The sequence below is a fragment of the Streptomyces roseirectus genome, from assembly GCF_014489635.1.
Taxonomy (GTDB): Bacteria; Actinomycetota; Actinomycetes; order Streptomycetales; family Streptomycetaceae; genus Streptomyces; species Streptomyces roseirectus.
Window position 1 is genome coordinate 6,365,866 of record NZ_CP060828.1, and the last position, 57,671, is coordinate 6,423,536.

A 57,671-nucleotide genomic window follows, 5' to 3' on the forward strand; every position below is an offset into this window, starting at 1 on the left:
GCGGATCTTCTCGATCGACAGGGAGTAGCGCAGGTCGTGGCCCTTGCGGTCGGTGACGTGCTCGACCATGTCCCAGCCGGCGCCGCAGGCGTCCAGCAGGAGGCCGGTCAGCTCCTTGTTGGTCACCTCGGTGCCGCCGCCGATGTGATAGACCTCACCGGCCCGCCCGCCGCGCAGCACCAGCTCGATGCCCCGGCAGTGGTCGGAGACGTGCAGCCAGTCCCGGATGTTCAGGCCCTCGCCGTACAGCGGGACCTTCTTGCCGTCCAGCAGGTTCGTCGTGAACAGCGGGATCATCTTCTCCGGGAAGTGGTACTGCCCGTAGTTGTTCGAGCACCGGGTGACGACGACGTCCATGCCGTGCGTGCGGTGGTAGGACAGCGCCAGCAGGTCGGAGCCCGCCTTCGACGCCGAGTACGGGGAGTTCGGGGCCAGCGGCCAGTCCTCGGTCCAGGAGCCCTCGCTGATCGAGCCGTACACCTCGTCCGTGGAGACGTGCACGAAGCGGCCCACGCCGTGCCGCTTGGCGGCGTCCAGCAGGACCTGGGTGCCCAGCACGTTCGTCGTGACGAACGGCGAGGAGTCCGCGATCGAGCGGTCCACGTGGGACTCGGCCGCGAAGTGCACGACCGCGTCCTGGCCGCGCATCACGTCGTCCACCACGGCGTAGTCCCGGATGTCGCCGTGGACGAACGTGTAGCCCGCCTTGTCCGCGACCGGGGCCAGGTTCTCCTGGTTGCCGGAGTAGGTCAGGTTGTCCAGGACCGTGACCTGCGCGCCCTCCCCCGAGGGGAGCTCGTTCAGAAGCAGGGCCCGTACGAACTGTGACCCGATGAATCCGGCGCCGCCGGTGACAAGAATCCTCATAAGAACCCGCATTCTAGGGCGTCGGGAACCAGCACTGTTCCCCGGTTGTTGTCGTCGTGTTTGTTGTGCGAACTGTGCCTGACGAGGGCGGCACCCGGACGAGCGGGGTCCCGCACTGCCGTAGGGTGCTTGTCCATGCGTGGAATTCTGCTCGCCGGTGGTACCGGTTCCCGACTGTGGCCGATCACCCGTGCGGTGTCGAAACAGCTGATGCCGGTCTTCGACAAGCCGATGATCTACTACCCCCTGTCCACCCTGGTCATGGCCGGACTGCGGGACATCCTGATCATCACCGGACCCGACGAACGCCCCCAGTTCGAGCGGCTGCTCGGCGACGGCTCCGACTGGGGCCTGAACATCGAGTTCGCCACGCAGGACAAGCCCAACGGCATCGCCGAGGCGTTCCTCATCGCCGAGGACTTCATCGGCGACGAACCCGTCGCCCTCATCCTCGGCGACAACATCTTCCACGGCGTCGGCCTCGGCCGGCAGCTCGCCCGCTTCGTCGCGCCCGAGGGCGGCGTCGTCTTCGCGCACGCCGTCTCCAACCCGACCGAGTACGGCGTCGTCGACTTCGACGAGGACGGCCGCGCCCGCTCCATCGAGGAGAAGCCCGCCCAGCCCAAGTCCCGGTACGCCGTCCCCGGGCTCTACTTCTACGACAGCCGCGTCGTCGAGATCGCCAAGGGGCTCACGCCCAGCGCGCGCGGCGAGCTGGAGATCACCGACGTCAACGGCTACTACCTGGAGCGGGGCGACCTCCACGTCTCCGTCCTCGACCGGGGCACCGTCTGGCTCGACACCGGTACCTTCCAGTCCCTCGTCCAGGCGTCCGAGTACGTCCGGGTCGTCGAGGAACGCCAGGGCATGAAGATCGGCTGCCTCGAAGAGGCCGCCTGGCGGGCCGGGTTCATCGACGACGAGCAGCTGCGGGCGCTGGCCCAGCCGCTGCTCAAGAGCGGGTACGGGACGTACCTGCTCGACCTGCTGACGCACGACGCCTGAGAGGACACGCCATGAAGGTCAACCCCCTTTCCATCGAGGGCGCCTGGGAGTTCGTGCCCCAGCAGCACGGCGACGCCCGGGGGCTCTTCCTGGAGTGGTTCAAGACCGAGTACCTGGAGGAGGCGGTCGGCCACCCGCTGAACCTCAAGCAGGCCAACCTCTCCGTCTCCGCCGCCGGTGTCGTGCGCGGCATCCACTTCGCCGACGTGCCGCCGAGCCAGGCGAAGTACGTGACCTGCGTCAAGGGCGCGATCCTCGACGTCATCGTCGACGTCCGGGTGGGCTCGCCCACGTTCGGCCAGTGGGAGGCCGTCCGCCTCGACGACGAGACCCGGGGCGCCGTCTACATCTCCGAGGGCCTGGGGCACGGCTTCTGCGCGCTCACTGAAGGGGCCACGGTGACCTACCTGTGCTCCGAGGGGTACGCGCCGCAGCGCGAGCACACGGTGTACCCGCTGGACGCGGAGATCGGCGTCCGCTGGCCGGTCGAGGGGGAGCCCGAGCTGTCCGCGAAGGACGCGCAGGGGCCGACGCTGGCGCAGGCCCGCGCGGCGGGCATCCTGCCGGTGTACGAGGAGTGCCTGGCGTTCCGGCGTTCGCTCGCACTCTGAAACGGACCGGCGGCCCGCGCGGTTCCTCACGTACATTGCGAAGCCGGTGCTGAGCGAAGAGTGAGGGCAGTGCACGTGACAGCGGCAAGGCAGCGGGTGGCAGAGGCGCGCAGGATCGTCGTCAAGGTCGGATCCTCCTCCCTCACCACCGCCTCCGGGGGCCTCGACGCCGACCGCGTCGACGCCCTGGTGGACGTCCTCGCGAAGACCCGCAGCGGGGGCGAGAAGGAGATCGTCCTGGTCTCCTCCGGGGCCATCGCCGCCGGTCTCGCACCGCTCGGCCTGCGCCGGCGGCCCAAGGACCTCGCGCGCCAGCAGGCCGCCGCGAGCGTCGGGCAGGGGCTGCTCGTCGCCCGCTACACCGCGTCCTTCGCGCGGTACTCCGTCCGCGTCGGACAGGTCCTGCTCACCAGCGACGACATGAGCCGCCGGGCCCACCACCGCAACGCGTCCCGGACGCTGGACAAGCTGCTCGCGATGGGCGCGTTCCCGGTCGTCAACGAGAACGACACGGTCGCCACGGACGAGATCCGCTTCGGTGACAACGACCGGCTCGCGGCGCTCGTCGCGCACCTGGTCCACGCCGACCTCCTCGTCCTCCTCTCCGACGTCGACGGCGTGTACGACGGCGACCCCAGCAGGCCCGGGACCTCGCGGATCGCCGAGGTCCACGGGCCGGGCGACCTCGCGCACGTCGAGATCGGCAGCGCCGGGAAGGCGGGCGTCGGGACGGGCGGGATGGTGACGAAGGTCGAGGCCGCCCGTATCGCCGCCGCGGCCGGCATCCCCGTCGTCCTCACCAGCGCCGTCTTCGCCGCCGAGGCGCTGTCCGGGGGCGACACCGGAACGTACTTCCACCCCACCGGCAAGCGCTCCGCCGACCGGCTCCTCTGGCTCCAGCACGCCTCCACGCCCCGCGGGGCGCTCACCCTCGACGACGGGGCCGTCAAGGCGGTCGTCGAACGCCGCAAGTCCCTTCTGCCGGCCGGGATCGCCTCGGTCGAGGGCGACTTCAGCGCCGGAGACCCCGTCGAGCTGCGGGACTCCGCGGGGCGGGCCGTCGCGCGGGGGCTGGTCAACTTCGATGCGAAGGAGATTCCGCAGTTGCTTGGGCGGTCCACGCGGGAGTTGGCGCGGGAGTTGGGGGCGGAGTATGAGCGGGAGGTTGTGCACCGGGACGATCTGGTGGTGTTGGCGGGGGTGTGAGGGGGGGGCGGGGTGGAGTAGGGCGGGGGTGGGGGTGTGTTCAGGGGGTTGGTACCGGCCGGGCGGGGGTGGTCGGGGCGCGGGGTGGGCCTGGACGCGGAGGCTCGGGTGCGGAGGGGGCGTCGGGTTGGGGTGTTGAGGTCGGCGTGGGGTGCGGGGGAGGGGGGGAGTGGAGCTGGGGCGTGGGGTGTAGGACTGTCTCTTTGTCGTACGGGCGGGCTCTTCGCAATCGAACGGTCACGTACCGGTGGGGGACGTTCCGTGAAAGCGCCGCGCGGGACCCCGGCGGCCTGCTCAACTGTGCTCAAGGCACAACCTGTGTGAAGGAGGCCGTCGTGAGTCGAGAGCGCCCCGGGCCGACGGCCCGCGGGGGACTGACCAGCGTCGCGGCGGGGGAGAGCTATCAGCCGCCGAAGGACCTGCCCCGCCTCTGGCACGTCACCCTCAGCGTCTCCGGCACGGAAGTCCCGCTGAAGGATCTGCGGGCGGCCCTGGAGCAACTGGCCCACGACCACCCCTTCCTCCTCACCAGCCGCTACGCCCCCACCCACGCGGAGATCCGCTACTGGGAAGAGGCCCGCGACCTCCACGACGCCGCCGCCGTGGCCCTCCGTCTCTGGGGCGAACACCGCCAGTCCGCCAACCTCCCGCCCTGGGAGATCGTCGGCCTGGAGGTCATCGACCGCAAGACCTACCACCAACGAGTCTCCGACGGCTACGGGCCGCTACCGGCGACCCCGGTGGGCGTACACCCGTTCTGACACACGGCTGTGCCAGAGGGGAAGCCGAACCCCGGACCACCTCGGCCGGGGGGGGAGAAGGACCGGCGAAGCCGAACGCGGCACGCTTTGCGGCGAGGGCGAGGGCGAGGGCGAGGGCGAGGGCGAGGGCGAGGGCGAGGGCGAGGGCGAGGGCGAGGGCGAGGGCGAGGGCGAGGGCGAGGGCGAGGGCTGGGGCGAGGGGCTGGGGCGAGGGGCTGGGGCCAGGGCTGGGGTGCCGGGGCCGGCTGAGGTGCCGGGCCGGGTGGGGCGCCGGGGGCCGGGCCGGGGCGGGGGCGAGGAGGCGGGATGAGGCACGGGCGGCGGGACGGGGCGAGGTGGGACAGGGCACGGGCGCTGGGCCGGGGCGAGGCAGCGGGACGGGACATGGGTGCTGGGCCGGGCCGCCGAGCGGTGCTCACGCGGGCAGCGCCCACCTGGGTCTGGGCGACCCGGTCCGAGTCCACCCCGGGGGCCTCGACGCGGGCGGGGGCCGGCGTGAGCTGCGGTGGTGGTTCCGGGCGCGGGTTCGGGGTGGGGCGGTGCTTCGGCTGGGCCCTCCGGCTCGCCCTCTCCCCTCAGCCTGTCCTGGCGTTCGCTTTCCGGCTGCCTGCCCGGCCTCCGGGCCCGATACCTCGTGGGCGCTCGCGCGACACCCCGTGCACCCGGCGACCCGAAGGCGCCTCGCGTGTACGCCGCCCCGCGCCTCGCGTCTTGCGCGCACGTCACTCCCGTCCCGCGCGTCTTGCGCGCGCCGCCTCGCGCCTCGCGTCTCGCACGCGCGCCGCCTCGCGTCTTGCGCGCACGCCCCCCCCGCGCCGCGCTTCGCGTCTCGCGCGCACGCCACTCCCGTCCCCCGCGTCTTGCGCGCACGCCCCCCCGCGCCGCGCCTCGCGTCTCGCGTCTCGCCACTCCCGTCCCCCGCGTCTTGCGCGCACGCCCCCCGCCCCGCGCCTCGCGTCTTGCGCGCACGTCGCCCCGCGCCTCGCGTCTCGCGCGCACGTCACTCCCGTCCCTCGCGTCTCGGCGTGTACGCCGCCCCGCGCCCCGCGTCTTGCGTCTTGCGTCTTGCGTCTTGCGCGCACGCCACTCCCGTCCCCCTTGTCTCGCGCACTGGACCAGTAGATGGACAGCTCTCGGTGGAGCACTACGCTCTTCCCATGACCACGCTTTCTCCGTATGACGCCATGTCCCCGGTCATCGAGGCCGCTTATCGGGCGAAGGCCGCTGCGGCGGATCTCGGGCCGTTGCCGAGGGCGGCGAAGGATGACGCGCTGCTGGCGATCGCGGACGCGCTGGAGGTGCGGACGGCGGAGATCGTGGAGGCGAACGCTGAGGACGTGGCGCGGGCGCGCGAGGCGGGGACGAGCGAGTCGGTCGTCGACCGGCTGACGCTGACGCCGGAGCGGATCAGGGCCATCGCCTCGGACGTGCGGGACGTCGTCGCGCTGCCCGACCCGGTGGGCGAGGTCGTGCGGGGCAACACCCTGCCGAACGGGATCGACCTGCGCCAGGTCCGCGTGCCGCTCGGCGTCGTCGGGATCATCTACGAGGCCCGGCCCAACGTGACCGTCGACGCCGCCGCCCTCTGCCTCAAGTCCGGCAACGCCGTCCTCCTGCGCGGCTCGGCCTCCGCGTACGCCTCGAACGCGGCGCTGGTGCGGGTCCTGCGGGACGCGGTCGGCGGCTCGGGCCTGCCCGCCGACGCGATCCAGCTCGTGCCGGGCGAAAGCCGGGACTCCGTACGGGAGTTGATGCGCGCACGGGGCCTCGTCGACGTCCTCATCCCGCGCGGCGGCGCCTCGCTGATCCAGACCGTCGTCACCGAGTCGACCGTCCCGGTCATCGAGACCGGCACCGGCAACTGCCACGTCTACGTCGACGCGCAGGCCGACCTCGACACGGCGATCGAGATCCTGATCAACTCGAAGGCCCAGCGCGTCAGCGTCTGCAACGCCGCCGAGACGCTGCTCGTCCACCAGGACATCGCCCCGGAGTTCCTGCCGCGCGCCCTCGACGCGCTGGCCGAGGCCGGCGTCACCGTGCACGCCGACGAACGCGTCATGGCGTACGCGAAGGGCTCGAAGGCGACGGTCGTGGAGGCCACGGCGGAGGACTGGGAGACGGAGTACCTGTCGTACGACATCGCCGCCGCCGTCGTCGACTCGCTGGACAAGGCCGTCGAGCACATCCGCCTGTGGACCTCGGGCCACACGGAGGCGATCGTCACCACTTCCCAGCAGGCCGCCCGCCGCTTCACCCAGCTGGTCGACTCGACGACCGTCGCGGTGAACGCCTCCACCCGCTTCACGGACGGCGGCCAGTTCGGCTTCGGCGCGGAGATCGGCATCTCGACGCAGAAGCTGCACGCCCGCGGCCCGATGGGCCTGCCGGAGCTGACCAGCACCAAGTACATCGTCACCGGGGACGGCCACATCCGTAAGTGAGCGTCAGGACATGAGCGCCGGCGCGTGAAAGGCGTCTCATCGGGTGGTCGAATATCCATACCGTCTGCCCAAATCCACCCCCCAGGTCTACTCTGGAACACGTGCCGGAGGACGTGGAGGGCACGCCGTTCCCGGACGGCGGACAGCCCGACGACGACCACGACCGCGGAGCGTCGGACGAAGAGTTCGCCTCCGTGGTCTTCGACGAGGCGTTCGTGAAGGCGGCGGAGTTCCACGAACCCACCGCCGTCGAACGCCTCCTGGCCGCCGCCGAGGCGAGAGCCGAGGCCGCGGAGGCCGAATCCCGCCGCCCCACCACCCGCCCCGACGGGCCCGCCGACGACCGCGGCCGCGCGGCCCGCCGCGACGCGGACGACCTCGACGACCTGGACGATCCCGACGTCCTCGACGCCCGCTTCCACACCCCGGCGTCGTACGGGTTCTACGGAACGTACGGCAAACAGGTCCGCTGGCACCGGCCCGTCGCCTGGATGCTCGCCCTGGTCATGGGCATCGGCATGGTCTCGCTCGCCTTCACCGCCGTCTACCGGGGCGCCTCCTCCAGCAGTGGCGGCAGCCGTCAGACCCCGCCCGCCTCGACCGGTCCCGACGCCACCCCGTCGGCCTCCACGGACCCCGCCGCACCACCGGTCGCGGCTATCCCCCGTACCCCCTGAGAGCTACGGGGAGCCCTCGCCTGCTTGCTGAGAACCTGTCAGAAGTTGGCGTGCAACAGGGCGTTTACCCGGGGCTCCTGAGACCTACTCTGAAGGTATGGGCGGGCCTGGAGACCCACCGGAGGGGACACCCGAGGGCGCTCCTGCCGGTGGAGAGGACGAGTACCGATCCGTCGTCTTCGACGAGTCGTTCGTCCGCGCTGCCCAACTCCAGGAGTACTCCGCGCGGGAACGCATCGGCGATCACGCGCCCGCCGTCCGGCGCCGGCCCCCGCCGCTGCGCCGGGGGCTCACCCGGCAGGTCCTCTTCCTGGTCCTGCTGATCATGATCGCCTTCGGTACGGCGATCTACATGGGCGTCCGCAACCCCTATCAGTCACCGGCCGCGCGCAGGGCCGTCGAACCCCTGCGGATGACGGTCGTGCCGCTCGCCCCTCAGGCCCCGGTGCCGGGTGCGGACGAGGCACGGGTCCTGTACGCGCACAGTCCCGCCGCGCACTTCAAGACCGGGGCCGACGGGGTCACGCTGCCCGCCGCGCGGCGCACCGCGCACTTCTCCGAGAGCCAGGTCGTCACCGCGCTCACCACGGCCAAGGAGTACATCGTCCGCTCGGCGCTCTACCCCGAGGTGCTGTTCGAGCGGCAGACCCGCGCGGCCCGCGTCCTGCTCCACTCCGACCAACTCGACCAGTTCGACGCGAGTTTCACCCACCCCTCCGCGGACGGGCTGCACGCGCCCACCGGCTGGCTGGTCCGCTTCGACCCCGGACAGGTGCGGCTCGCCGACCCCGGGATCCGGGTACGCGGCACGCTCGGCATCGCCGAGACCGACGCGGCGACGCTGGAAGTGACGGCCGACCACACATTCGTCTACGCCCTGAGCGCCGCCCAGGGCACAACCCCGGTCTCCCTCTTCACCGTCCGCCGCGAACTCCACTTCCGCTTCGACCACGACGACCTGAGACTCCGCCAGACCCAACTCCTCCTCTCCTCGGCCCAAGCCGGCCCCCTGTCCTGCTCCACCGACACAGTCGGCTACCTGCACCCCCTCCTCGCCGGCCAGACCGCCGGCACCGCGGGGCCGGCCGGCACGGATCCCTACAGCACGGGGAGCACGGCGGCGTTGTGCGGGACGCTGGCGGGGGGTGCGTTGCCGAAGGTGTGAGGGGGGTTGCGGGGAGTGGGGGCGGAAGAGGTGGGTGAGGCACGGGAGTCGGGGGACGACCGCGCGGGGCAGTGACCGCGGGGGAGAGAGGCCGGCCATGCGGGGCACGGGGCCGTGTCCGGCAAAGGCCCCGCCGGGGGGAGAGAGCGGCTGGCCCTTGTGGTCAGACCCGCGACCAGCCTCCCGCCGGGGCCACGCCTCCCGCCGCCCCGGCGTGTACTGCTGGAACGTCCCCCGGCGTACAGCTGGGGGACGTGCCTGGCGTCTTGATGAAGGCGCCCCCGGCGATGCCGCTGGCACTGCCCGCCACGGCGTTCCGCCAGAGCCGCCCCCGGCCTGCTTCCTGCTCCCCGCCCCCTACTCCTCGTCCCGGCGTGTCTCCGTGTCGTCCTGGGGGCGGTCCTTTGTGGAGGTCGATGTGCGGCCGCCGAAGCCGCGGCGGACTCGGTCGCCGAGGTCGCCTGCGCCGCCGGCGATGTCGGTGACCAGCTTCATCAGGGGGTCTTTGGAGTTCTTGACGTTGGAGGCGTAGCTGGCGGCCGACTCGCGGAAGGAGTCGGTGACCGACGTGTCCTTGTCCTCGGTGCGGCGCGGGTAGTGGCCGTCCATGATGCGCTGGTAGTCGCGGGACTCGGCCCACTTCTTCAGCTCGGCGGCGCGGACGGTGGTGAAGGGGTGGGAGCGGGGGAGGACGTTGAGGATCTTGAGGACGGAGTCGCGGAGGTCGCCGCCCTGCTCGTACTCCTCGGCCTGCTTGAGGAACGCGTCGACGTTCATCTCGTGGAGGTGGTTGCCGCCCGCGATCTTCATCAGGCCGCGCATGGACGCCTGGAGGTCCTGCCCGACCAGCAGACCGGCTCGGTCGGCCGACAGCTCGGACTTGCGGAACCACTCCCGCAGCGCCGTCACGATCGCCATGATCGCGAGGTTGCCGAGGGGGATCCAGGCGACCCTCAGGGCGAGGTTCGTCAGGAACAGCAGGATCGTGCGGTACACGGAGTGCCCGGAGAGGGCGTGCCCCACCTCGTGCCCGATGACCGCGCGCATCTCCTCCTCGTCGAGGAGTTCGACGAGGCCCGTGGTGACGACGATGATCGGCTCGTCGAGGCCGATGCACATCGCGTTGGGCTGGGGGTCCTGGTTGACGTACATCGGCGGGACCTTCTCCAGGTCCAGGATGTAACAGGCGTCCCGCAGCATGTCGTTGAGGTGCGCGAACTGCTGGTCCGAGACGCGGACCGAGTCGGAGAGGAACAACAGGCGCAGGCTGCGCTCCGGGAGGAGCCCGCTGAGCGCCTTGAACACCGTGTCGAAGCCGCTCAGCTTGCGCAGGGCGACCAGGGCGGAACGGTCGGCGGGGTGTTCGTAGGCGCGCGAGGAGATCTCCGGGAACCGCCTGCGCTGCCTGCTGGGCACGTTCTCGTGGCCGCTCTGCTCTTGGCCGTCGTCGGACATGTCATCCCCCATGTGCGAGATATGAGTGAGCTTCTTCGGCAGGGCTTCTTACGGCCCCTTTGCTGACCTTTGTGCGGTCCTTTGTACCCCCGAGGACGCAGCCAGCCTAAGCGGAGTTACGGTGAACAGCACCGGATCTAAGGAGTCCCGCACCATGGAGCACAACCCCGCAGCCTGGCTCGCCGCCGCAGACCAGCAGGGGCCGGGGAACCTGCTCCGGATCGTCCTTGTCGTGATGGTCGTGGGCTGTGTGCTGACGGGGTGGTTCCTGCTGCGCGGCTACAAGAAGGACGACTGACCCCCGGGGAAAGTTCCCCGCACCGGTTCCCCCGCCTTCCCCCGCCGGTCTCCCGATGGCGGAGTCGGCGTGATCGCCGGCAACCCCTCCCCGTACGATGGGCCGACATCTTTATGCTGCCCACACCGGATAGGTCCTGACGAAGATGAGCCTCCACAGCACCGCAGTTCAGTTGGTCACGCTCGCCGCCGAGGGCGAGGAGCACGGTGGCAACCACGAAAGCCTGAACCCGCTGGTCACGGGCGGTGCCGCCTTCCTGATCCTGATGCTCCTGCTGTGGATCACCACCCGCTTCAACCGCGACCGCTGAGGCATCCGGCCGGACCCTTCACGAAGGGCCGGTAGGGTCTGCCGCATGGGAGAGCAGGACATGCCTACCGGCCCGTCGAACCCGGGAAAGCGCCGACTCGGCGTCATGGGCGGGACGTTCGATCCGATCCACCACGGACACCTCGTGGCGGCCAGTGAGGTCGCCGCGGCGTTCCACCTGGACGAGGTCGTGTTCGTCCCCACCGGCCAGCCCTGGCAGAAGAGCCACCGCGCGGTCTCCCCGGCGGAGGACCGCTACCTGATGACGGTCATCGCGACCGCCGAGAACCCCCAGTTCTCGGTGAGCCGCATCGACATCGACCGGGGCGGCCCCACCTACACCGTCGACACCCTGCGCGACCTGCGTGCCCTCAACCCGGACACCGACCTCTTCTTCATCACCGGCGCCGACGCCCTCGCCCAGATCGTCACCTGGCGCGACACGGACGAACTCTTCGCCCTGGCCCACTTCATCGGCGTCACCCGTCCGGGGCACAACCTCGCCGACCCCGGCCTGCCCGACGGCATCGTCTCCCTCGTCGAGGTCCCGGCGCTCGCGATCTCCTCCACCGACTGCCGCGCGCGCGTCGCCAAGGGGGACCCCGTCTGGTACCTGGTGCCGGACGGCGTCGTGCGCTACATCGACAAGCGCGAGCTGTACCGCGGCGAGTGAGGCGAGCAGGCCGAGAGGGGCACCGGTGAACAACCGATACGACGCGGACCAGTCCGACGAGGAGGAGACCCCGTACGTCGTCGTCGGCTACGACGACTACGGACGGCCCGTATACGGACGTCCTCAGCAGCAGCCTTACGACCCTTACGCCGGTCAGCAGCAGGGCTACGGGTACGACACCGCCCACCAGCCGGGTTATCCCCAGCAGGCGTACGACCAGCAGGGCTACGGGTACGACCCCTACGGGACAGCCGCCCAGCAGACATCCACCCCCTCGTACACCCCGTACGACCCCTACGGGCAGCAGACCTCCGACGCGGGCCAGACCCAGGGACACGGCCAGCCCGCCCCCGAGCAGGCCACCGCCACCGCCTACATCCCCCACCAGACCGCGCCCGCCCAGGAACCACCCCCGGCGCAGGACCCGAACGCGGACCAGAAGCCGGACACGGACAAGCCTCAACCCGACTACCGCACCGAGCAGTTCGCCTTCGTCGAGGAGCCCGACTCGGACTCCGAGGACGTCATCGACTGGCTGAACTTCACCGAGAACCGCACCGAACGCCGCGAGGAGGCCAAGCGGCGCGCGAAGAGCCGGCTGGTCGCCCTGGCCGTCGTCCTCGCCCTGGTCGCCGTCGGCGGGGTCGGCTACCTCTGGTACGCCGGGAAGATCCCGGGACTGTCCTCCTCCGACGGGAAGGCGACGACGGCGACGCAGGCCGGCGCGCAGAAGCGGGACGTGGTCGTCGTCCACCTCCACGACACCGCGAAGGGCGGCACCTCCACGCTGCTCCTGGTCGACAACACGACCGCCAAGCGCGGGACGACCGTCCTGCTCCCCAACTCCCTGGTCGTGACCACGGACGACGGCAACAGCACGACCCTCGCGAAGTCCGTCGACGACGACGGCTCCGCCGGCACCCGCGACGCCCTCGACACCGTCCTCGGCACCAGCATCGAGGGGACCTGGCGCCTGGACACCCCCTACCTGCAGAACCTCGTCGACCTCGTCGGCGGCATCGAGGTGGACACCGACACGGACGTCCCCGACCCGGCGTCGAAGAAGGGCGAACTCCTCGTCCGCAAGGGCTCCGACCAGTCGCTCAGTGGCAAGATGGCCGTCGCCTACGCGACCCACCGGGGCGAGGAGGAGTCGCAGGACGCGCAGCTCGCGCGGTTCGGGCAGGTCATGCAGGGCGTGCTGCGCAAGGTGTCCACCGACGCGCAGGCCGCGACCGTCACCGTCCAGACGCTCGCGCAGATCCTCGACCCCTCCCTCACCGACCAGGACCTCGGCGCCTTCCTCGCCGCGCTCGCCGAGCTGGCCAAGGGCGGCGACTACAAGACCGAGACCCTGCCCGTGCAGAAGGACGGCACGCTCAGCGCCGACGCGAGCTCCGAGGTCGTCAAGAACGTCCTCGGCGGCACCGCGAAGAGCCCGGACGCGGATGCCGCAGTCCGCGTCTCCGTCCAGAACGCGACCGGGTCGCGGGCCGACTCGGAGGACGCCCGCGTGGTCCTGCTCAACGGCGGCTTCACCTACCTCGACGGCGGCACCGCGTCCGCCGCCGCGAAGACGGCCGTCACGTACGCCGACGACTCCGACAAGACGAACGCCACGGAGGTCGCCAAGACCCTCGGCCTGCCCGAGAGCGCCGTCCAGAAGTCCGGCGCCGCCTCGAACGCCGACGTCACGGTCGTCCTCGGGAAGGACTACAAGCGCTCGGCGTCGTGAGAGGGGCCCTGGGTTATCGCGTGAGCGGGCTCGGCGGGGCGTGAGACCCTTGGGGGGTACACGACCGTCTAGGGAAAGCCGTGCAGTGACCGCCACCGACCGTTCTCTTCAGCTCATCTCGGCCGCCGCCCAGGCGGCGGCCGACAAGCTCGCGCACGACATCATCGCCTACGACGTGAGCGATGTGCTGTCGATCACGGACGCCTTCCTGCTGGCGTCGGCGCCCAACGACCGGCAGGTCAAGTCGATCGTCGACGAGATCGAGGAGCGGCTCAGCAAGGAGCTGGGCGCCAAGCCGGTACGCCGCGAGGGCGACCGCGACGCCCGCTGGATCCTGCTCGACTACGTCGACATCGTCGTCCACGTCCAGCACAGCGAGGAGCGGGTCTTCTACGCGCTGGAGCGGCTGTGGAAGGACTGCCCCGAGCTGGAGCTGCCCGCGGACGCGAAGGCGACCCGCGGCAAGGCGGAGGAGCACGCCAAGCTCCAGGCGGCCGAGGACACCGGCGGTGACTGGTGAGCGCGACGGGTGAGGTCAGCGACGGCCGGCCGGGGCGTGGCCGCCGGATCGTCCTCTGGCGCCATGGCCAGACCGCCTGGAACGTCGAACGCCGCTTCCAGGGCACGACGGACGTCGCCCTGACGGAGACCGGCGTCGCGCAGGCCCGCCGCGCCGCTCGCCTGCTCGCCTCGCTCAAGCCGGACGCGATCGTCGCCTCCGACCTCTCCCGCGCCGCGCGCACGGCCGCCGAGCTGGCCGCGCTCACCGGCCTCGACGTCACCCACGACGAAGCGCTGCGCGAGACGTACGCGGGCGTGTGGCAGGGGCTGACCCACGAGGAGATCGTCGACCGGTACGGCGAGGAGTACGCGGCCTGGAAGCGCGGCGAGCCCGTCCGCCGGGGCGGGGGCGAGCTGGAGACGGAGGTCGCCGACCGCGCCGCCCCCGTCGTCCTGCGGCACGCGGAGAAGCTGCCGGACGCGGGGACCCTCGTCGTCGTCAGCCACGGCGGCACCATCCGCACCACCATCGGGCGGCTCCTCGGTCTCGAGTCCGGCCACTGGGAGAGTCTCGGCGGGCTCTCCAACTGCTGCTGGTCCGTCCTCGGTGAGGGGGCCCGGGGCTGGCGGCTGCTGGAGCACAACGCCGGCACGCTGCCCGAGCCGGTCCTCGGCGACGACGACTGACACCGGCCCTGACCGGCCGGGAACCCGGATTTCACTTTCCGGCAGGTCGCAGGCTAGAGTTCTTCTTGTTCGCCGGGCCAGACGGAACGGGAAGAACACAAGGGGCTATAGCTCAGTTGGTAGAGCGCCTGCATGGCATGCAGGAGGTCAGGAGTTCAATTCTCCTTAGCTCCACTCCTCGAAAGATCCCGTCCCGGGTGGGGCGGGATCTTTCGTATCTCCGCACACTCTTCGCCAACTGCCTTGAGTCACTTGGGCTCCTGTGGCGTATACCTCTGTGGAAGCGCTTCTCGCATGCCGTGTCCGGACTGGTACTGAGGCGTCGCTGACCGTGTCGGTCCGGCCGTGGCAGAATCAAACGGCCGGATGGGAGCGCGGCCCGACGGGAGGGAGCAGTGATGCCTGCGAGCATCCTCGGAGAGGGCGGCCACCTCTCCGGAGCGGGGGCGGCACGGATCTCCTACGTGTGTACGGCCTGCGGCCACAGCTGGAGCTGACCCATGGGTGCACACAGGCGGAAGTGCGACTGGTGCGGGAGCGGTACCCCGATCGTGCGGGACATGGAGCCCGTCAACTCCGAGTACCAGTACTGGTGCGAGGAGTGCGCGCGGGCGCTGATCATAAAAGGCGACCCCATCGAGACGTACCGCGAGCTGGAGGGGGAGCCCATCTACGGGCGGCTGCTGGAGGAGCACTGCACCCTCAAGCGGTTCTACTCCTTCGTCACCGCGTAACCGATTTGGTGAACCACCCCCTCCACCGTGTAATGTTGGCGTCGCCGCCAGGGAAACCCGGCGGAACGCGACACGGGGCTATAGCTCAGTTGGTAGAGCGCCTGCATGGCATGCAGGAGGTCAGGAGTTCAATTCTCCTTAGCTCCACTCCCCGAAGATCCCGCCCCGGTTGGGGCGGGATTTTTCGTGCGTGTGTGTCCTGCGACGAGAAGGGGCCGCCTGATCAGGCGGCCCCTTCTCGTGTGTTCCCGTGTGCTGCTCCTGCTCCTGCTTCTAACTTCTAGCGACCCAGGGCTCTTCGGCCTCTGCCGCCGCCGTTCTCGCGGTTGGAGAGGACCGGGAGGTTCTTGGCGGGGGCCTGGCCTCGGGTGTCCTCCTCGATGCGGAGGGCCAGGGCGGGGCAGCGGCGGACGGCGCGCAGGGCCTTGGCCTCGGCGTAGCGGGGGACCTTGGCCTGGGCGACGGTGGGGAAGCCGTCGGCGCCGAGCTGGAAGACCTCGGGGAGGATGTCGGCGCACAGGCCGTGGCCCCGGCACAGGGTCCAGTCGACGAAGATCTTCTGCCGGCTGCCCGAGGCGTCGGCCGCGGGCTCGCCGCCGCCGGGGATGCCGACCGGGAGCTGGCCGTCCTCGAACAGGGGCAGCACGCCCTCCACGGGGCGGCCGCAGCCGTTGCCGAGGACATGGGCCGCGAGGTCGTCCGTGAACGCCTTGATGGTCGATTCGAGGAACATCGCGGAGCCGTCGGGGTGCGAACAGGCGCCACGGCGCTTGACGTTCTTCGCGACCTGCTTGAGCGCTTCGAGGGCGGCCGGGCCGCCGCCGTTGAGGATGTCCTCCATGCCGCGCGCGGCGGCCGGCAGGCCCAGGTAGCAGGGCCCGCACTGGCCCGCGCTCTCCTCGGCCAGCCACTGCGCCACCCGCAGCGACTCGCCCAGCGGGCACGTCTCCTGACTGATCGGCAGGATCGCCCCGGCGCCCAGCGCGCCGCCCACCGCGTCCAGGGAGTTGCGGGAGACGACCGCCTCGTTGACGGTCGCCGCGTCGATCCACTTGCCGTGGTAGCCGCCCGTCAGCACCCCCTGCGGGACCGGCGGGGCACCGGCGAGCTGGAGGACGTAGCGCAGCGGGACGCCCGTGGGGACCTCGATGACCATCGGGCGGGCGACCGCGCCGGAGACGGTCAGCATGACGGTGCCCGGCTCGTCGTACAGCCCCGTGTTGCCGTAGCGCTCGGGGCCGATGCGGGCGGCGATGGCGAGCTGGGCGAACGTCTCGGCGTTCGACAGGAGCGTCGGGGCGCCGCCGACGCCGTTCTGGGAGGCGCTGGTCTTGCGGCCGGGCGGGATCGCGGGGCCGCCGTCGATCGAGCGGATCAGGGACGCGGCGGCGCCCGTCACCATGCGGATCGGGTTGCGCTGCACGAACGCGCGGAGCGCCGAGCGGCGGCTGTTGCTCAGCCCGCGCTCGGCGAGGGCGGCCTCCATGGACCGCTGCGTCGACTCACGGGTGACCCCCACCACGAGCGTGCGGGCACCCAGCGCCTCGGCGCACAGCAGCGCGCCGTCCAGGATGAGGTGCGGGGCACGGTTGATCATCACCGTGTCCTTGCGGCAGGCCGGTTCGTCCTCGCTGCCGTTGATGACGACGACGGGACGTATGCCCTTCTTGATCGCCGCGTCCGCCACCGAGCGGAGCTTCTTGTGGAACGGGAAGCCCGCCCCGCCACGCCCCTTGAGGTTGATCCGCTCGGCGAGCTGGGCGAGTTTCTCGCCGCCGATGGGTTCGAGGGGCCCGTGCACCTTCAGGTGCATGGGCAGATCGAGCCGTTCGACAAGGTCGAAACCCGACGTGAGCTGCGGAAGCCCGACCACGCGGACCTCTGGGACGTCGGGCAGGGCCTCGTTCACCTATAGCCTCCGGAAGGCGTGTTCCACGCTTCGCCCGCGCCGGGCGTCGGGCCGCCGTTGTACGGGTCGTTCGGGTTGTACGGACGGGCGCCGGGGTTCGGCTCGCCCTGCGGCGCGCCGGCGCCGTAGACGGGGATGTTGAACCCGGTGTCCTGCATCGGGTCGTACGCGGACGGCGGCGCCTCGCCGACCGGCGGCGGGGACGGGATCGGCCAGCTGCCCGAGGTGCTGCCCGGGGCGTCCACGCGCGGCATCGCCTCGGTCGCCTGCGTGTCGAACGGCATGTTCATCCGCGCGGTCTGGTCGGCGCCGTACGCCGGGGTGGGCGTCGGCGCGGCGGTGCGGTACGCGGCGGCGAAACCGCCGGCCTCCGGGGCGGGCGTACCGAACAGGGACGACGTCCGCGGGCCCGGCGCGGGGCGCTCGCGCTCGCGTTCGGCGCGGGGGGCGCGCTCGGCGGGGCCGTTCTCGGAGACGCGGGCGCGGCTCTCCGCCAGCTCGTCGCGCATGCCGCCCTCGGAGCCGATCACGGCGGCGAGGCGGTCGGCGACCTTGCGTTTGAAGGAGCGGGGCGCGGAGCGCAGCGCCAGGGCCGCGATCACGGCGACCAGGCAGAGCTGGTAGCTGACCATGAAGAACGGCTTGGCCGCGCGGCCCGCGAACAGCCCGTGGATCAGGGCCGCGCACAGCGCCGGGTAGGCCATCATGTGCATCATCCGCCAGCGCGCCGCGGTCGCCGCCGGGGAGGCGAACTGGTTGCGCAGCGCCCCCGTCACCCCGACGAAGATCATCAGCAGCGCGGCCAGCGAGCCGAGGCCGATCAGCCCGCCGATGCCGGTGAAGCCGAGGCTGAAGGGGATCAGCGCGCCGATCAGGACGGTGTGCTCCATCGCGAGCTTGATGGTGATGTGCACCAGGAGGAACGCGATCGAGGAGACGGCGGTCACCCGGTGGATGCCCTGGGCCACGATCCGCTGACGCGTGTTGAGGATGAGCCGGTCCTGGGCGACGAGCCCCCAGATCACCGAGCAGGTGAGGCTCACCAGGGCGAGCACGCCCGCGCCGAAGTTCAGGAACTCCTGGAGCCAGTTGCCTCCGAGGACCACCACCACGGGTATGAGGACGAGGACGACAGCCGTCGCGATCCCGTACGCGGACCGTCCCGGCTGAGGGAGCGAGGTGTTACTACGACGAGGGTTCATGGGGGCAACTCCGAGCAGTCCGGGAAAGCGGTCCCGCTGCCGAACTCTAAGTGGGCGCCATACCGATGGGTACGAGTTTGAGTTATTGGGCTGTTACCTACGGGAGGGGTTGCCGAAGCGATGTCCCTATAGGGGGCGTTGTGTCGGATAATTTTTGAACGGTGGTCAGTTTTCGCTCCCGTGCTCGCGGTGTCGTACAGCTATACGCAACTCCGTCGCAGTGTGCTCAAACGCTGCGGTACTCTGACGGCATGCGTGCCGTACGCCTTCTGCTTAGCGGGCCGCGCTGACCAGTCCCGACCGCCGGTGAGAGTGGTCGGAGTCGGCGCGGCGTCCCCTCCTGTGCGAGGGGATTTTTCGTTTCCCGGGTCGGCCGAAGCCGCCGGGCCCCGCCGGGCAGAGACGATCGATGGAGCTTTGAGGACATGAGCGAGACGAACCCCGCAGCCGCCGCAGACCCGTCTGCGAACGCCGCGCCGCACCGCTACACGGCCGCGATGGCGGCCGACATCGAGGCACGCTGGCAGGACTTCTGGGACGCCGAGGGCACGTACGCCGCGCCCAACCCCACGGGCGAGCTGGCGGGCGACCCCGCGGTCGTCGCCCGGCCCAAGAAGTTCATCATGGACATGTTCCCGTACCCCTCCGGCGCGGGCCTGCACGTCGGCCACCCCCTGGGGTACATCTCCACCGACGTCTACGCCCGCTTCCAGCGGATGACCGGGCACAACGTCCTGCACACCCTGGGCTTCGACGCGTTCGGCCTGCCCGCCGAGCAGTACGCCGTGCAGACCGGCACGCACCCGCGCGTGTCCACCGAGGCCAACATGGAGAACATGAAGGCCCAGCTGCGGCGGCTGGGCCTGGGCCACGACAAGCGCCGGTCGTTCGCGACCATCGACCCCGAGTACTACAAGTGGACCCAGTGGATCTTCGTCCAGATCTTCGAGTCCTGGTACGACGAGGAGGCGGGCAAGGCCCGGCCGATCCCGGAGCTGGTCGCGCAGTTCGAGTCCGGTGAGCGGGCGGTGCCCGGTGGCGGCTCCTGGCAGGCGCTGAGCGCCGCCGAGCGGGCCGACCTGCTGGGGGAGTACCGGCTGGCGTACGCCTCCGAGGCGCCGGTCAACTGGTGCCCGGGGCTGGGGACCGTGCTGGCCAACGAGGAGGTGACCGCCGACGGGCGCTCCGAGCGCGGGAACTTCCCGGTCTTCAAGACGAAGCTGCGGCAGTGGAACATGCGGATCACCGCGTATGCCGACCGGCTGCTGGACGATCTGGAGGAGCTGGACTGGCCCGAGGCGATCAAGCTGCAGCAGCGGAACTGGATCGGGCGCAGTGAGGGGGCTCGGGTCGATTTCCCCGTCAGCGGGGGGGTGGCTGAAGATCGCATTACCGTATTCACCACCCGGCCCGACACCCTGTTCGGCGCGACCTACATGGTCCTGGCGCCCGAGCACCCCCTGGTCGAGAAGATCACCGCCGCCGCCTGGCCCGAGGGCACGCACGACGTGTGGACCGGCGGGCACGCCAACCCCGTCGACGCCGTCGCCGCCTACCGCGCGCAGGCCGGGGCCAAGTCCGACGTCGAGCGGCAGGCCGAGGCCAAGGAGAAGTCCGGTGTCTTCACCGGCGCGTACGCCGTCAACCCCGTCAACGGCGCCCGGATCCCCGTCTTCATCGCCGACTACGTCCTGATGGGCTACGGCACCGGCGCCATCATGGCCGTCCCCGCCGGTGACCAGCGCGACTTCGAGTTCGCGCGCGCCTTCGAGCTGCCGATCACCTGCGTCGTCGAGCCGACCGACGGGCGCGGGACCGACACCGCCGCGTGGGAGGACGCCTTCGCCTCGTACGACGCGAAGATCGTCAACTCCGCGAACGACGAGATCTCGCTGGACGGGCTGCCGGTCGCCGAGGCCAAGGCGCGGATCACCGAGTGGCTGGAGCGCAAGGGCATCGGGCAGGGGACCGTCAACTTCCGGCTGCGGGACTGGCTGTTCAGCCGTCAGCGGTACTGGGGCGAGCCCTTCCCGATCGTCTACGACGAGGACGGTGTCGCCCACGCGCTGCCCGAGTCGATGCTGCCGCTGGAGCTGCCCGAGGTCGACGACTACTCGCCGCGCACCTTCGACCCGGACGACGCCGACACGCAGCCGGAGCCGCCGCTGTCGCGCAAGCAGGACTGGGTCGACGTCACGCTGGACCTGGGCGACGGGCCGAAGAAGTACCGGCGCGAGACCAACACCATGCCCAACTGGGCCGGGTCCTGCTGGTACGAGCTGCGGTACCTGGACCCGCGCAACACCGACCGGCTGGTCGACCCCGAGATCGAGAAGTACTGGATGGGGCCGCGGGAGGGCCAGCCGCACGGGGGCGTCGACCTGTACGTCGGCGGCGCCGAGCACGCCGTGCTGCACCTGCTGTACGCCCGCTTCTGGTCCAAGGTGCTGTTCGACCTGGGGCACGTCTCGTCCGCCGAGCCGTTCCACAAGCTGTTCAACCAGGGGATGATCCAGGCGTACGTCTACCGCGACAAGCGCGGGTTCCCCGTGCCGGCCGCCGAGGTCGAGGAGCGGGACGGGGCCTACTGGTACGGCGGCGAGAAGGTCTCCCGGCTGCTGGGCAAGATGGGCAAGTCCCTGAAGAACGCGGTCACCCCGGACGAGATCTGCGAGGAGTACGGGGCCGACACGCTGCGGCTGTACGAGATGGCCATGGGGCCGCTGGACGTCTCCCGGCCCTGGGACACGCGGGCCGTCGTCGGGCAGTTCCGGCTGCTGCAGCGGCTGTGGCGCAACGTCGTCGACGAGACGAGCGGTGCGGTGACCGTCGTCGACTCCGAGCCCGACGAGGCGACCCTGCGGGCGCTGCACAAGGCCATCGACGGGGTGCGCGGTGATCTGGAGGGGCTGCGGTTCAACACCGCCATCGCCAAGATCACCGAGCTGAACAACCACCTGACCAAGGCGGGCGGGCCGGTGTCCCGGCCCGTCGCCGAGGCGCTGGTCCTGCTGATCGCTCCGCTGGCGCCGCATGTCGCCGAGGAGCTGTGGCGGAAGCTGGGGCACACGTCGTCGGTGGTCCACGAGGACCTGCCGGTCGCCGACCCCGCGTACGTCGTCGACGAGGCCGTCACCTGTGTCGTCCAGATCAAGGGCAAGGTCAAGGCACGGCTGGAGGTGTCGCCGGCCATCTCCGAGGCGGAGCTGGAGAAGGTGGCGCTGGCGGACGAGACCGTCGTCAAGGCGTTGGACGGGGCCGTCGTGCGGAAGGTGATCGTTCGGGCGCCGAAGCTGGTGAACATCGTCACCGGGTGAGGTGTGGGATCGCGAGCGCGCTCTGTTTCGGCCGGGGGGTCGGGGTGGGGCGCGCTTTGCGTTGGGGGTGGGTGGGGGGTTACGGCGGGAGGGTTCTCGCCCCCGCCGCCCCTACCCTCCCCCAAGCTCTTCGAGCAGGGGGGACCCCCACATCCTCCGAAGGGGCTCCGCCCCTTCCACCCCGCCAGGGGCTCCGCCCCCGGACCCCGTTCGGCCCTTGAGGGGCCTCGTCCTCAAACGCCGGACGGGCTGAAAATCGCTGGCCCGCGTTGGGAGGGGGCGGTGGGGGTGGTGGCGTGTGGGGGCCGTGGCGGGCAGGTCCCCTACGGGGTGGGTGGGGCGGGGTGGTGAGTAGGCGGCGGAGTGTGCTGGGGGGTGGGGGCGGGTGTCGGTGGGGTGCCGCCTTCGTAGCTCTCGCCAGCTCGCCAGCTCGCCAGCTCGCCAGCTCGCCAGCTCGCCGGGGCGTCGGGGCGTCGGGGCGGCGGGGCGGCGGGGCGGCGGGGCGGCGGTCTGGCAGGGGTGGGAGGGGGGTCCCCTACGGGGTGGGTGGGGGGAAGGTCAGGGTTGGGGGGAACTCTGGGGTGGTGGGGGGCGTTTATCGTGGAAAGGCGGCGCGGGTGCGTCGGGTTGGGGACGGAGGAGTGCTGTGGAAGCCGTGATCGCAGTGGTTGCGCTGGTTTTCTTGGTGCTCTTCGCGTTGGGGGTTTATGGGACTGTGAAGGCTGTGGGGGCTGCCAAGCGGAGTGTGGACCGGACTATTGGGCAGGCTCGGCGGACTGTCGAGGACCACACCTTGCGGGCGAAGTCGTTGGGGCGGCCGGGGCCCGCGGGGGAGATCGCTCAGCTGAGGCTGACGTTGCGGACGTCGATGAGGGCCACGCAGGACGCGCTGCACGTGGGCGTCGCGGAGGACGAGTCGCTGAAGGAGTCGCTGGGCCTGTTCGCGCGGCTCAGTGAGCACGGGCATCAGCTCGACGACGAACTCAAGCGGCTGGAGTCGGATCCGGACCGGAACACCCTGGCTCAGCGGCTCCCGGAACTGCGGGAACGCACCGAGCGGATCACGGCCTCGGCGGACTCCCTGCGCTGGGCCGCCCGCGACCGCGCGAGCAGGTTCGCGGCGGACGACCTGGACTCGCTGAGCGCGCAGATCGACGTCGAGGCGGGCGCGCTGCGGCACTGGACGACGGACGACGTCCCGACGTCCGGGCGGACTCCCGGCCAGTCCTGGCCGCCCCCGGCCGGCGAGCCCACGGCAGCACCGCGCGCCGCACAGGAACCGTCCCGCCCCGAGATCACCCCGCAGCCCCCGCGCCCCACGTACCCGTGGGAGAAGAAACCCCGCCCGGAGAGCACGACCTGACCGGGGCCGCCCGTACACCTTGATTCGGTCAAGGACGCCCAGCGGGCGAGGGGCCGGGCTGACGGTCCCCTGCTACGCCAGGTAACCTCCAGCTCATGTCCCGCCATGTCGCGATCGTCACGGATTCAACGGCCTACCTGCCGCAGCGGGCGATGGAACGTCACGGCATCACGGCGGTACCGCTGACGGTGGTCCTCGGCGACCAGGCGCTGGAGGAGGGCACGGAGATCTCGACGAGGTCCCTGGCCCAGGCCCTCCAGAAGCGGCGCCCGGTGACGACCTCGCGCCCCGGCACCGAGGTGTTCGCCGAGACGTACCGCAAGGTCGCCGAGTCCGGCGCCACCGGCATCGTCTCGCTCCACCTCTCCGCCGAACTCTCGGGCACCTACGACGCGGCCGTCGTCGCCGCGCGCCAGGCCCCCGTGCCCGTGCGGGTCGTGGACACCGGCATGGTCGCGATGGCCCTCGGCTTCTGCGCGCTCGCCGCCGCCGAGACGGCCCAGGCGGGCGGCACGGTCGACGAGGCGGTGACGGCGGCGGAGAAACGCGCCTCCGCGACCTCCGCGTACTTCTACGTCGACACCCTCGACTACCTCCGCCGGGGCGGGCGGATCGGCGCGGCCCAGGCGCTGCTGGGCTCCGCGCTCGCCGTGAAGCCGCTGCTCCAGCTCGACGAGGGGCGTATCGACCTGCTGGAGAAGGTGCGGACGGCGTCCAAGGCGATCGCGCGGCTCGAGGAGCTGGCGGTCGAGCGGGCCGGGGCGGCGGCCGTCGATCTCGCGGTGCACCATCTCTCCGCGCCGGAGCGGGCGAGTGTGCTGGCGGAGCGGTTGCGGGAGCGGGTGGCGGGGCTGGGGGAGTTGCATGTGAGTGAGGTGGGGGCGGTGATCGGGGCGCATACGGGGCCTGGGTTGTTGGGGGTTGTGGTCTCGCCTCGGTAGGTGGGGCTGCGGGGGCTGTGGTTGTAGGGGGGAGCGGGGTCGTCACTCTTGTGGGTGACTGAGTTATCCACAGGTGGGTGGTTGTCCACTGATATCGGGCTGGATCCCCATGGGGTGGTGGATTGCCCGATTCTCGACTCATGGCGATTCGATCACGTACACGTACGACGACCGCGACGAGTGGGCCCGGGAGGGCCGCCGGCTCCGACAGCCGTGTCCGGCGTCGAGGGGGTGGGCGGCGGGCTTCGGCGGTGGAGACGAGGCGGCGGGTGGAGGTGTTGTTCGGGGAGCGGGCTGAGCGGGCTGAGGGGGCCGAGAGGGTGGAACGGGTCGCGGGGAGTGGGGAGTTGGGGGTCGGGGAGGTGCGCGGGGGCGGTGACGTCGGTGACGGCGGCGAGGTTGTCGGGCGGGACGGTGGTGTGGGGCGGCGGGCTCGGGTCGGGGCCGCGGTGTGGGAGCGGATGCCGGTGTGGGTGCAGGCGCGGTGCGGGATGGAGCGGCGGGGTGTCGTCGCGCTGACGGTCGTGCTGGTGGTGGCCGTGGTGTTCGCGGGGCAGCACTTCTGGGCGGGGCGGACGCAGAGTGTGCGGGCGCCGGAGGTGGTGCGGGCGGAGGCCCTGGAGTCGGGGGACCCGGGGGCGGCTGGGACCGGCGTGGCCGGAACTGGCGTGGCTGGGGCGGGAGTTGCCGGTGCCGGTGTTGCCGGAGCGGGGAGTTCCGCCGGGGTGCCTGCCGCGCCTGTCGCGTCCGCCGGGGCCTCGGCGGGCGGGGAGATCGTCGTCGACGTCAGTGGGAAGGTGCGGAATCCCGGGGTACACCGGTTGCCGGCGGGGTCGCGGGTGGTGGACGCGTTGCGGGCGGCGGGCGGGGTGCGGCCGGGGGCGAGTGCGGAGGGGTTGAACCAGGCGCGGTTCCTGGTGGACGGGGAGCAGGTGGCGGTGGGGGTGCCTGGTGCCGTCGGGGGTGCTGGGGTCGGGGCTGGTGGCGGGGCCGGTGTTGTCGGGGGAGGCGCGGGCGCGGCGGGGGTGCCGGTGTCGCTGGGGACCGCGACGCTGGAGCAGCTTGACGGGCTGCCCGGGGTGGGGCCGGTGCTGGCCCAGCACATCCTGGACTACCGCACGCAGCACGGCGGGTTCCGTTCCGTCGACGAACTGCGGCAGGTGAACGGGATCGGGGAGCGGCGGTTCTCCGAGCTGCGGGAGCTCGTACGGCCATGAAGCGCGAGGAGGTGGCGGACCTGCGGCTGGTGGCGCCGGCGCTGGCGGCATGGGGGACGGCGGCGTGGGCGCTGGACGTGTCGCTCGGGGTGGCGCTGGCCGTCGCGGCGGGGTGCGCGGTGGTGGCCGGGGCGCTGCTCGTGGGGCGGAGGTCCGGATGGCCGGGGGCGACCGGGGCGGGGGTGCTGCTGTGCGTGGCCGCGGCGGCGCTGGCGGGCGGGGTGCACGGGGACGACGTGGGGCGGGGGCCGGTGCCGGAGCTGGCGGCTCGGTTCGCGGACGTGAGCGCGGAGGTGCGGATCACCTCGGACGCGCGGCGGACGCGGCCGAGGGTGACGGGGGACCGGATGTCGCGGGACGCGGTGGTCGTGGACGCGCAGGTGCGGCGGGTGACGGGGCCGGACGGGCGGGAGGCGGTGACACGGGCGCCGGTGCTGGTCGTGGTGTCGGGGGCGGGCGGCGCCGGGTGGCTGGGGCTGCTGCCGTCCACGGAGGTGCGGGTGGAGGGGCGGTTGGCGCCGCCGCTGCGGGGCGGGGACGACGTGGCGGCGGTGCTGCGGGTGCGGGGCGAGGAGGGGCCCCGGGTGGTGGGGGAAGCGTCCGGGGTGCAGCGGGTCGCGGGGCGGTTGCGGGCCGGGCTGCGGGAGGCGACCGGGGAACTGCCCGGGGACGCGCGGGCGTTGCTGCCGGGGCTGGTCGTCGGCGACACCTCGCGGATCCCGGCCGAGCTGGACGAGGCGTTCAAGGAGACCGACCTCGCGCACACGCTGGCCGTGTCCGGGAGCAACCTGACGATCATCCTCGTCCTGCTGCTCGGGCCGCCGGGGACCGCGCAGCACGTCGAGCGGCGGGGACTGGCGCCCCGGCTCGGGGTGTCGCTGCGGGGGACGGCGCTGCTCGGGGGCGGGCTGACGCTGGCGTTCGTGGTGGTGTGCCGGCCCGATCCGAGCGTGCTGCGGGCGGCGGCGTGCGGGGCGGTGGTGCTGGCCGCGCTGGCGACCGGGCGTCGGCGGACGATGATGCCGGCGCTGGCGGCGGCCGTGCTCGCGCTGGTCCTCTACGACCCCTGGCTGGCCCGGAGTTACGGGTTCCTGCTGTCGGTGCTGGCCACCGGGTCCCTGCTGACGGTGGCGCCGAGGTGGGCGCTCGCGCTGCGGCGGCGCGGGGTGCCGGCGCGGCTCGCGGAGGCGTTGGCGGCGGCGGGGGCGGCGCAGGCGTTGTGCGCGCCGGTCGTGGCGGTGCTGTCGGCGCGGGTGAGTCTGGTGGCGGTGCCGTGCAATCTGCTCGTCGAGTTCGCCGTCGCGCCGGCCACGGTGCTCGGGTTCGCGGCGCTCGCGGTGGCGCCGGTGTGCATGCCGGTGGCCAAGGTGCTCGCCTGGTGCGCGAGCTGGCCCGCCGGGTGGATCGCGGACGTCGCCCGCGCCGGGGCCGCGCTGCCCGGGGCGGGGGTGGACTGGCCCGGCGGGTGGGGCGGGGCCGTCCTCCTCGCGCTGGTGACGCTCGCGGGGGTGCTGCTCGGGCGGCGGCTGTTGGGGCGGCCCTTGTGGTGCGGGGCGTTGGGGGTGCTGCTGGTGCTGGTGGTGTTGCAGCCGCCGCCCCTGACCAGGGTGGTGACGGGGTGGCCGGTGCCCGGGTGGAAGCTGGCCGTGTGCGATGTGGGACAGGGAGATGCCGCTGTTCTCGCGGCGGGGGCGGGCGCCGGGGTCGTCGTCGATGCCGGGCCCGATCCCCGGGCCGTCGACCGGTGTCTGCGGAAGCTGGGGGTGACCCGGGTGCCGCTGGTCGTCCTCACGCACTTCCATGCCGACCATGTGGCCGGGCTTCCGGGGGTGTTGCGGGGGCGGGCCGTCGGGGAGATCGAGGTGACCGGGTTCGAGGAGCCCGTGGACCAGGCGGAGTTCGTGCGGCGGACGGCGCGGGAGCGGGGGGTGCCGGTCGTGCGGGCCGTCGCCGGGGAGCGGCGCAGGGTGGGGGAGCTGGAGTGGGAGGTGCTGTGGCCGCCGGGTGGGGTGGTGCCGGTGGAGGGGGCCAACGACGCGAGTGTGGCGATGCTCGTGCGGGCCGGTGGGCTGCGGGTGCTGATGCTGGGGGATCTGGAGCCGGCGGGGCAGCGGGCGTTGTGGGAGGCGGCGGGTGGGGTGCTGCGGGGTGGGGTGGACGTGGTGAAGGTCGCGCATCACGGGTCGGCGCATCAGGACGCGGGGCTGTTGCGGGGGGTGGGGGCCCGGGTGGCGTTGGTGTCCTGTGGGGAGGGGAATTCGTATGGCCATCCGGCGCCTGGGACGGTGGCGGCGTTGCGGGCGGGAGGCGCGGTGGTGAGGCGGACGGATCGGGACGGGGGGCTGGTGGTCAGCGGGGCCGGGGAGGGGGTGCGGGTGACGGGGGAGGGTGGCTGAGAATGGGGGCGTGAGTGATGTGCGACATGTGCTGGTGCTGCCGGATCGGGATGCCGCCGAGGAGGTGGTCGAGGAGCTGCGGGAGCGGTTCGGGGTGATGGAGGAGCCGCTGGTGGTGCGGGACGCGCTGGCGGGGGAGGACGACGCGGAGGACGCGCAGTGGCTGGTGGTGCTGGGGGACGCGGAGGGGCGGCTCGGGGCCGAGGAACTGGACGCGTTCGCCCGGGAGTGGGAGGGGTGGCGGGAGGAGCCGTAGGGGGTGGGGTGTCGGTGGTGCGTGACATGCTGGGGAGATGGCCAAGAAGCGCGCTGATGATGACGTCCTCGCTCCGGTGACGCTTGCCGTGGGGCAGGAGGAGCTGCTGCTCGACCGGGTGGTGCAGGAGGTGGTGCGGGCGGCCCGGGAGGCCGACGCGGACACCGACGTGCGGGATCTGGCGCCGGAGCAGGTGCAGCCGGGGACGATGATCGAGCTGACGAGTCCGTCGCTGTTCTCCGAGCGCAAGGTGATCGTCGTCCGCAACGCGCAGGACCTCTCGGCGGACACCGTCAAGGACGTGAAGGCGTATCTGGGGGCGCCGGTCGAGGACATCGCGCTGGTGCTGCTGCACGCCGGCGGGGTCAAGGGGAAGGCGTTGCTGGAGGCGGCGCGGAAGGCGGGGGCGCGGGAGGTCGCCTGCCCGAAGATGACCAAGCCGGCGGACCGGCTGGCCTTCGTCCGGCAGGAGTTCCGGGCGACGGGGAGATCGGCCACGCCGGAGGCGTGCTCCGCGATGGTGGACGCGATCGGGAGTGACCTGCGGGAGCTGGCCTCCGCCGTGTCGCAGCTGGTCGCGGACGTCGAGGGGACGATCGACGAGGCCGTCGTGGGCCGGTACTACACCGGGCGGGCCGAGGCGTCCAGCTTCACCGTCGCCGACCGGGCGGTCGAGGGGCGGGCGGCCGAGGCACTGGAGGCGCTGCGGTGGTCGTTGTCCACGGGGGTGGCGCCCGTGCTGATCACCAGCGCGCTGGCCCAGGGAGTGCGGGCCATCGGGAAACTGTCCTCCGCCCGTGGTGGCCGGCCCGCCGATCTCGCGCGCGAGCTGGGCATGCCGCCCTGGAAGATCGACCGGGTCCGCCAGCAGATGCGGGGGTGGACGCCGGAGGGGGTGGCCGTGGCCCTGCGCGCCGTCGCCGAGGCCGACGCGGGAGTGAAGGGCGGGGGGGACGATCCCGAGTACGCGCTGGAGAAGGCGGTCGTGACCATCGCGAGGGCTGCGCGGGCTCGGGGGAGGTAGGGGGAGAGGAAGGGGAGGGTTGTTCTAGGGGCTAGGGGCTAGGGGCTAGGGGCGTTCGGGGTGGGATGAGTGGGCTGGTGCGGGGGCCTTGCGCCATGGCAGGCAGGGACGCGGCGCCGGTGGGGGTGATGGCCCGCTGGGGGACCGGCGCGGGGCCGGTGGCTCGGCGGGGCAGCCCGCCAGGGCCGGCGCCGACGGATCTCGTCGGGGTGCTGGCGCCTGTGAGCAGCACGCGTTGCGGCTGGGTGGGCAGACTCGCCGCTGCCGCTGCCGCTGCCGCTGCCGCTGCCGCTGCCGCTGCCGTTCCGGCTCTGGGCCGAGGTCGACGGCCCCGCATCGCAGGGTCACCCCCGGCGGGACATCGTCGTCGGTGGCGTACCGCCAGGGACCGCGGGTATGCCGAAGGCCCCGGCCTTCGCCCTGGGGAAGGGCTGGGGCCGGGGCCTTTGGGATGTGCTGGGGATCACGCCCGCGTGGCGAACGCAGGCCGCGCGTGATCTCAGGGTGCCGGGTGGGAGCGGATGAGAGAGGGCCCGCTCTGGGTCCGTCCGGCGAAAGGGGCCCCTCGGGAGGAGGGGTCCGGTCAGATCAGGGGGTTCAGCCCTTGAGCGCCTCGACCTTGGAAGCAAGCGCCGACTTCTTGTTGGCGGCCTGGTTCTTGTGGATGACGCCCTTGGAGACGGCCTTGTCGAGCTGACGCGCGGCGGCGCGCTGGTACTCGGTGGCCTTCTCGACGTCACCCGCGGCGACGGCCTCGCGGGCCTTGCGGATCGCGGTCTTCAGGGAGGACTTGACGGCCTTGTTGCGCTGCCGGGCCTTCTCGTTGGTCTTGATCCGCTTGATCTGGGACTTGATGTTCGCCACTGATTGAGCCTTTTCAGGTTCAGGCTCGGGACCGTGAGGCCCCGGACCAGGTGATTTCTTGGGGTGTGCCTCGCGCTGAGAGGGCAAGAGACACAGCTGTCCACACTACCAGCGGGCCACCGGTCGGCCCAAACCGGTCCCAGCTCCCCGCCCGTGGGACCATGGAAGCTACGTATCGATCCGACCCGAGGCATAAGGCGCCTCAAGAGACAGGACCCTGCGTGCCCGCGACCCCTAAGAATGTGCCCGAGCCGAGCCGTACCGACCCGGCGCTGATCCGCAATTTCTGCATCATCGCGCACATCGACCACGGCAAGTCCACGCTCGCCGACCGGATGCTCCAGCTGACCGGCGTGGTGGAGCAGCGCCAGATGCGTGCCCAGTACCTCGACCGGATGGACATCGAGCGTGAGCGCGGCATCACGATCAAGTCCCAGGCGGTGCGGTTGCCGTGGGCCCCGACCGAGGACCCGGGCAACACGCACATCCTGAACATGATCGACACCCCGGGGCACGTGGACTTCACGTACGAGGTCTCGCGGTCGCTCGCCGCCTGCGAGGGCACCGTCCTGCTCGTCGACGCGGCCCAGGGCATCGAGGCGCAGACCCTCGCGAACCTGTACCTCGCGATGGAGAACGACCTCGCGATCATCCCGGTGCTGAACAAGATCGACCTCCCGGCGGCCCAGCCGGAGAAGTTCGCCGAGGAGCTGGCGAACCTGGTCGGCTGCGACCCGGACGACGTCCTGCGGGTCTCCGCGAAGACCGGTGTCGGCGTCGACGCGCTGCTCGACAAGGTCGTCCGCGACGTCCCGGCGCCCGTCGGCGTCAAGGACGCGCCCGCCCGCGCGATGATCTTCGACTCGGTGTACGACTCGTACCGGGGCGTCGTGACGTACGTCCGTGTCATCGACGGCCAGCTCAACAAGCGTGAGCGCATCCGGATGATGTCGACCGGCGCGACGCACGAGCTGCTGGAGATCGGCACCAACTCCCCGGAGATGCTGGGCGCCGACGGTCTGGGCGTCGGCGAGGTCGGTTACCTGATCACCGGCGTGAAGGACGTCCGCCAGTCCAAGGTCGGTGACACCGTCACCAGCCAGGCCAAGGGCGCGACCGAGGCGCTGGGCGGGTACAAGGACCCCAAGCCGATGGTCTTCTCGGGCCTGTACCCGCTGGACGGCTCGGACTACCCGGAGCTGCGCGAGGCCCTGGACAAGCTCCAGCTGAACGACGCGGCGCTGGTGTACGAGCCGGAGACGTCCGCCGCCCTCGGCTTCGGGTTCCGCGTCGGCTTCCTGGGTCTGCTGCACCTCGACGTGATCCGTGAGCGGCTGGAGCGCGAGTTCGGCCTCGACCTGATCGCGACCGCGCCGAACGTGGTGTACCGCGTCGTCATGGAGGACCGCTCCGAGCACGTCGTCACCAACCCGAGCGAGTTCCCCGAGGGCAAGATCATGGAGGTGTACGAGCCCGTCGTACGCGCCACGATCCTCGCGCCGACCGAGTTCATCGGCTCGATCATGGAGCTGTGCCAGACCCGGCGCGGCACCCTCCTCGGCATGGACTACCTCTCCGAGGACCGCGTCGAGATCCGCTACACGCTGCCCCTCGCGGAGATCGTGTTCGACTTCTTCGACCAGCTGAAGTCGAAGACGCGCGGCTACGCGTCCCTGGACTACGAGCCCACGGGCGAGCAGACGTCGTCGCTGGTCAAGGTCGACATCCTGCTGCACGGCGACAAGGTCGACGCGTTCTCGGCGATCACGCACAAGGACGCCGCGTACGCGTACGGCGTGCGGCTGGTCGCCAAGCTGCGCGAGCTGATCCCGCGCCAGGCGTTCGAGGTGCCGATCCAGGCGGCCATCGGTTCGCGGGTCATCGCCCGCGAGACCATCCGCGCCATCCGCAAGGACGTCCTCGCCAAGTGCTACGGCGGTGACATCTCCCGGAAGCGCAAGCTCCTTGAGAAGCAGAAGGAAGGCAAGAAGCGGATGAAGATGGTGGGTTCGGTGGAGGTTCCGCAGGAAGCCTTCATCGCCGTCCTGAGCAGCGACGACAGCGCGGGCGGCGGCAAGGGCAAGAAGTAGGGGCCCGGACGGCCGTGTTTCCGGGGCCCGTCGCGCGTGTGCGTGGCGGGCCCCGGCCGCGTATCAGGCGGAAGTGACCGTCCGTGACCCCTTACGCGTCGGCCGGACGCCCTCTACTCTGATCCCTGCCCGGTAGTTACTCGTGAGTTAAAAAGCTGCACAGCACAACCGCCGCACCGTCGCGGGCCCCGGAGGATGTCGTGAGCGACACACAGACCCTGATCGAGAACCGCCCGCCGTCCGTCGCGGGCCTCTTCCTGGAGCGGGTGGCCGCCACGCCCGACGCGGAGGCGTACCGGTACCCGGTACCGGCGGCGTCCGGTGAGGGCCCCGACGACTGGAAGTCCCTGAGCTGGGCGCAGGCCGCTACGCGCGTCCACGCCATCGCGGCCGGGCTGATCGGCCTCGGCGTCCGGCCCGAGCAGCGCGTCGCGCTCGCCTCGTCCACCCGGATCGAGTGGATCCTCGCCGACCTCGGCATCATGTGCGCGGGCGCCGCTACGACGACGGTCTACCCGCAGACCAACGACGACGAGTCGGCGTACATCCTCTCCGACTCCGAGAGCCGCGTCCTGATCGCGGAGGACGCCGCCCAGCTCGCCAAGGTCGTGGCCAAGCGCGCGGAGCTGCCCGACCTGGCGTACGTCGTCGTCATCGACCCCTCGGGCGCGGACACCGGCGAGGACTGGGTCCTCACGCTCGCCGAGCTGGAGGAGCGCGGGGCGGCGAAGCTCGCCGAGGAGCCGGGGCTGATCGAGAAGAAGGTCGCCGCGATCACCAAGGACCAGCTGGCGACCCTGATCTACACCTCGGGTACTACGGGTCGCCCCAAGGGGGTACGCCTCCCGCACGACAACTGGTCCTACATGGCGAAGGCGATCGCCGCGACCGGGCTGATCAGCGGAGAGGACGTGCAGTACCTGTGGCTGCCGCTGGCCCACGTCTTCGGCAAGGTCCTCACCTCGGGGCAGATCGAGGTCGGCCACGTCACCGCCGTCGACGGCCGCGTCGACAAGATCATCGAGAACCTTCCCGTAGTACGTCCGACGTACATGGCGGCCGTCCCCCGCATCTTCGAGAAGGTCTACAACGGCGTCGCCGCGAAGGCCCGTGCGGGCGGCGGGGCCAAGTACAAGATCTTCCAGTGGGCCTCGCAGGTCGGCCGGGAGTACGCCAAGGTCACGCAGGACAACTTCATGCGGACCGGCGACCGCACCGCGCCCTTCGGGCTCACCGCCAAGCACAAGGCCGCCGACACCCTCGTCTTCGCGAAGATCCGCGAGGCGTTCGGCGGGCGGCTGCGGGCCTGTGTCTCCGGGTCCGCCGCGCTCTCGCCCGAGATCGGGTACTTCTTCTCCGGCGCCGGTATCCACATCCTTGAGGGGTACGGGCTCACCGAGTCCTCCGCCGCGTCCTTCGTCAACCCCGGCGAGGCGTACCGGACCGGGACCGTCGGCAAGCCGCTGCCCGGCACGGAGGTCAGGATCGCGGACGACGGGGAGATCCTGCTGCGCGGCCCCGGGATCATGGAGGGCTACCACAAGCTGCCCGAGAAGACCGCCGAGGTGCTGGAGTCCGACGGCTGGTTCCACACCGGGGACATCGGTGAGCTGTCGCCGGACGGCTTCCTGAAGATCACCGACCGCAAGAAGGACCTGATCAAGACGTCCGGCGGCAAGTACATCGCGCCCGCCGAGGTCGAGGGGCAGTTCAAGGCGGTGTGCCCGTACGTCTCCAACATCCTCGTGCACGGCGCCGACCGGAACTTCTGCACGGCGCTGATCGCCCTCGACGAGCCGGCCCTCCTCGGCTGGGCCGAGGAGAACGGGCTCGGCGGCAAGTCCTACGCGGAGGTCGTCGCCACGCCCGCCGCCGTCGAGCTGATCCAGGGCTACGTCGACGAACTCAACGCCGGGCTCCAGCGCTGGCAGACCATCAAGAAGTTCCGGCTGCTGCCCCGGGACCTCGACGTCGAGCACGGCGAGATCACGCCGAGCCTCAAGTTGAAGCGGCCGGTGGTGGAGCGGGCGTACAAGGGGTTGCTGGACGAGATGTACGCGGGGGCGCGGGAGGCGTAGGGGGTGTTGGGGGCGCCGGGGGCGGCCGGGGTGTAGGACCCGTAGGTCTGTGGGGCCGGCGGACCCGTAGTACTCGGGGGGGTACCCCGTGGGGTTCGCGGGCCCCGTAGTACCTGCGGGCTGCCCCGCAGGGTTTGCCGGCCCCGTAGTCCTCGCGGGCTGCCCCGCAAGGTCGACGGACCCCGTAGTACTCGTCGGCCCGCACCCGTAGTCCTCGCGGCCTACCCCTCAGGTCCCCCGCCGGATCACCCACCCCCCTCGCCTCACCCCCGCTCGCTCACCTACTCACCCCCACCCTCCTCACTCTCCGGCGCCAGCACCCCGCACACCACCCTCAGCAGCTCGTCGATGTCCACCGGCTTCGGCACATAGTCGTCGGCCCCCCGGGCGATCGCCTTCTCGCGGTCGCCCGGCATGGCCTTCGCGGTGAGGGCGATGATGGGCAGGCCGCGCCAGCGGGGGGAGCGGCGGATGGCGGTGATCGTCTCGTAGCCGTCCATCTCCGGCATCATGATGTCCATCAGGATCAGCTCGATCTCCCCGTCGGACTCCAGGAGTTCGATGCCCTCGCGGCCGTTCTCCGCGTACTGGACGGCCATGCCGACCCGGCCGAGGACATGGGTCAGGGCGAAGACGTTGCGGATGTCGTCGTCGACGATGAGGACCTTGCGGCCGGGCAGGACGCGGGCGGGACGGCCGGTGCGCCAGGTCTCGGCGTCGGCGGCCGGCGGCCACTCCTCGTCGGACTCGGCGGAGTCGGAGTCGGAGTCGGAGTCGGGTTCGGCGGACGACGGCGCGAGGTGGCCGGGGCTGACGACCGGGAGGTACAGGGTGAACGTCGAGCCGAGGCCCGGCGAGCTCTCCGCGACGATCCTGCCGCCCAGCAGGCCCGCGATCTCCCGGCTGATGGAGAGCCCCAGGCCCGTGCCGCCGTACTTGCGATTGGTGGTGCCGTCGGCCTGCTGGAACGCCTCGAAGATGCCGGGCAGCTTCTCCGGGGCGATCCCGATGCCCGTGTCGGTGACGGAGAACGCGACGAGGTCGTCCGGCGCGCGGGTGACCCGTAGCTCCACGCTGCCCGACGCCGTGAACTTGATCGCGTTGGACAGCAGGTTGCGCAGGATCTGCTGGATGCGCTGCTCGTCGGAGTACATCGCGCGCGGCACGTCGTCGCCGACGGACACCTCGAAGGACAGCCCCCGGTCCAGGGTGAGCGGCCGGAACGTCGCGTGGACGTAGTCGAGGAGCTTGATCAGCGGGAGCTTCTTCGGGCGGACGTCCATGCGGCCCGCCTCGATCTTCGACAGGTCGAGGATGTCGTTGATGAGCTGGAGCAGGTCCGAGCCCGAGCGGTGGATCGTCGTCGCGAACTGCACCTCCTGGTCGGAGAGGTGGCCGTCGGGGTTGTCGGAGAGCAACCGGGCCAGGATCAGCAGGGAGTTGAGCGGGGTGCGCAGCTCGTGGGACATGTTCGCGAGGAATTCCGACTTGTACTGCGAGGAGGTCGCCAGCAGGGCGGCCTTCTCGGCGAGTTCGGCGTTGGAGCGGCGCAACTCGGCCTGCTGCTTCTGGAGTTCGTCCGAGCGTTCCTGGAGCTGGCGGGCGAGCCGCTGGGACTCGCCGAGCAGCGACTCCGTACGGGAGTTGGCGACGATCGTGCTGATGGCGACGCCGATCGTGTTGACGAACTGGTCGAAGAACGCGAGGTGGACGTCCGAGAAGCGGGAGAACGAGGCGAGTTCGACGACGCCGAGGAGCGTGTCCTCGAACAGGATCGGGATGATGACGACGGTCGTCGGCGCCGCCTCGCCGAGACCGCTCACGATCTTGATGTAGTCCGCCGGGGTCTCCTCGACCAGGATCCGCTTCTTCTCCCGCGCCGCCTGCCGGACCAGCCCGTGCACCGGCTGTCCGCCGGTCTCGATCGCGCCGTACCCGGCGATGAACGCGAGGCCCTTCGTGGGACCGGCGGTGTGGTCCTCCGGGTCGGCCAGGTAGAACGCCCCGTACTGGGCGTTCACCAGCGGCGTCAGCTCCCGCAGGATCAGGTCGGCGACCTCCGTCAGGTCCCGGCGGCCCTGCATCAGCCCGGCGAGGCGGGCCAGGTTGGACTCCAGCCAGTCCTTCGCGCGGGTCGTCTCGCGGAGGTTGGCGACCATCAGGTTGACGTCGTCCTTGAGTTCGGCGACCTCGCCGCGTGCCTCGACGGTGATCGCCCGGGTCAGGTCGCCCTGGGCCACGGCGGAGGCGACCTCGGCGATCGCGCGGACCTGGGTGGTGAGGTTCAGGGCGAGTTCGTTGACGTTGGTCGTCAGCCGCTTCCAGGTGCCGTAGACGCCCTCCACCCGTGCCTGGCCGCCGAGTTGGCCCTCGGAGCCGACCTCGCGGGCGACCCGGGTGACCTCGGAGGCGAACGCGGAGAGCGTGTCGACCATCGTGTTGATGGTCGTCTTGAGTTCCAGGATCTCGCCGCGCGCGTCCACGTCGATCTTCTTCGACAGGTCGCCCTGCGCGACGGCCGTCGCCACCTGCGCGATGTTGCGGACCTGCGAAGTGAGGTTGTCCGCCATGTAGTTGACGTTGTCCGTGAGGTCCTTCCACACCCCGGAGACGCCCCGCACCTGGGCCCGGCCGCCCAACTGGCCCTCGGTACCGACCTCTCGGGCGACGCGGGTCACCTCGTCGGCGAACGCCCGGAGTTGGTCGACCATCGTGTTGACGGTGTCCTTGAGCTGAAGGATCTCGCCGCGCGCGTCGACCGTGATCTTCTTGGAGAGATCGCCGTTGGCGACGGCGGTGGTGACCTGGGCGATGTTGCGGACCTGTGAAGTCAGGTTCGAGGCCATGAAGTTGACGTTGTCGGTGAGGTCCTTCCACACCCCCGACACGCCCCGCACCTGCGCCTGACCGCCCAGGTTCCCTTCCGTGCCGACCTCGCGGGCGACCCGGGTCACCTCGTCGGCGAACGCCGAGAGCTGGTCGACCATCGTGTTGATGGTCGTCTTCAGCTCCAGGATCTCGCCCTTCGCCTCCACGGTGATCTTCTTGCCGAGGTCCCCCTGCGCGACGGCCGTCGAGACGAGGGCGATGTTGCGGACCTGCGAAGTCAGGTTGTCCGCCATGAAGTTGACGTTGTCCGTGAGGTCTTTCCACACCCCGGACACGCCCCGCACGTGGGCCCGGCCGCCCAGGTTGCCTTCCGTGCCCACCTCACGGGCGACGCGCGTGACCTCGTCGGCGAACGCCGAGAGCTGGTCCACCATCGTGTTCACCGTGTCCTTCAGCTCCAGGATCTCGCCCTGGGCGTCCACGGTGATCTTCTGACTGAGGTCGCCGTTGGCGACGGCGGTGGTCACCTGGGCGATGTTGCGGACCTGTGAAGTCAGGTTCGAGGCCATGAAGTTGACGTTGTCGGTGAGGTCCTTCCACACCCCGGACACGCCCCGCACCTGGGCCCGCCCGCCCAACTGGCCCTCCGTGCCCACCTCGCGGGAGACCCGGGTCACCTCGTCCGCGAACGCGGAGAGCTGGTCCACCATCGTGTTGACGGTCAGCTTGAGTTCGAGGAGTTCACCGGTCGCCTCGACCGTCACCGTCCGCGTCAGGTCCCCGCGCGCCACCGCCGTCGTCACCACCGCGATGTCCCGCACCTGGGCCGTGAGGCGGGCCGCCATCGTGTTGACGGCCTCCGTCACGTCGCGCCAACTGCCCGACAGACCCTGCACCTTGGCGCGTCCGCCGAGCCGGCCCTCGGTGCCGACCTCGCGCGCGACCCGGGTGACCTCGCCGGTGAACAGCGAGAGCTGGTCGACCATCTTGTTGACGGCCCGCCCCAACCGGCGCAGATCGCCCCGGAGTTGACGGGTGCCGTCGTGCAGGTCCACGCGCTGCGTGAGGTCGCCGCCCGCCACCGCGTCCAGCACCCGCGCGGCGTTCGCCGCCGGCGCCGCGAGCGCGTCGATCAGCTGGTTCACGTCGTTCACGCGCGACGTCCAACGGCCCTGGCCCGGACTGGCCGAGACCCGCTCGTCCAGCCGGCCGTGCCGGACCACCTCGCGCTTCACCCGCCGCACCTCGTCGTTGAAGTGGACGCTCCGGTCGACGATCTGGTTGAAGACGGAGGTCAGTTCGGCCACCATCCCGTCGTCCTCCGATGGCGGCACCCGGATGAACTCGCCGTCGCGGGCGGCGATCAGCGCGGTGAGCAGAGGGCGTAGCGCAGATGCTCGAATCCCGCCCTCAATTGATCCGTCTTCGAGCACACACACAGCACTGTTCTCACTCATGACGGCCCACTTCGGTAACTCGGCGCTTATGGGCGTAGTCAGTCTGTCACTCTGTGGGGGTAGGCCGAGGCGTATTCGAACCAACTGCTCGGGGAGGGGAGCCGCCCGATGGGGACCATTCCGACACAACGGGAGTCGACCCCGCTCTCCCGGACCCGCCGCCCGCCGAAGATCGCCGCGAACCTCACCGGCAGCGCCCTCGCGCCGGGCACCGCACGGGAGTTGTTCGGCTCCGCGCTCGACGAGTGGACCGCCGCCGGCTGGCCCGTCAGCACCCGCGCCGGGGACGAGGCGATGCTCGTCCTCAGCGAGTTCGTCACCAACGCCGTCGTTCACGCCGGCACCGACGTCGAGATCAGCTGCCGCCTCGAAGAGGCGAAGGAGAACGCGGGGACGGCCTGCGACATCGTCGTCGAGGTCTGCGACCGGCACCCCTCGCGGACCCTGCGCGACGGCGACCCCGACCCGGCGTACGAACCCGCCGAGTACGGCCGGGGACTGCGGCTCGTCACCGCCCTCGCGGCGGAGTGGGGCGTCACCTACCGGCGCGACGGCAAGACGGTGTGGGCGCGCCTCGGCGACGGCGGCGAGGGCGAACCGGAGGGCCGCCCCGACCAGCCCGTCTCCGTGCTCGCGCCCCTGCCCTCCCTCGGGCTCGCCGTCGCCCTCGCGCCCGAACCGCAGCCCTCCCGGTACGAGCAGGACTGGCTCGGACGCGGCGCGCTCTCCTTCCTCGCGGAGGCGTCCCACCTGCTCGCGGGCCAGCTCGACGAGGACCTGGTCGCGGCGCTCACCGGACAGGTCCTCGTGCCGCGCGTCGCCGACTGGTGCGCCGTCTGGCTGGAGGACGAGCTGACCGCGCCCCGGCTCGCCCGGGTCTGGCACGGCAGCGAAGGGTGCCTGGAGGCGCTGCGCCGCGAGCTGGAGCTGGTGCCGCCGCAGCCCGCCGACCCCGGCCGGCCCCCCGACACCCAGCCCTACGACCACCCCTGGCCGGGCCCCGCCCTCGGCACGCCCGGCACCGCCCTGTCCTACCGCCTCGTCGCCGGCGGCCGGCCGCTCGGCACGCTCGTCATCGGACGCGCCGGCGCCCAGCGCTTCCCCGACGAGGTCACCGGCCTCGTCGAAGACCTCAGCCGGCGCGTCGCCCTCGCGATCGGCGCGGCCCGGCAGTACGCGCGGCAGGTCACCATCAGCTCCGTCCTGCAGAGCGGGCTGCTGCCCGTCTCCGTCGCCGAGATCCCCGGCGTGCGCAGCGCGCTCGTCTACGAACCCCGCGAGAAGGGCGGGCCCGGCGGCGACTTCTACGACCTCTTCCCCGCCGGGGACGGGCGCTGGTGCTTCGCCATCGGCGACGTCCAGGGCAAGGGGCCCGAGGCCGCCGTCGTCATCGGCCTCGCCCGGCCGTGGCTGCGGCTGCTGGCCCGCGAGGGGTACGGGGTGGCCGACGTCCTCGACCGCCTCAACCAGCTCCTCCTCGACGACGCGACCGAGGCCGCCGACGCCGCCGCCCGCGCGTACGTCGGCCCCGCCGGGCCCGGGGAAGGGCCCCAGACGCGGTTCCTCTCCCTCCTCTACGGCGAGCTGATCCCCTACGAGGGAGGGGTACGGGTCACCCTCGCGTCCGCCGGGCATCCGCTGCCGCTGCTGCTGCGGCCCGACGGCAGCGTCTGCACGGTCGCCCAGCCGCAGACCCTCATCGGGGTCGTCGAGGACGCCGCCTACACCAGCGACGTCCTCCACCTCGCGCCCGGCGACAGCCTCCTGTGCGTCACCGACGGGGTCACCGAACGGCGCGACGGGGCACGGCAGTTCGACGACGAGGACGGACTCGCGATCGCCCTCGCGCAGTGCGCGGGGTACGACGTCCAGGAGATCGCCGACCACATCCACCGGCAGGTCCAGGAGTTCGGCGAGAAGCCACCGGAGGACGATCTGGCGCTGCTGGTGCTACAGGCGGAGTAGCTACTGGGTACTACGGGGTCCTCAGGGGTGCGGGACAATGGGGGTATGCCTTCCGTACTTCCCGACGGGGAACCCGTACCCGACGACGGCGCGCTGCCCGCTGCCGCGCTCGCCGGGGGCGCGGAGCGTCCGCTCGGCTTCTACCTGCACGTTCCGTACTGCGCGACGCGGTGCGGGTACTGCGACTTCAACACGTACACCGCGACCGAGCTGCGGGGCACGGGAGGCGTCCTGGCGTCGCGGGACAACTACGCGGACACGCTGATCGACGAGATCCGGCTCGCCCGCAAGGTCCTCGGGGACGATCCGCGCGAGGTGCGGACCGTGTTCGTCGGCGGGGGCACGCCCACGCTGCTCGCCGCCGCCGACCTCGTCCGGATGCTCGGCGCGATCCGGGACGAGTTCGGGCTCGCGGCCGACGCGGAGGTCACCACCGAGGCGAACCCCGAGACCGTCGACCCCGCCTACCTCGCCGAGCTGCGCGCGGGCGGGTTCAACCGGGTGTCGTTCGGGATGCAGAGCGCCCGGCCGCACGTCCTGCGGATCCTCGACCGCACGCACACGCCGGGGCGGCCGGAGGCGTGCGTGCGGGAAGCCCACGACGCCGGGTTCGAGCACGTCAACCTCGACCTCATCTACGGCACGCCCGGCGAGTCCGACGACGACTGGCGGGCCTCCCTCGACGCGGCCCTCGGCGCCGGGCCCGACCACATCAGCGCGTACGCCCTCATCGTCGAGGAGGGCACGCAGCTCGCGCGGCGGATCCGGCGGGGGGAGGTGCCCATGACCGACGACGACGTCCACGCCGACCGCTACCTCATGACCGAGTCGGCGCTCTCCGACGCCGGGTTCGCCTGGTACGAGGTGTCCAACTGGGCCACGTCCGAGGCCGCGCGGTGCCTGCACAACGAGCTGTACTGGCGCGGCGCGGACTGGTGGGGCGCCGGGCCCGGTGCCCACTCCCATGTGGGCGGCGTCCGCTGGTGGAACGTGAAGCACCCCGGCGCGTACGCGGCGGCGCTGGCCGGCGGGAAGTCGCCGGGGGCCGGCCGCGAACTCCTCTCCGAGGAGGACCGCCGCGTCGAACGCATCCTCCTCGAACTCCGCCTCCGCGAGGGCGTCCCCCTCGACCTCCTCCACCAGTCCGGCACCACCGCCGCCCACCACGCCCTCTCCACCGGCCTCCTGGAACCGGGTCCCTACGACGCCGGCCGCGCCGTACTGACACTGCGGGGCCGACTGCTGGCGGACGCGGTGGTCAGAGACCTGGTGGACTGATCACCCGGGGGAGTGAAATGGAGCTGGCCGCTGTGGACAAGTGCCGGATGACCAGGATCTTCGCGGAGTTCGAGGCCCCCGAGGGCGTCAAGGCGGAACTCCTTCGGGGGGTGATCGTGATGACGGCCGGCCCTGACATCGCGCACAACCGGATCGTCACCGACGTACAGGACCAGATCCCACGGAAACGCTGGAGCCGCTTGCAGACCCAGGACATCGACATCGCCGGCGAGCCCAGTGAGCCGGTGCCCGACCTGGTGGTCCTGGAGCGCGGCGCCTCGCCGGGGGCGGGCCGGCTGGTGCCGAGTGAGGCCGTCACGATGGCCGTCGAGGTCGTCTCCACGACGACCGTCCACCAGGACTACGTGGTCAAGCGGTCGGTCTACGCGGCAGGCGGCGTGCCTGTCTTGGCTGGACCACCTGGATGTCGTGCTGGACACGAGCGAATTCGCCACGTACGAGAACGTCAGGCCCCATCGCTACCCGTGACGAAGTCGATCAACTCCTCCACTCTGCCCAGGAGTTCCGGTTCCAGGTCCTTGTAGGACGTGACGCGTTTGAGGATGGCCTGCCAGACGGCGCCGGTGTTGTCGGAGGGCCAGCCGAGGGCTTTGCAGACGCCGGTTTTCCAGTCCTGGCCGTGGGGGATGCGGGGCCAGGCGGGGATGCCGAGGGTGGTGGGTTTCACCGCTTCCCAGATGTCGATGTAGGGGTGGCCGACGACGAGGGCGTGTTCGCTGGTCACGGCCTGGGCGATGCGCCACTCCTTCGTGCCCGGCACGAGGTGGTCGACGAGGATGCCGAGGCGGGCGTCGGGGCCGGGGCCGAAGTCGGAGACGATCGCGGGAAGGTCGTCCACACCCTCCAGGTACTCGACGACGACGCCCTCGATGCGCAGATCGTCGCCCCAGACCTTCTCGACGAGTTCCGCGTCGTGCCGGCCCTCGACGTAGATGCGCCCGGCGCGGGCCACACGCGCGCGGGCGCCGGGGACGGCGACGGAGCCGGAGGCGGTGCGGGCGGGTTTCGCCGGGGCCTGCGTGGGCCGGACCAGGGTCACCACCCTGCCCTCCAGGAGGAAGCCCCGGGGTTCCATCGGGAACACGCGGTGCTTGCCGAAGCGGTCCTCCAGGGTGACCGTGCCCGCCTCGCACCGGATCACCGCACCGCAGAAACCGCTGCCGGGCTCCTCGACGACGAGCCCGGGGTCGGCGGGGACCTCGGGGGCGGGGGCCTGCTTCTTCTTCCAGGGAGGCGTGAGGTCCGTCGAGTACTGGCGCATTCGGATGACGATAGGAGAAGCGCCGGACGCCGGTCCCGCCATCACCCGCGCGACACGCCGAAGCGTTCGCTGAGAGCGTCCCGTTGCCGCCGCACGAACCCGGCGTCCACCACCGCCCCGTGCCCCGGCACGTACACCGCGTCCTCCCCGCCCAGCGCCAGCAACGCGTCCAGCGCCGCCGCCCACCGCCCCGGCACCGCGTCCGCCCCCGCCTGCGGCTCCCCCGACTCCTCGACGAGATCCCCGCAGAACACGACACGAACGGCCCCGGGGACGAGCACGACAAGGTCGTAGGGGGTGTGCGCGGGACCGAGCCGGGCGAGAAGCACTTCGACGGGGGCGAGGCCGGTGCCGGTGTGCCGGGTACCGGCGGCTTGGCCGGGGCCGGCGTGCCGCGCGGCCGAGGCCCGCCCGGGGTGGTGGCGCGCGACGGGGGCCCCGGCATCGCACGCGCGCGCCTCCCAGGAGCCGGGTCCGACCGGGTGCCCGGCAGCTCGCCCGGCGCCGTGGCCGACGTCGCGCCCGGTCGCGCCCGCCTCCCCTGCGCCGGCGCCCGTGCCGGACGCGTCCGCGACACCCCGCGCGACTCCGTGGCCGTCCGGGTCCGCGCCCAGCACCACCCTCCGTGTCCCCGTCACCACATGGTCCGGCACCACCAGCGCCTCGGCCGCCGCGCGGGCCGCCTCCTCGGGGAGGCCGTTGCGGACCGCGTCCGCCGTCAGCTCGTCCGCGTCGTGCGAAGCGTGTGCCGCGTACACCTCCGCCTCCGGGAACGCCGCCGCTCCGAAGACGTGGTCGAAGTGGGGGTGGGTGAGGGCGAGATGGGTCACATTGACGCCGGCGAGGCGTTCTGCGTCGGCGCGCAGCCGGGCGCCCTCGGCGAGGGAGGAGCCGGAGTCGATCAAGAGGGCGGCGCCCGGCGCGAGGACCAGGCCCGTCGTGCAGTCCCATCCGGGCAGCCGGATCCGCCCCACCCCGGCCGACAACCGCTCCCAGCCCAGCCCTTCCCAAGTCACCGTCATGCGGCGACGCTAGCGGGTACCGTCCCCCGCGACGGGACGACCTTGCCCCCGTGGTACCCGACCGCCGTACACTGGCAGTCGTCAGGGGAGAGTGCCAAGGCGGACTACTGGAGGTGTGCGCGGTGCTGAGTGAACGCAGGCTTCAGGTGCTGCGCGCGATCGTCCAGGACTATGTCGGCACCGAGGAACCCGTGGGGTCGAAGGCGCTCACGGAGCGGCACAACCTCGGTGTCTCCCCGGCCACCGTGCGCAACGACATGGCGGTCTTGGAGGACGAGGGGTTCATCGCGCAGCCGCACACGAGTGCGGGGCGCATCCCCACGGACAAGGGCTACCGCCTGTTCGTCGACAAGCTGGCCGGCGTCAAGCCGATGACGGCGCCCGAACGCCGCGCCATCCACCACTTCCTGGACGGCGCGGTCGACCTGGACGACGTGGTGGCCCGCACGGTACGGCTGCTCGCGCAGCTCACCCGGCAGGTCGCCGTCGTCCAGTACCCGTCCCTCACCCGCTCCACCGTCCGGCACGTCGAGCTGCTGGCGCTCGCGCCCGCGCGGCTGATGCTCGTGCTGATCACGGACACCGGGCGGGTCGAACAGCGGATGGTGGACTGCCCGGCGCCCTTCGGCGAGTCGGCGCTCGCGGACCTGCGCGCGCGCCTCAACAGCCGGGTCGCCGGCCGCCGGTTCAGCGATGTGCCCCTGCTCGTCGAGGACCTCGCGGAGGCGTTCGAGCGCGAGGACCGGGGCACGGTCTCGACGGTCCTCTCCACCCTCCTGGAGACGCTCGTCGAGGAGAACGAGGAGCGGCTGATGATCGGCGGCACCGCCAATCTCACCCGCTTCGGACATGACTTTCCCCTCACCATCCGGCCCGTCCTGGAAGCCCTGGAGGAGCAGGTCGTGCTCCTCAAGTTGCTTGGCGAGGCCGGAGATTCGGGCATGACCGTGCGCATCGGGCACGAGAACGCCTACGAAGGACTCAACTCCACGTCCGTCGTGTCGGTCGGCTACGGTTCGGGCGGCGAGGCAGTCGCCAAGCTCGGCGTGGTCGGACCGACCCGCATGGACTACCCGGGAACGATGGGAGCGGTACGCGCAGTGGCGAGGTACGTCGGACAGATCTTGGCGGAGTCGTAAGTGGCCACGGACTACTACGCCGTACTCGGCGTGCGCCGTGACGCGTCGCAGGATGAGATCAAGAAGGCGTTCCGCCGGCTCGCGCGCGAGCTGCACCCGGACGTCAACCCCGATCCGAAGACCCAGGAGCGGTTCAAGGAGATCAACGCCGCGTACGAGGTGTTGTCGGACCCGCAGAAGAAGCAGGTCTACGACCTCGGCGGCGACCCCCTCTCGCAGAGCGGCGGCGGGGGCGCGGGCGGCTTCGGCGCGGGCGGCTTCGGCAACTTCTCGGACATCATGGACGCGTTCTTCGGGACGGCGTCCCAGCGCGGCCCGCGCTCGCGCACCCGGCGCGGCCAGGACGCGATGATCCGTCTGGAGATCGACCTCGACGAAGCCGCGTTCGGCACGACCAAGGACATCCAGGTCGACACGGCGATCGTCTGCAACACCTGCAACGGCGAGGGGGCCGCGCCCGGCACCACCGCGCAGACGTGCGACATGTGCCGTGGCCGCGGCGAGGTCTCGCAGGTCACGCGGTCCTTCCTCGGCCAGGTCATGACGTCCCGGCCGTGCCCGCAGTGCCAGGGCTTCGGGACGGTCGTCCCGACGCCGTGTCCCGAGTGCGCCGGTGACGGCCGCATCCGCTCGCGGCGCACGCTCACCGTCAAGATCCCGGCGGGCGTCGACAACGGCACGCGCATCCAGCTCGCCGGCGAGGGCGAGGTCGGGCCCGGCGGCGGTCCCGCCGGTGACCTCTACGTCGAGATCCACGAACTCCCGCACGCCATGTTCCAGCGCCGGGGCGACGACCTGCACTGCACGGTCACCCTCCCGATGACCGCGGCGGCCCTCGGCACGAAGGTCCCCCTGGAGACGCTGGACGGCATGGAGGAGGTCGACATCCGCCCCGGCACCCAGTCCGGCCAGTCGATCCCGCTCCACGGGCGCGGCGTCACCCACCTGCGCGGCGGCGGACGCGGCGACCTCATCGTCCACGTCGAGGTCCAGACCCCGACAAAACTCGACCCGGAACAGGAACGCCTCCTGCGCGAACTGGCGAAACTGCGCGGCGAGGAACGCCCGCAGGGGCAGTTCCAGCCGGGTCAGCAGGGTTTGTTCTCGCGGCTGAAGGACGCCTTCAACGGCCGTTGACGGGAGCTGGCGCTGCGGCCGGGGGTCCGGGGGTTGGCCCCCGGGCAGACACAGTCAGCCGGGTCAGCAGGGGCTGTTCTCGCGGCTGAAGGACGCCTTCAACGGGCGTTGATCCTTGTTGGCATGTGCCAAACGCGGGGTCGGTTCGGAGTTGTTCGGAGGACGTGACAACATGCGGTCATGTCCTCCGAACTGACCGATCTCTTTCCCCTCCCGATCGTGCAGGCCCCCATGGCGGGCGGGGTCTCCGTGCCGCGGCTCGCGGCAGCCGTGTCCGAGGCCGGGGGGCTGGGTTTCCTCGCCGCCGGGTACAAGACGGCCGACGGCATGTACGAGGAGATCAAGCAGATCCGGGGCCAGACCTCCCGCCCGTTCGGCGTGAACCTCTTCATGCCCCAGCCGGAGTACGCCGAGGCGGGCGCGGTCGAGCTCTACGCGCATCAGCTCGCCGGTGAGTCCACCTGGTACGAGACGGAGCTGGGCGACCCCGACAGCGGACGGGACGACGGCTACGAGGCGAAACTCGCCGTCCTGCTCGACAACCCCGTCCCCGTCGTCTCGTTCCACTTCGGCGCCCCGAGCCCCGAGGTACTGGCGAGCCTGCGGCGGGCCGGGACGCGCACGCTGGTCACCGCGACCTCCCCGGAGGAGGCGATCGCCGTCGAGCGCGCGGGCGCGGACGGGGTGATCGTGCAGGGCGTCGAGGCCGGCGGCCACCAGGGCACGCACCGCGACAACCCGGAGAACGACCGTGCGGGCGTCGGCCTGCTCGCGCTGCTCGCGCAGATCCGCGAGGCGGTCTCGCTGCCGCTGATCGCGGCGGGCGGCATCATGCGGGGCAGCCAGATCGCCGCCGTCCTGTCGGCGGGCGCGAGCGCGGCCCAGCTCGGCACCGCGTTCCTCGCGACGCACGAGTCGGGCGCGGCGGCCGTCCACAAGCAGGCGCTGACCAACCCCCTGTACGCGCGTACGGAGTTGACACGCGCGTTCTCCGGCCGGCCGGCCCGTGGTCTGGTCAACCGGTTCCTGCGCGAGCACGGCCCGTACGCCCCCGCCGCGTATCCCGAGATCCACCACCTCACCTCGCCGCTGCGCAAGGCCGCCGCGAAGGCCGGGGACGCGCAGGGCATGGCGCTGTGGGCGGGGCAGGGGCACCGGATGGCGCGCGAGCTGCCCGCCGGGGACCTCGTCGCCGTCCTCGCCGCCGAACTCGACGCCGCGCGCACCGCGTTGGCCGAGACGGCGCCGCTCCCGGACGACGCGCCGACCGCCGACGGGGGCGTGGCCTGATGACCGCGCCGGTCTTCGTCGTCGGCCGACTCCCGGATGCCGGGGCCGAGTTCGTGCTCGACGGGCCCGAGGGGCGGCACGCCGTCTCCGTCAAGCGGCTCCAGGCGGGCGAGCCGGTCGTCCTCACGGACGGGGCCGGGCGCTGGGCCGAGGGGGCCGTGGTCGCCGCCGAGGGCAAGGACCGGCTGGTCGTGCGCCTCGACAACGTTTCCGAGGAGCCCGTCCCCGTGCCCCGGCTCACCGTCGTCCAGGCTCTTCCCAAGGGAGACCGGGGGGAGTTGGCCGTCGAGACGATGACCGAGGTCGGGGTCGACGCGATCGTGCCCTGGGCCGCCTCCCGCTGCATCACGCAGTGGAAGGGGGAGCGGGGGCAGAAGGCGCTCGCCAAGTGGCGTGCCACGGCACGGGAGTCGGGCAAGCAGTCGCGGCGGGTGCGGTTCCCCGAGGTGGCCGAGGCCGCGACCGGCAAGCAGGTCGCCGCGCTGCTCGCGGGTGCCGACCTCGCCGTCGTGCTGCACGAGGACCGGGAGTACGGCAGCGCCCCCCTCGCGACCCTCGCCCTGCCGGACACCGGCGAGATCGTCCTCGTCGTCGGCCCCGAAGGAGGCGTCTCCCCCGAGGAGTTGGCCCTCTTCGAACAGGCGGGCGCGGTGACCTGCCGGCTGGGGCGGAGCGTGCTGCGGACGTCCACGGCGGGGACGGCGGCGGCAGCGCTGGTACTGGGACTAACGGGGCGCTGGGCGTAGGGAGTCGAGGAGGGGGCCGGGTTCGCGGGGGCGGCCGGCGTTCTCGTGGGCGGGCTCGGGAGTGCGCGTCGGCGTCGCCCGTGGCCCCGCTCAAGTGATCCGAAACCGGTGTCTGTGCGGGCGTTTCCCGCATAGGGTGAGCCGGTGACCCAGCCCGCTGCGTATCTCCGGTTCCCGCATCTGCACGGCGACTTGGTGGCCTTCACCGCCGAGGACGACGTCTGGCTCGCGCCCCTCGACGGCGGCCGGGCCTGGCGGGTGAGTGCTGACAACACGCCCGTTCTGACCCCCCGGATATCCCCCGACGGTGCGACGCTCGCGTGGGCGTCGACGCGGGACGGCGCCCGTGAGGTGCATGTCGCGCCGGTCGCGGGCGGGCCCTCGACCCGCCTGACGTACTGGGGGAGTTCGTCCACCCGCGTGTGCGGCTGGACGCCCGACGGTGACGTCCTCGTGGTCTCCACCCAGGGCCAGGCGTCCCGCTCCCGCAGCTGGGCCCGCGCGGTCCCCCTCGACGGCGGCCCGGCGACGACGCTGCCGTACGGCCTCGTCGACGACCTCACGCTGGCCGGCCCGCACCCCGTCCTCCTCTCCGTGCGCCACGGCCGCGAGGCCGCCCACTGGAAGCGCTACCGGGGCGGCACGGCGGGCAAGTTGTGGATCGACCGGGGCGGCGAGGGTGAATTCGTCCGCCTGCACGAGGAGTTGGACGGCAACCTGGAGTTCCCGGTGTGGACGGGGGACCGCCTCGCGTTCCTCTCCGACCACGAGGGCACCGGCGCGGTCTACTCGTCCCTGCCCGACGGCACCGACCTGCGCCGGCACACCCCCCTGGACGGCTTCTACGCACGGCAGTTGGCCGGCGACGGCACCCGGCTCGTGTACGCGTCCGCCGGCGCCCTGTGGCTCCTCGACGACCTCGACGGCGCCGAACCCCGGCCGCTGGACGTCCAGTTGGGCGGCCAGCGCATGGACCGCAGACCCCGCCCCCTCGCCGCCGCCGGCTGGCTCGGCGAGGCCGCGCCCGACCACACCGCGCGCGGCAGCGCCGTCGAGGTACGCGGCGGCATCCACTGGGTCACCCACCGCGCGGGCCCCGCCCGCGCGCTGGCCGCGCGGCCCGGCGTCCGCGCCCGCCTGCCGCGCACCTTCCGCACGCCCGAGGGCGAGGAGTGGGCGGTGTGGGTGACGGACGCCGAGGGTGAGGACGCCCTGGAGTTCGCCCCCGCGACGGGGCTCGCGCCGGGCGCCACCCCGCGCCGGCTCGCGGGCGGCGCCCTCGGCCGCGTCCTGGAGCTGGCCATGGCCCCAGACGGCAGCCGCGCCGCCGTCGCCTCCCACGACGGGCGCCTGCTGTTCGTCGAGCGGGAGAGCGGCGAGGTCCGCGAAGTCGTCCGCAGCGAGGACGGCGACGTCGGTGACCTGGTCTTCTCGCCCGACTCGGCCTGGCTCGCCTGGACCCACCCCGGCCCCAACCCGCTCAGCCAGCTGATGCTGGCCAACACCACCGACCTCTCGGTCACCGAGGCGACCCCGCTGCGCTTCCGCGACTACGCGCCCGCGTTCACCCTCGACGGCAAGCACCTCGCGTTCCTCTCCACCCGCGCCTTCGACCCCGTCTACGACCAGCACGCCTTCGACCTCTCCTTCCTCGCCGGCGCGCGCCCCCACCTCATCACCCTCGCCGCGACCACCCCGTCCCCCTTCGGCCCCCAGCGGCACGGCCGCGCCTTCGAGGCGCCGGACAAGGACGAGACCCCCGACGGCGAGGGCGCGCCCGCGACCCGGATCGACCTCGACGGGCTCGCCGACCGCATCGTCCCCTTCCCCGTCGAGGCCGGCCGCTACTCCGCGCTGCGCGCCGCCAAGGACGGGCTGCTGTGGCTGCGCCACCCCGTCAGCGGCGTCCTCGGCTCCTCCCGGGCCACCCCCGAAGACCCCGCCCCCACCACGGAGTTGGAGCGCTACGACCTCGCCGCCCGACGCGTCGAGCACCTGGCCGACGACGCCGACGGCTACGAGGTCAGCGGCGACGGCAAACGGCTGCTGCTGTGGACCGACGGCAAGCTCAAGGTCGTCCCCAGCGACCGGCGCGCCTCCGGGGACGAGGACAGCGACTCCAACATCACCGTCGACCTCGGGCGGATCCGGCAGACCGTCGACCCCGCCGCCGAGTGGCGCCAGATGTTCGACGAGGCCGGGCGGCTCATGCGGGACAACTTCTGGCGCGAGGACCTGTCCGGCGTCGACTGGGCCGGCGTCCTCGACCGCTACCGGCCCGTCCTCGACCGCGTCGCCACGCACGACGACCTCGTCGACCTCCTCTGGGAGGTCCAGGGGGAGTTGGGGACGTCGCACGCGTACGTCGGGGCCCGCGGGTACGGGTCGGGGCCGCGCCAGGGGCTCCTCGGGGCGGACATCTCCCGGCACTCCGACGGGAGTTGGCGCGTCGACCGGATCCTGCCCTCCGAGACGTCCGATCCCGACGCGCGATCTCCCCTCGCCGCGCCGGGAGTCGCCGTCCGGCCCGGTGACGCGATCGTCGCCGTCGGCGGGCATCCCGTCGATCCCGTCGCCGGGGCCGGTCCGCTGCTCGTCGGGACCGCCGGGAAGGCCGTCGAGCTGACGGTCTCGCCCGCCGGGGGCGGTGACGTCCGGCACGCCGTCGTCGTGCCGATCACCGACGAGGAGGCGCTGCGGTACCACGCCTGGGTCGCCGACCGGCGCGCGTACGTCCACGCCGCTTCCGGCGGGCGGCTCGGCTATCTCCACGTTCCCGACATGCAGGCGCCCGGCTGGGCCCAGATCCACCGTGACCTGCGCGTCGAGGTCGCCCGGGAAGGGCTCCTCGTCGACGTCCGCGAGAACCGGGGCGGGCACACCTCCCAGCTCGTCGTCGAGAAGCTCGCCCGGCGGATCGTCGGGTGGGACCTGGCCCGGGGGATGCGGCCCACCAGCTACCCGCTCGACGCGCCCCGCGGGCCCGTCGTCGCCATCGCCAACGAGTTCTCCGGGTCCGACGGGGACATCGTCAACGCGGCGATCAAGGCGCTCGGGATCGGGCCGGTCGTCGGCACCCGGACCTGGGGCGGCACGATCGGCATCGACAGCCGGTACCGGCTGGTCGACCGGACGCTCGTCACCCAGCCGAAGTACGCGATCTGGCTCGAAGGGGTCGGGTGGGGCGTCGAGAACCACGGGGTCGATCCCGATGTCGAGGTGGTCGTACGACCTCAGGACTATGTCGCGGGGGTGGACGTGCAGTTGGACGCGGCGATCGCGCTGGCGCTGGAGGGGTTGGGGGAGCGGCCGGCGAAGGTGGCACCGGAGTTGCCGTAGAGGGTGCTGGCCGAGGGGCGGCCGTGGGCGTACGACTACCATTCCCCGTACGACTGAGGAGGCACAGGTATGGCAGGGGAGCCGCAGGACGGGTGTCTGTTCTGCAAAGTGGTCGCGGGGCGGATTCCGGCGACCATTGTGAGGGAGACCGAGACGACGGTGGCGTTTCGGGACATCAATCCGCAGGCGCCCACTCATGTGCTGGTGATTCCCAAGGCGCATTACGAGAATGCGGCCGCTCTCGCCGTGGGGGCGCCCGAGGTCGTCGCGGATGTTCTGCGGGAGACGCAGGCCGTCGCGGAGAGCGAGAAACTGGACAGTTACCGGACGGTGTTCAACACCGGGGCCGGCGCAGGCCAGACGGTTTTCCATGTGCACGCGCATGTCCTGGGCGGACGTGGGCTTCAGTGGCCGCCGGGGTGAATGAGTAGTGTCCGCACGCGAGTTGGTGGTACTGGGGACGGCGAGTCAGGTCCCGACCCGGCACCGTAATCACAATGGTTATTTCCTGCGGTGGGATGCGGACGGGATTCTTTTCGATCCCGGCGAGGGCACGCAGCGGCAGATGGTCCGTGCCGGAGTGGCCGCGCACGACCTGAACAGAATCTGCGTGACCCATTTCCACGGCGACCATTCCCTGGGGCTCGCGGGAATGATCCAGCGGATCAATCTGGACCAGGTCCCGCATCCGGTCGTCGCCCATTACCCGCGTTCCGGTCAGCGTTTCTTCGACCGCCTCCGCTATGCGACGGCGTACCGGGAAACGGTCGGCATCACGGAGGCCCCGCTCGCCGGCGCGGGCCTCCTCACCCTCGCCGAGACCCCGTCGTACACCCTGGAGGCCCACAAGCTCTCGCACCCCGTCGAGTCGTACGGGTACCGCCTGGTCGAGCCGGACGGCCGCCGCATCCTCCCGGCCCGCTTGGCGGAGCACGGCATCAAGGGGCCGGACGTGGGCCGCCTGCAACGCGAGGGCCGCCTCGGGGACGTCACCCTGGACGACGTGAGCGAGCTGCGGCGGGGGCAGCGGTTCGCGTTCGTGATGGACACGAGGCTCTGTGACGGCGTCCACGTCCTCGCGCAGGACTGCGACATGCTGGTGATCGAGTCGACGTTCCTGGACGAGGACGCCCAACTCGCGGCGGATCACGGGCACTTGACGGCGGGGCAGGCGGCGGCGGTCGCTCGGGACGCCGGGGTGCGGCATCTCGTCCTCACTCACTTCAGTCAGCGTTATACGGACGCGGAGGAGTTCGAGCGGCAGGCGCGGGCGGCCGGGTTCGAGGGGGAGTTGAGCGTGGCGAGGGATCTGCTGAGGGTGCCGGTTCCGAAGCGCCGGTAGCGGTCGGTGCTGTTACTGGAGGGGCGGGCGGCGGTTTTCGAAACGGCGCCGAGCCGGGCTTACGATGCTTCGATGCCCCTCCCCAAAGCAGAACTGCACCTGCACATCGAAGGCACACTGGAGCCGGAGCTTGCGTTCGCGTTGGCCGAGCGCAACGGCGTGAACCTGCCGTACGCGGACACCGAGGCCCTGCGCCGGGCGTACGACTTCGCGGACCTCCAGTCGTTCCTGGACCTGTACTACGCGCTGATGGCGGTGCTGCGCACGGAGGAGGACTTCGCGGACCTCGCGGACGCGTACCTCGCACGGGCCGCGGCCCAGGGCGTCCGGCACGCGGAGATCTTCTTCGACCCGCAGGCGCACCTCGCGCGCGGCGTGGAGATGGGCACGGTCGTCGAGGGCCTGTGGCGGGCGCTCGGCGAGAGCGAGGCGAAGCACGGCGTCTCGACCCGCCTGATCATGTGCTTCCTGCGCGACGAGTCCGCCGAGTCCGCGCTGGAGACCCTGGTGGAGGCCAAGCCGTACCTCCACCGTATTACGGGTATCGGTCTCGACTCCGCCGAGGTCGGGCATCCCCCGGTGAAGTTCCGCGAGGTCTACGAGGCCGCTGCCGCGCTGGGACTGCGCCGGGTGGCGCACGCGGGGGAGGAGGGTCCGGCCGCGTACATCACCGAGGCCCTTGACGTCCTCGGCGTCGAGCGGATCGACCACGGCCTGCGCTGCGTGGAGGACCCGGCGCTGGTGGCCCGGCTGGTCCGCGACCGGATCCCGCTGACCCTGTGCCCGCTGTCCAACGTCCGCCTGCGCGCCGTCGACACCCTCGCCGACCACCCGCTGCCCGCGATGCTCGACGCCGGGCTCCTGTGCACGGTCAACTCCGACGACCCCGCGTACTTCGGGGGTTACGCGGGCGACAACTTCGACGCGGTGCACGCACAACTCGGCCTGAAGCAGGAGCAGTTGCGCGAGCTGGCCCGCAACTCCTTCGTCGCGTCGTTCCTGGACGACGACGAGGAGCGGCGGGCGAGGTATCTCGCGGAGGTCGAGGCGTACGTGTTCTGAGGCCGGGTTCTGGGCCCAGGTTTTGAGGTCGGCGGCCTCAGGTCCGGTGGATCCGGTCCACCAGGATGTCGATGACGAGCGGTGTGCGCGGGCCGAAGCTCAGCAGGACGCCGTCCTCCATGTCGACGACCCGCTTGTTCATGCCGGCCGGGGTCTGGGCGATGCCGGGCACCTGGAGGAGGCCGTCCAGACCGCCGACCGAGTCGAGCCCCTTCGTCATCATGAGGATGACGTCGGGGCTCGCCTGGGCCAGCGCCTCGGTGGTGATCGGCGTGAACGGACGCCCGAACCCGGCCGCCACGCCCGCGTCCTGAGCCCCGGCCGCCTCCAGCAGCGAGTCCGCGCCGGACCCCTTGCCGCCGATCAGGTAGACGGCCGCGCTGCCCCGCATGTAGAGGAACGCGACCTTCGGCCTGCTCCCCTCGGGCACCCCGGCCCGCGCCTGCGAAATCTCCTTGGCCATCCGCGAGTTGAGCGCCTTTCCGGCCTCCGGCACACCAAGTGCCGCCGCGATCCGGGTCGTTCGCGTGGTCACGTCGGCCAGCTTCGTCGCCGGATCGAGGACGACGACGGGGACCCCCGCCTCCCGGATCTGGTCGATCGCCTCCTTGGGCCCGGTGTCGGTGTCGGCGAGCACGACCGTCGGCCGCAGCGACAGCACGCTCTCCGCGCTCACGTCGTGCGCCTTGGTGACCTGCGGAAGCTTCTTCGCCTCCGCGAACGTCGCCGTGATGTCCCGCCCGACGACGTTCTTCCCGAGCCCGAGCGTGAACACGATCTCCGCGACGCCGCCGTTGAGCGGCAGGATCCGCGAGGCGTCCGTGACCGTCACCCTCCGGCCGTCGGAGGAGTCGACCGTGACCGGCAACTCCGGTGCGGGGGTGGGCCCTTCGAGCGGTACGACGGTGTTCGCCGCGAGCCGGTCGAGGGCGGCGGCGGCCCGCGCGCTCGCGGACTTCGGCGCCGGATCCGCGCTCGTCCCGCCGCCCGTGCCGCAGGCGGCGGTCAGCAGCGCGAGGCCCGCTCCCAGGGCGGCCAGTCGTCTCCGCATGGTCTTTCCTCTCCGCGATGCTTGGCAGTTCCTTGACAGTTAGTTTAGGTTAGGCTTTCCTTAGTTTCGCCTGGTGGGAGTGTGCCATGACATCGGCAAGTGGCGTGCGCGGCCACGGAGTTGTGTGTTCCCTCGCGGCCGTCGCCCTGCTCGCGACCGCCCCGACCGCCTCCGCCGTGAGCGGCACGGCCTCGGGTCCCGAGGGGCAGAAACTCACCGTGTCCAAGACGTCCGGCCTGGCCGCGGCGGGCGAGACCGTCACCGTCAGCGGCACCGGCTACAACACGGAGAAGGGCGTCTACGTCGCCTTCTGCGTCGACAACGGGCCCGGCAAGACCCCCACGCCCTGCGTCGGCGGCGTCGACATGTCCGGCGAGTCCGGCGCCTCCGTCTGGGTCTCCTCCAACCCGCCGTCCTACGGGCAGGGGCTCGCCAAACCCTATGGCGGCAGCGGGCGTCAGGGCACCTTCAGTGTCCAGCTCAAGGTGCGCGCGAAGGATGCGAACACCGACTGCGCGGCGGCCGGGGTGAGTTGTGCCGTCATCACGCGCAACGACCATACGCGGGGCGGGGATCAGAGTCAGACGGTTCGTGTTCCGGTGACGTTCGGGGGTGCCGACTCCGGTGCCACGGGCGGGAGTTCGAGCGCGCCGAGCGTTGCCCCATCGGCCTCGGTGCCGGGCTCGACCAGCGCGTCCTCCGGGGCCTCCGGTTCTGTGACCTCCGCGTCGTCCGGCTCCATGGCCAGTACCGGCTCCGGGCTCGCGCTGCCCCTGGGGCTCGTCTCCGCCGGGCTGTTGGCGGCCGGGGGTGGGGCGTGGGTCTGGGCGCGGCGCCGTAGGGCCGCCTCCTGACGGTGCGTCATTTCACTGATCCAGAACTCGATATCCCCGAGGGGAACGGAACATGGCGAAGAGAACGGCCGTCGTCTCCCTGGCGACCGGCGCCCTGCTCGTGCTCGGCAGTCCCGGCGCGCTGGCCGGTGAAGTCGTCGAAGGGCGGGCCGGGTGGTCCGTGGGCGGTAGTGAACTCGCCGCTCAGGGCGTCACGTTCGGTGCGGCGAAACCCGCCGTGGGTGCCGGTGAGGTCTCCTTTCCGGCGGTCGGCGGGGACGTCGACGTCGAACGGGCCTCGGGAGAGGTCCAGTTGGGCGGTGCCGTCCGGCTCGGCGGGGTCGAGGGGCAACAGGCCCTGGTTCTGGCCGGGTTGACGCTCAGGCTCGCGGGCGGTGAAGGCGCCCTCCATGTCCGTACGGCGGTGGACGGGCGTGCCCGCGCGGTGACGCTGGCCGGTGTGGCGGCGTCCGGGGGTGGGCCGGTCGTCCGGGGGAGTGCCGTGACGTGGAGCGGGTTGCGGGCCGAACTCTCCGAGGAGGGCGCCGAGTTGCTGTCCTCCTGGAGCGGGCGGGAGTTCGCGGCCGGAGACGGGCTCGGGGTGTTCGACGTGACGGTCGGCGCCGGGGTTGCCGAAGAGCCCGTCGGGGCACCGGCCGCGAGCCCCACGCCGGAGGTGGAGAAGGCGTCCCCTGTGCCGGCCGCCGTTTCCCTCGTCCACCCCACCCTGATTGCGGGTGGTCAACAGCGGCTCACCGGCGAGGGGTTCACGCCCGGTGAGGTTCTGCTCGTCGCGATCGACGGGGATACGCGGTATCAGGCGGTGGCCGACGGGGGCGGACGGTTCGCTCAGGACTTCCCGGTGTATGACACCGCGACGCGGGGCGCGCACATGGTCGAGGTGACGGCGGTGACCGGTGAACGGGCCGTGCTGGGCGCCGAGTTCGAGGTGACTCGCTTTACCTCCCATTGACAAACAACGGAAGATCGTAATTAGGTTAGCCTTACCTAAGTTTGAGTCATTCAGGCTCGGACCGATCAGAAGGGTCTCCCATGAGAGTCGCCTCCGCCCGCACCGTCGCCCGCGCTGGTCTCGCCGTCGCCGCCGCGTCCGCGCTCACCCTGGGCCTGGCCACCTCCGCCTCCGCCGCGACCGCCACCCGCACGGTCACCGACGGCGGTACCACCTACAACCTCTCCCTCACCTCGCCCGGCACCGCGACCGCCGCCGGCCAGGTCGTCACCGTCAGCGGCTCCGGCTACAACACGGGCCAGGGCATCTACGTCGGCCTGTGCGTTGTCGACGGCGCGGCCGGTGCCAACAAGCCGACCCCCTGCCTCGGCGGCCAGGACGAGTCCGGCTCCACCGGCGCCTCCCACTGGGTCAACAACACCTTCGGCGGCCTCTTCGCCAACAGCTCCAAGTTCGGCAGCGGCGGCACCTTCAGCGTCAGCATCTTCGTCAAGGCCACGCTGGACGACGGCAGCGTCTGCGGCCAGGACGTCGAGTGCGCGGTCGTGACCCGCGCCGACCACTTCGACTCGAACGACCGCAACTACGACGTCCATGTGCCGATCAGCTTCCAGTAGTACGGGTCTCCTAGGGGCGCCTGCTGCGGGGTGCCCCTAGGTACTACGGGTACGGCGGGGCGGCGGGGGTTGCGGGTACTACGGGTACTACGGCCCCACCCCGGCCTCCGCCCCGGACCCCGCACGTTCCACGGGCCGGCCGCCCCACCCGGCCGGCCCGTTCCCGCACCTTCATCACCTCATCGAGGGACCTCATGACAGACGACACCCCCGCCCGGCGGCTGAGGCGGCCGGCGGCACTGCTCGGGGCGGCGGCACTCGTGGCCGCGACGGCGACCGCGGTCACGGTGGGCCCCGCCGCACAGGCCGCCGACACACCCCGCACCGCCCTCGGCAAGAGCGGCCAGCGCCTCACCGTCTCCGCCTCCGCGAACCTCGACCCGGCGGGGGAGACCCTGAGCGTCACCGGGTCCGGGTACGACGTCACCAAGGGCGTGTACGTCGCGCTCTGCAAGGACAACGGCGACAACCGCATCCCCACGCCCTGCCTCGGCGGCGCCGACCAGACCGGCGGCAGCGGCGCC

General features: G+C 71.8%; 46 protein-coding genes, 2 tRNA genes and 1 pseudogene (2 of these 49 only partly in view). 40 read left to right on the top strand and 9 right to left on the bottom strand.

Features of this window, described 5'->3' with window-relative positions; translation table 11 throughout:
• Positions 1-867, bottom strand: the 5' portion of a protein-coding gene (gene rfbB / locus IAG44_RS27220) for a dTDP-glucose 4,6-dehydratase (protein ID WP_187749703.1). The gene continues 123 nt to the left of window position 1, outside the view; the window shows 867 of its 990 coding nt (coding positions 1-867); it begins with the start codon at positions 865-867; its stop codon lies beyond the left edge, outside the window.
• Positions 868-1,002: 135 nt separating this feature from the next.
• Here rfbB and rfbA point away from each other — a divergent pair, with 135 nt between their 5' ends.
• From rfbA to IAG44_RS27255, 7 genes are all read left to right on the top strand, one after another.
• Complete coding sequence (gene rfbA / locus IAG44_RS27225; protein ID WP_187749704.1) at positions 1,003-1,872, top strand: glucose-1-phosphate thymidylyltransferase RfbA; 870 nt, start codon at positions 1,003-1,005, stop codon at positions 1,870-1,872.
• Positions 1,873-1,883: 11 nt separating this feature from the next.
• Positions 1,884-2,483, top strand: coding sequence for a dTDP-4-dehydrorhamnose 3,5-epimerase (gene rfbC, locus IAG44_RS27230; RefSeq protein ID WP_187749705.1), 600 nt, complete (start codon positions 1,884-1,886; stop codon positions 2,481-2,483).
• A gap of 96 nt (positions 2,484-2,579) precedes the next feature.
• Positions 2,580-3,689 carry a glutamate 5-kinase gene (gene proB / locus IAG44_RS27235; protein ID WP_187752881.1) on the top strand — a complete coding sequence of 370 codons (1,110 nt, stop codon included), beginning with the start codon at positions 2,580-2,582 and terminating at the stop codon, positions 3,687-3,689.
• A gap of 335 nt (positions 3,690-4,024) precedes the next feature.
• The gene (locus tag IAG44_RS27240; protein ID WP_187749706.1) at positions 4,025-4,450 is read left to right on the top strand and encodes a hypothetical protein; all 426 of its coding nucleotides are present in this window, start codon (positions 4,025-4,027) and stop codon (positions 4,448-4,450) included.
• A 1,157-nt stretch (positions 4,451-5,607) separates the two neighbouring features.
• A complete protein-coding gene (locus IAG44_RS27245) occupies positions 5,608-6,894 on the top strand; it encodes a glutamate-5-semialdehyde dehydrogenase (protein ID WP_187749707.1) in 1,287 nt (428 codons plus the stop codon).
• Between the two features lie 101 nt (positions 6,895-6,995).
• A complete protein-coding gene (locus IAG44_RS27250) occupies positions 6,996-7,571 on the top strand; it encodes an SCO2584 family spore wall biosynthesis protein (protein WP_187749708.1) in 576 nt (191 codons plus the stop codon).
• A gap of 97 nt (positions 7,572-7,668) precedes the next feature.
• Complete coding sequence (locus tag IAG44_RS27255; RefSeq protein WP_187749709.1) at positions 7,669-8,736, top strand: SCO2583 family membrane protein; 1,068 nt, start codon at positions 7,669-7,671, stop codon at positions 8,734-8,736.
• 357 nt (positions 8,737-9,093) lie between these two features.
• Here the strand turns inward: IAG44_RS27255 and IAG44_RS27260 are convergent, their stop codons facing one another.
• Entirely contained in the window at positions 9,094-10,191 is a 1,098-nt protein-coding gene (locus IAG44_RS27260; protein WP_187749710.1) for a M48 family metallopeptidase, read from the bottom strand.
• 154 nt (positions 10,192-10,345) lie between these two features.
• Between IAG44_RS27260 and IAG44_RS27265 the strand changes: the two genes are divergently transcribed.
• The 9 genes from IAG44_RS27265 (at position 10,346) to IAG44_RS27305 (ending at position 15,275) form a co-directional block, all read left to right on the top strand.
• Complete coding sequence (locus tag IAG44_RS27265) at positions 10,346-10,489, top strand: hypothetical protein (RefSeq protein ID WP_187749711.1); 144 nt, start codon at positions 10,346-10,348, stop codon at positions 10,487-10,489.
• Between the two features lie 145 nt (positions 10,490-10,634).
• Positions 10,635-10,799 carry a hypothetical protein gene (locus IAG44_RS27270; RefSeq protein WP_187749712.1) on the top strand — a complete coding sequence of 55 codons (165 nt, stop codon included), beginning with the start codon at positions 10,635-10,637 and terminating at the stop codon, positions 10,797-10,799.
• Positions 10,800-10,844: 45 nt separating this feature from the next.
• A complete protein-coding gene (gene nadD / locus IAG44_RS27275) occupies positions 10,845-11,471 on the top strand; it encodes a nicotinate-nucleotide adenylyltransferase (protein WP_187749713.1) in 627 nt (208 codons plus the stop codon).
• Positions 11,472-11,496: 25 nt separating this feature from the next.
• Positions 11,497-13,206 carry an LCP family protein gene (locus IAG44_RS27280; RefSeq protein WP_187749714.1) on the top strand — a complete coding sequence of 570 codons (1,710 nt, stop codon included), beginning with the start codon at positions 11,497-11,499 and terminating at the stop codon, positions 13,204-13,206.
• Positions 13,207-13,291: 85 nt separating this feature from the next.
• Positions 13,292-13,726 carry a ribosome silencing factor gene (gene rsfS / locus IAG44_RS27285; protein WP_187749715.1) on the top strand — a complete coding sequence of 145 codons (435 nt, stop codon included), beginning with the start codon at positions 13,292-13,294 and terminating at the stop codon, positions 13,724-13,726.
• Entirely contained in the window at positions 13,723-14,394 is a 672-nt protein-coding gene (locus IAG44_RS27290) for a histidine phosphatase family protein (protein WP_187749716.1), read from the top strand. Before rsfS ends, IAG44_RS27290 begins: the two co-directional genes overlap by 4 nt.
• A 101-nt stretch (positions 14,395-14,495) precedes the next feature.
• Positions 14,496-14,568: transfer RNA gene (locus IAG44_RS27295), tRNA-Ala, on the top strand.
• A 326-nt stretch (positions 14,569-14,894) separates the two neighbouring features.
• Positions 14,895-15,128 carry a hypothetical protein gene (locus tag IAG44_RS27300; protein ID WP_007492859.1) on the top strand — a complete coding sequence of 78 codons (234 nt, stop codon included), beginning with the start codon at positions 14,895-14,897 and terminating at the stop codon, positions 15,126-15,128.
• 74 nt (positions 15,129-15,202) lie between these two features.
• Positions 15,203-15,275 (top strand) — tRNA-Ala (locus tag IAG44_RS27305).
• Positions 15,276-15,408: 133 nt separating this feature from the next.
• Here the strand turns inward: IAG44_RS27305 and IAG44_RS27310 are convergent.
• Positions 15,409-17,037: an NADH-quinone oxidoreductase subunit NuoF family protein gene (locus tag IAG44_RS27310; RefSeq protein ID WP_187749717.1), complete on the bottom strand. Its 1,629-nt coding sequence runs from the start codon at positions 17,035-17,037 to the stop codon at positions 15,409-15,411.
• Positions 17,034-18,239 carry a cytochrome b/b6 domain-containing protein gene (locus IAG44_RS27315; protein ID WP_187749718.1) on the bottom strand — a complete coding sequence of 402 codons (1,206 nt, stop codon included), beginning with the start codon at positions 18,237-18,239 and terminating at the stop codon, positions 17,034-17,036. Before IAG44_RS27315 ends, IAG44_RS27310 begins: the two co-directional genes overlap by 4 nt.
• Positions 18,240-18,664: 425 nt before the next feature.
• On the opposite strand from IAG44_RS27315, the gene leuS reads away from it, so the two are divergent.
• The 7 genes from leuS (at position 18,665) to holA (ending at position 28,753) form a co-directional block, all read left to right on the top strand.
• Entirely contained in the window at positions 18,665-21,556 is a 2,892-nt protein-coding gene (leuS, locus tag IAG44_RS27320; RefSeq protein ID WP_187749719.1) for a leucine--tRNA ligase, read from the top strand.
• 646 nt (positions 21,557-22,202) lie between these two features.
• Complete coding sequence (locus tag IAG44_RS27325; RefSeq protein ID WP_187749720.1) at positions 22,203-22,919, top strand: hypothetical protein; 717 nt, start codon at positions 22,203-22,205, stop codon at positions 22,917-22,919.
• Positions 22,920-23,014: 95 nt separating this feature from the next.
• A complete protein-coding gene (locus IAG44_RS27330) occupies positions 23,015-23,860 on the top strand; it encodes a DegV family protein (protein ID WP_187749721.1) in 846 nt (281 codons plus the stop codon).
• A 140-nt stretch (positions 23,861-24,000) separates the two neighbouring features.
• On the top strand, positions 24,001-25,077 hold the full coding sequence (locus IAG44_RS27335; RefSeq protein WP_187749722.1) for a ComEA family DNA-binding protein: 1,077 nt from the start codon (positions 24,001-24,003) through the stop codon (positions 25,075-25,077).
• On the top strand, positions 25,074-27,473 hold the full coding sequence (locus IAG44_RS27340; RefSeq protein WP_187749723.1) for a ComEC/Rec2 family competence protein: 2,400 nt from the start codon (positions 25,074-25,076) through the stop codon (positions 27,471-27,473). Before IAG44_RS27335 ends, IAG44_RS27340 begins: the two co-directional genes overlap by 4 nt.
• A gap of 10 nt (positions 27,474-27,483) precedes the next feature.
• A complete protein-coding gene (locus IAG44_RS27345; protein ID WP_187749724.1) occupies positions 27,484-27,729 on the top strand; it encodes a hypothetical protein in 246 nt (81 codons plus the stop codon).
• Between the two features lie 37 nt (positions 27,730-27,766).
• A complete protein-coding gene (gene holA / locus IAG44_RS27350) occupies positions 27,767-28,753 on the top strand; it encodes a DNA polymerase III subunit delta (protein ID WP_187749725.1) in 987 nt (328 codons plus the stop codon).
• A gap of 597 nt (positions 28,754-29,350) precedes the next feature.
• Here holA and rpsT read toward each other — a convergent pair.
• Entirely contained in the window at positions 29,351-29,617 is a 267-nt protein-coding gene (rpsT, locus tag IAG44_RS27355; RefSeq protein WP_187749726.1) for a 30S ribosomal protein S20, read from the bottom strand.
• A gap of 221 nt (positions 29,618-29,838) precedes the next feature.
• On the opposite strand from rpsT, the gene lepA reads away from it, so the two are divergent.
• Positions 29,839-31,707, top strand: coding sequence for a translation elongation factor 4 (gene lepA / locus IAG44_RS27360; protein ID WP_187749727.1), 1,869 nt, complete (start codon positions 29,839-29,841; stop codon positions 31,705-31,707).
• 200 nt (positions 31,708-31,907) lie between these two features.
• Positions 31,908-33,785 (top strand): AMP-dependent synthetase/ligase, encoded by a 1,878-nt coding sequence (locus tag IAG44_RS27365; RefSeq protein WP_187749728.1) that lies wholly within the window; start codon positions 31,908-31,910, stop codon positions 33,783-33,785.
• Between the two features lie 281 nt (positions 33,786-34,066).
• Here IAG44_RS27365 and IAG44_RS27370 read toward each other — a convergent pair whose 3' ends face one another.
• Positions 34,067-38,071, bottom strand: a complete 4,005-nt coding sequence (locus IAG44_RS27370; RefSeq protein ID WP_187749729.1) for a HAMP domain-containing protein — start codon at positions 38,069-38,071, stop codon at positions 34,067-34,069.
• A gap of 108 nt (positions 38,072-38,179) precedes the next feature.
• Between IAG44_RS27370 and IAG44_RS27375 the strand changes: the two genes are divergently transcribed.
• From IAG44_RS27375 to IAG44_RS27385, 3 genes and pseudogenes are all read left to right on the top strand, one after another.
• Positions 38,180-40,036 carry a SpoIIE family protein phosphatase gene (locus IAG44_RS27375; protein WP_187749730.1) on the top strand — a complete coding sequence of 619 codons (1,857 nt, stop codon included), beginning with the start codon at positions 38,180-38,182 and terminating at the stop codon, positions 40,034-40,036.
• Between the two features lie 45 nt (positions 40,037-40,081).
• The gene (hemW, locus tag IAG44_RS27380) at positions 40,082-41,314 is read left to right on the top strand and encodes a radical SAM family heme chaperone HemW (RefSeq protein ID WP_187749731.1); all 1,233 of its coding nucleotides are present in this window, start codon (positions 40,082-40,084) and stop codon (positions 41,312-41,314) included.
• A gap of 17 nt (positions 41,315-41,331) precedes the next feature.
• Positions 41,332-41,803, top strand: a pseudogene (locus tag IAG44_RS27385) (Uma2 family endonuclease).
• Here the strand turns inward: IAG44_RS27385 and IAG44_RS27390 are convergent.
• Together IAG44_RS27390 and IAG44_RS27395 are read right to left on the bottom strand one after the other, a co-directional pair.
• A complete protein-coding gene (locus tag IAG44_RS27390) occupies positions 41,781-42,596 on the bottom strand; it encodes a DUF3097 domain-containing protein (RefSeq protein ID WP_187749732.1) in 816 nt (271 codons plus the stop codon). The pseudogene IAG44_RS27385 and the gene IAG44_RS27390 sit on opposite strands and share 23 nt — an antisense overlap.
• A 41-nt stretch (positions 42,597-42,637) precedes the next feature.
• Entirely contained in the window at positions 42,638-43,618 is a 981-nt protein-coding gene (locus IAG44_RS27395; protein ID WP_187749733.1) for an MBL fold metallo-hydrolase, read from the bottom strand.
• A gap of 122 nt (positions 43,619-43,740) precedes the next feature.
• On the opposite strand from IAG44_RS27395, the gene hrcA reads away from it, so the two are divergent.
• The 8 genes from hrcA (at position 43,741) to IAG44_RS27435 (ending at position 53,673) form a co-directional block, all read left to right on the top strand.
• A complete protein-coding gene (gene hrcA / locus IAG44_RS27400) occupies positions 43,741-44,757 on the top strand; it encodes a heat-inducible transcriptional repressor HrcA (protein WP_187749734.1) in 1,017 nt (338 codons plus the stop codon).
• The gene (gene dnaJ, locus IAG44_RS27405) at positions 44,758-45,894 is read left to right on the top strand and encodes a molecular chaperone DnaJ (RefSeq protein WP_187749735.1); all 1,137 of its coding nucleotides are present in this window, start codon (positions 44,758-44,760) and stop codon (positions 45,892-45,894) included. It abuts the gene before it with no gap.
• A gap of 180 nt (positions 45,895-46,074) precedes the next feature.
• Entirely contained in the window at positions 46,075-47,184 is a 1,110-nt protein-coding gene (locus tag IAG44_RS27410; RefSeq protein ID WP_187749736.1) for a nitronate monooxygenase, read from the top strand.
• Positions 47,184-47,930 (top strand): 16S rRNA (uracil(1498)-N(3))-methyltransferase, encoded by a 747-nt coding sequence (locus IAG44_RS27415; RefSeq protein ID WP_187749737.1) that lies wholly within the window; start codon positions 47,184-47,186, stop codon positions 47,928-47,930. Before IAG44_RS27410 ends, IAG44_RS27415 begins: the two co-directional genes overlap by 1 nt.
• 144 nt (positions 47,931-48,074) lie before the next feature.
• Positions 48,075-51,269, top strand: a complete 3,195-nt coding sequence (locus tag IAG44_RS27420; protein WP_187749738.1) for a S41 family peptidase — start codon at positions 48,075-48,077, stop codon at positions 51,267-51,269.
• A gap of 69 nt (positions 51,270-51,338) precedes the next feature.
• Positions 51,339-51,692, top strand: coding sequence for a histidine triad nucleotide-binding protein (locus tag IAG44_RS27425; protein ID WP_187749739.1), 354 nt, complete (start codon positions 51,339-51,341; stop codon positions 51,690-51,692).
• 7 nt (positions 51,693-51,699) lie between these two features.
• Complete coding sequence (locus tag IAG44_RS27430) at positions 51,700-52,611, top strand: ribonuclease Z (protein ID WP_187749740.1); 912 nt, start codon at positions 51,700-51,702, stop codon at positions 52,609-52,611.
• 72 nt (positions 52,612-52,683) lie between these two features.
• On the top strand, positions 52,684-53,673 hold the full coding sequence (locus tag IAG44_RS27435) for an adenosine deaminase (RefSeq protein ID WP_187749741.1): 990 nt from the start codon (positions 52,684-52,686) through the stop codon (positions 53,671-53,673).
• 37 nt (positions 53,674-53,710) lie between these two features.
• On the opposite strand, the gene IAG44_RS27440 is transcribed toward IAG44_RS27435, so the two are convergent.
• Entirely contained in the window at positions 53,711-54,724 is a 1,014-nt protein-coding gene (locus tag IAG44_RS27440) for a heme/hemin ABC transporter substrate-binding protein (protein WP_187749742.1), read from the bottom strand.
• 86 nt (positions 54,725-54,810) lie between these two features.
• On the opposite strand from IAG44_RS27440, the gene IAG44_RS27445 reads away from it, so the two are divergent.
• From IAG44_RS27445 to IAG44_RS27460, 4 genes are all read left to right on the top strand, one after another.
• Entirely contained in the window at positions 54,811-55,578 is a 768-nt protein-coding gene (locus IAG44_RS27445; protein WP_187749743.1) for a neocarzinostatin apoprotein domain-containing protein, read from the top strand.
• 52 nt (positions 55,579-55,630) lie between these two features.
• On the top strand, positions 55,631-56,530 hold the full coding sequence (locus IAG44_RS27450) for an HtaA domain-containing protein (protein ID WP_187749744.1): 900 nt from the start codon (positions 55,631-55,633) through the stop codon (positions 56,528-56,530).
• 80 nt (positions 56,531-56,610) lie between these two features.
• Positions 56,611-57,147 (top strand): hypothetical protein, encoded by a 537-nt coding sequence (locus IAG44_RS27455; protein WP_187749745.1) that lies wholly within the window; start codon positions 56,611-56,613, stop codon positions 57,145-57,147.
• A 194-nt stretch (positions 57,148-57,341) separates the two neighbouring features.
• Positions 57,342-57,671: the start of an immunoglobulin domain-containing protein gene (locus IAG44_RS27460; RefSeq protein ID WP_187749746.1), read on the top strand. The gene runs 2,316 nt beyond the window's last position; 330 of the gene's 2,646 nt are visible here — the first part of the coding sequence; it begins with the start codon at positions 57,342-57,344; its stop codon lies beyond the right edge, outside the window.

What these genes read in the sequence shown, in the direction of transcription:
- rfbA (WP_187749704.1), top strand. Translation starts at nt 1,003, where the DNA reads ATGCGTGGAATTCTGCTCGCCGGTGGTACCGGTTCCCGACTGTGGCCG.
- rfbC (WP_187749705.1), top strand. Translation starts at nt 1,884, where the DNA reads ATGAAGGTCAACCCCCTTTCCATCGAGGGCGCCTGGGAGTTCGTGCCC.
- IAG44_RS27245 (WP_187749707.1), top strand. Translation starts at nt 5,608, where the DNA reads ATGACCACGCTTTCTCCGTATGACGCCATGTCCCCGGTCATCGAGGCC.
- IAG44_RS27255 (WP_187749709.1), top strand. Translation starts at nt 7,669, where the DNA reads ATGGGCGGGCCTGGAGACCCACCGGAGGGGACACCCGAGGGCGCTCCT.
- IAG44_RS27260 (WP_187749710.1), bottom strand. Translation starts at nt 10,191, where the DNA reads ATGTCCGACGACGGCCAAGAGCAGAGCGGCCACGAGAACGTGCCCAGC.
- IAG44_RS27265 (WP_187749711.1), top strand. Translation starts at nt 10,346, where the DNA reads ATGGAGCACAACCCCGCAGCCTGGCTCGCCGCCGCAGACCAGCAGGGG.
- IAG44_RS27270 (WP_187749712.1), top strand. Translation starts at nt 10,635, where the DNA reads ATGAGCCTCCACAGCACCGCAGTTCAGTTGGTCACGCTCGCCGCCGAG.
- nadD (WP_187749713.1), top strand. Translation starts at nt 10,845, where the DNA reads ATGGGAGAGCAGGACATGCCTACCGGCCCGTCGAACCCGGGAAAGCGC.
- IAG44_RS27300 (WP_007492859.1), top strand. Translation starts at nt 14,895, where the DNA reads ATGGGTGCACACAGGCGGAAGTGCGACTGGTGCGGGAGCGGTACCCCG.
- IAG44_RS27315 (WP_187749718.1), bottom strand. Translation starts at nt 18,239, where the DNA reads ATGAACCCTCGTCGTAGTAACACCTCGCTCCCTCAGCCGGGACGGTCC.
- leuS (WP_187749719.1), top strand. Translation starts at nt 18,665, where the DNA reads ATGAGCGAGACGAACCCCGCAGCCGCCGCAGACCCGTCTGCGAACGCC.
- IAG44_RS27330 (WP_187749721.1), top strand. Translation starts at nt 23,015, where the DNA reads ATGTCCCGCCATGTCGCGATCGTCACGGATTCAACGGCCTACCTGCCG.
- IAG44_RS27335 (WP_187749722.1), top strand. Translation starts at nt 24,001, where the DNA reads ATGGCGATTCGATCACGTACACGTACGACGACCGCGACGAGTGGGCCC.
- IAG44_RS27340 (WP_187749723.1), top strand. Translation starts at nt 25,074, where the DNA reads ATGAAGCGCGAGGAGGTGGCGGACCTGCGGCTGGTGGCGCCGGCGCTG.
- holA (WP_187749725.1), top strand. Translation starts at nt 27,767, where the DNA reads ATGGCCAAGAAGCGCGCTGATGATGACGTCCTCGCTCCGGTGACGCTT.
- IAG44_RS27370 (WP_187749729.1), bottom strand. Translation starts at nt 38,071, where the DNA reads ATGAGTGAGAACAGTGCTGTGTGTGTGCTCGAAGACGGATCAATTGAG.
- IAG44_RS27375 (WP_187749730.1), top strand. Translation starts at nt 38,180, where the DNA reads ATGGGGACCATTCCGACACAACGGGAGTCGACCCCGCTCTCCCGGACC.
- hemW (WP_187749731.1), top strand. Translation starts at nt 40,082, where the DNA reads ATGCCTTCCGTACTTCCCGACGGGGAACCCGTACCCGACGACGGCGCG.
- IAG44_RS27390 (WP_187749732.1), bottom strand. Translation starts at nt 42,596, where the DNA reads ATGCGCCAGTACTCGACGGACCTCACGCCTCCCTGGAAGAAGAAGCAG.
- IAG44_RS27395 (WP_187749733.1), bottom strand. Translation starts at nt 43,618, where the DNA reads ATGACGGTGACTTGGGAAGGGCTGGGCTGGGAGCGGTTGTCGGCCGGG.
- IAG44_RS27410 (WP_187749736.1), top strand. Translation starts at nt 46,075, where the DNA reads ATGTCCTCCGAACTGACCGATCTCTTTCCCCTCCCGATCGTGCAGGCC.
- IAG44_RS27415 (WP_187749737.1), top strand. Translation starts at nt 47,184, where the DNA reads ATGACCGCGCCGGTCTTCGTCGTCGGCCGACTCCCGGATGCCGGGGCC.
- IAG44_RS27425 (WP_187749739.1), top strand. Translation starts at nt 51,339, where the DNA reads ATGGCAGGGGAGCCGCAGGACGGGTGTCTGTTCTGCAAAGTGGTCGCG.
- IAG44_RS27435 (WP_187749741.1), top strand. Translation starts at nt 52,684, where the DNA reads ATGCCCCTCCCCAAAGCAGAACTGCACCTGCACATCGAAGGCACACTG.
- IAG44_RS27440 (WP_187749742.1), bottom strand. Translation starts at nt 54,724, where the DNA reads ATGCGGAGACGACTGGCCGCCCTGGGAGCGGGCCTCGCGCTGCTGACC.
- IAG44_RS27445 (WP_187749743.1), top strand. Translation starts at nt 54,811, where the DNA reads ATGACATCGGCAAGTGGCGTGCGCGGCCACGGAGTTGTGTGTTCCCTC.
- IAG44_RS27450 (WP_187749744.1), top strand. Translation starts at nt 55,631, where the DNA reads ATGGCGAAGAGAACGGCCGTCGTCTCCCTGGCGACCGGCGCCCTGCTC.
- IAG44_RS27455 (WP_187749745.1), top strand. Translation starts at nt 56,611, where the DNA reads ATGAGAGTCGCCTCCGCCCGCACCGTCGCCCGCGCTGGTCTCGCCGTC.